The sequence below is a fragment of the Bradyrhizobium sp. Y36 genome (assembly GCF_002531575.1).
Classification (GTDB): Bacteria; Pseudomonadota; Alphaproteobacteria; order Rhizobiales; family Xanthobacteraceae; genus Bradyrhizobium.
Map to the genome: position 1 here is coordinate 171,867 of NZ_NWTI01000010.1, position 45,480 is coordinate 217,346.

General features: G+C 62.2%; 53 protein-coding genes and 4 pseudogenes (1 of these 57 cut by a window edge). 28 read left to right on the forward strand and 29 right to left on the reverse strand.

Going from position 1 to position 45,480, the window contains the following annotated elements; translation table 11 throughout:
* The 8 genes from CO669_RS18730 to CO669_RS18765 form a co-directional block, all read right to left on the reverse strand.
* Positions 1-871 carry the 5' portion of an FAD binding domain-containing protein gene (locus tag CO669_RS18730; RefSeq protein WP_097661420.1) on the reverse strand. It extends 83 nt beyond the left edge of the window, so only the first 871 of its 954 coding nucleotides appear in the window; it begins with the start codon at positions 869-871; the stop codon falls past the left edge of the window.
* A complete protein-coding gene (gene paoA, locus CO669_RS18735) occupies positions 868-1,509 on the reverse strand; it encodes an aldehyde dehydrogenase iron-sulfur subunit PaoA (protein WP_097661421.1) in 642 nt (213 codons plus the stop codon). Before paoA ends, CO669_RS18730 begins: the two co-directional genes overlap by 4 nt.
* 380 nt (positions 1,510-1,889) lie before the next feature.
* Positions 1,890-2,669 (reverse strand): carboxymuconolactone decarboxylase family protein, encoded by a 780-nt coding sequence (locus tag CO669_RS18740; RefSeq protein WP_097661422.1) that lies wholly within the window; start codon positions 2,667-2,669, stop codon positions 1,890-1,892.
* On the reverse strand, positions 2,666-3,859 hold the full coding sequence (locus CO669_RS18745; protein WP_097661423.1) for an arabinose transporter: 1,194 nt from the start codon (positions 3,857-3,859) through the stop codon (positions 2,666-2,668). Before CO669_RS18745 ends, CO669_RS18740 begins: the two co-directional genes overlap by 4 nt.
* Positions 3,860-3,892: 33 nt before the next feature.
* Entirely contained in the window at positions 3,893-4,909 is a 1,017-nt protein-coding gene (locus tag CO669_RS18750) for a zinc-dependent alcohol dehydrogenase family protein (protein ID WP_097661424.1), read from the reverse strand.
* A gap of 13 nt (positions 4,910-4,922) precedes the next feature.
* Positions 4,923-5,408 (reverse strand): cyclophilin-like fold protein, encoded by a 486-nt coding sequence (locus tag CO669_RS18755; protein WP_245444364.1) that lies wholly within the window; start codon positions 5,406-5,408, stop codon positions 4,923-4,925.
* Positions 5,392-6,603: an MFS transporter gene (locus tag CO669_RS18760; protein WP_097661469.1), complete on the reverse strand. Its 1,212-nt coding sequence runs from the start codon at positions 6,601-6,603 to the stop codon at positions 5,392-5,394. Before CO669_RS18760 ends, CO669_RS18755 begins: the two co-directional genes overlap by 17 nt.
* Positions 6,604-6,725: 122 nt before the next feature.
* On the reverse strand, positions 6,726-7,646 hold the full coding sequence (locus CO669_RS18765) for a LysR family transcriptional regulator (RefSeq protein ID WP_097661425.1): 921 nt from the start codon (positions 7,644-7,646) through the stop codon (positions 6,726-6,728).
* A gap of 121 nt (positions 7,647-7,767) precedes the next feature.
* Here CO669_RS18765 and CO669_RS18770 point away from each other — a divergent pair.
* From CO669_RS18770 to CO669_RS36395, 3 genes and pseudogenes are all read left to right on the forward strand, one after another.
* A pseudogene (locus CO669_RS18770) lies at positions 7,768-8,060 on the forward strand (SOS response-associated peptidase family protein); the annotation flags it as partial.
* Positions 8,057-8,197, forward strand: coding sequence for a hypothetical protein (locus CO669_RS36600; protein WP_349627013.1), 141 nt, complete (start codon positions 8,057-8,059; stop codon positions 8,195-8,197). The pseudogene CO669_RS18770 and the gene CO669_RS36600, both read left to right, overlap by 4 nt.
* A 402-nt stretch (positions 8,198-8,599) precedes the next feature.
* Entirely contained in the window at positions 8,600-8,746 is a 147-nt protein-coding gene (locus CO669_RS36395) for a hypothetical protein (RefSeq protein ID WP_245444366.1), read from the forward strand.
* 227 nt (positions 8,747-8,973) lie between these two features.
* Here the strand turns inward: CO669_RS36395 and CO669_RS18785 are convergent, their stop codons facing one another.
* Entirely contained in the window at positions 8,974-9,189 is a 216-nt protein-coding gene (locus tag CO669_RS18785; protein ID WP_245444367.1) for a hypothetical protein, read from the reverse strand.
* Positions 9,190-9,401: 212 nt separating this feature from the next.
* Here CO669_RS18785 and CO669_RS18790 point away from each other — a divergent pair, with 212 nt between their 5' ends.
* The 4 genes from CO669_RS18790 to CO669_RS35710 all read left to right on the forward strand — a co-directional run bounded on the left by CO669_RS18790 (position 9,402) and on the right by CO669_RS35710 (position 10,922).
* A complete protein-coding gene (locus tag CO669_RS18790) occupies positions 9,402-9,665 on the forward strand; it encodes a hypothetical protein (protein ID WP_097661427.1) in 264 nt (87 codons plus the stop codon).
* A 196-nt stretch (positions 9,666-9,861) separates the two neighbouring features.
* Positions 9,862-10,080, forward strand: coding sequence for a hypothetical protein (locus tag CO669_RS18795; RefSeq protein WP_097661428.1), 219 nt, complete (start codon positions 9,862-9,864; stop codon positions 10,078-10,080).
* A 370-nt stretch (positions 10,081-10,450) separates the two neighbouring features.
* Entirely contained in the window at positions 10,451-10,753 is a 303-nt protein-coding gene (locus tag CO669_RS18805; protein ID WP_198964092.1) for a plasmid stabilization protein, read from the forward strand.
* Positions 10,754-10,772: 19 nt separating this feature from the next.
* A complete protein-coding gene (locus CO669_RS35710) occupies positions 10,773-10,922 on the forward strand; it encodes a hypothetical protein (RefSeq protein WP_155256191.1) in 150 nt (49 codons plus the stop codon).
* A gap of 41 nt (positions 10,923-10,963) precedes the next feature.
* Here the strand turns inward: CO669_RS35710 and CO669_RS18810 are convergent.
* Positions 10,964-11,388, reverse strand: a pseudogene (locus tag CO669_RS18810) (PPC domain-containing DNA-binding protein).
* A 22-nt stretch (positions 11,389-11,410) separates the two neighbouring features.
* Positions 11,411-11,971, reverse strand: a complete 561-nt coding sequence (locus tag CO669_RS18815) for a type 1 glutamine amidotransferase domain-containing protein (RefSeq protein ID WP_097661431.1) — start codon at positions 11,969-11,971, stop codon at positions 11,411-11,413.
* Between the two features lie 139 nt (positions 11,972-12,110).
* On the opposite strand from CO669_RS18815, the gene budC reads away from it, so the two are divergent.
* Positions 12,111-12,878 carry a meso-2,3-butanediol dehydrogenase gene (gene budC, locus CO669_RS18820; protein WP_097661432.1) on the forward strand — a complete coding sequence of 256 codons (768 nt, stop codon included), beginning with the start codon at positions 12,111-12,113 and terminating at the stop codon, positions 12,876-12,878.
* A 22-nt stretch (positions 12,879-12,900) separates the two neighbouring features.
* Here the strand turns inward: budC and CO669_RS18825 are convergent, their stop codons facing one another.
* Genes CO669_RS18825 through ku form a run of 3 tightly spaced genes read right to left on the reverse strand, consistent with a single transcriptional unit; the run spans position 12,901 to position 14,829 of the window.
* On the reverse strand, positions 12,901-13,578 hold the full coding sequence (locus CO669_RS18825) for an HAD family hydrolase (RefSeq protein WP_097661433.1): 678 nt from the start codon (positions 13,576-13,578) through the stop codon (positions 12,901-12,903).
* Positions 13,579-13,612: 34 nt separating this feature from the next.
* On the reverse strand, positions 13,613-13,900 hold the full coding sequence (locus CO669_RS18830; RefSeq protein WP_097661434.1) for a hypothetical protein: 288 nt from the start codon (positions 13,898-13,900) through the stop codon (positions 13,613-13,615).
* Positions 13,901-13,902: 2 nt separating this feature from the next.
* On the reverse strand, positions 13,903-14,829 hold the full coding sequence (gene ku, locus CO669_RS18835) for a non-homologous end joining protein Ku (protein WP_097661435.1): 927 nt from the start codon (positions 14,827-14,829) through the stop codon (positions 13,903-13,905).
* A gap of 219 nt (positions 14,830-15,048) precedes the next feature.
* On the opposite strand from ku, the gene CO669_RS18840 reads away from it, so the two are divergent.
* Positions 15,049-15,978 carry a 3'-5' exonuclease gene (locus CO669_RS18840; protein WP_097661436.1) on the forward strand — a complete coding sequence of 310 codons (930 nt, stop codon included), beginning with the start codon at positions 15,049-15,051 and terminating at the stop codon, positions 15,976-15,978.
* Positions 15,979-16,009: 31 nt separating this feature from the next.
* Here the strand turns inward: CO669_RS18840 and CO669_RS18845 are convergent, their stop codons facing one another.
* Positions 16,010-16,195, reverse strand: coding sequence for a DUF3606 domain-containing protein (locus tag CO669_RS18845; protein WP_097661470.1), 186 nt, complete (start codon positions 16,193-16,195; stop codon positions 16,010-16,012).
* A gap of 109 nt (positions 16,196-16,304) precedes the next feature.
* Here CO669_RS18845 and ligD (CO669_RS18850) point away from each other — a divergent pair, with 109 nt between their 5' ends.
* Positions 16,305-17,225, forward strand: a complete 921-nt coding sequence (ligD, locus tag CO669_RS18850; RefSeq protein WP_097661437.1) for a non-homologous end-joining DNA ligase — start codon at positions 16,305-16,307, stop codon at positions 17,223-17,225.
* A 203-nt stretch (positions 17,226-17,428) separates the two neighbouring features.
* On the opposite strand, the gene CO669_RS18855 is transcribed toward ligD (CO669_RS18850), so the two are convergent.
* The 4 genes and pseudogenes from CO669_RS18855 to CO669_RS18870 all read right to left on the reverse strand — a co-directional run bounded on the left by CO669_RS18855 (position 17,429) and on the right by CO669_RS18870 (position 19,387).
* Positions 17,429-17,905, reverse strand: a complete 477-nt coding sequence (locus CO669_RS18855; protein ID WP_245444371.1) for a hypothetical protein — start codon at positions 17,903-17,905, stop codon at positions 17,429-17,431.
* On the reverse strand, positions 17,902-18,249 hold the full coding sequence (locus CO669_RS18860; RefSeq protein ID WP_097661438.1) for a DUF3147 family protein: 348 nt from the start codon (positions 18,247-18,249) through the stop codon (positions 17,902-17,904). The genes CO669_RS18855 and CO669_RS18860 overlap by 4 nt, the downstream gene beginning before the upstream one ends.
* Complete coding sequence (locus tag CO669_RS18865; RefSeq protein ID WP_198964094.1) at positions 18,246-18,851, reverse strand: cupin domain-containing protein; 606 nt, start codon at positions 18,849-18,851, stop codon at positions 18,246-18,248. Before CO669_RS18865 ends, CO669_RS18860 begins: the two co-directional genes overlap by 4 nt.
* Positions 18,838-19,387 (reverse strand): annotated as a pseudogene (locus CO669_RS18870) (phosphatase PAP2 family protein). The gene CO669_RS18865 and the pseudogene CO669_RS18870 overlap by 14 nt, the downstream one beginning before the upstream one ends.
* A 104-nt stretch (positions 19,388-19,491) precedes the next feature.
* Here CO669_RS18870 and CO669_RS18875 point away from each other — a divergent pair.
* The 7 genes from CO669_RS18875 to CO669_RS18905 all read left to right on the forward strand — a co-directional run bounded on the left by CO669_RS18875 (position 19,492) and on the right by CO669_RS18905 (position 23,438).
* Positions 19,492-19,806, forward strand: a complete 315-nt coding sequence (locus tag CO669_RS18875; protein ID WP_245444373.1) for a SemiSWEET family sugar transporter — start codon at positions 19,492-19,494, stop codon at positions 19,804-19,806.
* Positions 19,807-19,906: 100 nt separating this feature from the next.
* Positions 19,907-21,058 (forward strand): YihY/virulence factor BrkB family protein, encoded by a 1,152-nt coding sequence (locus CO669_RS18880; protein ID WP_097661440.1) that lies wholly within the window; start codon positions 19,907-19,909, stop codon positions 21,056-21,058.
* Positions 21,055-21,468, forward strand: a complete 414-nt coding sequence (locus CO669_RS18885) for an MOSC domain-containing protein (RefSeq protein WP_245444377.1) — start codon at positions 21,055-21,057, stop codon at positions 21,466-21,468. Before CO669_RS18880 ends, CO669_RS18885 begins: the two co-directional genes overlap by 4 nt.
* A gap of 17 nt (positions 21,469-21,485) precedes the next feature.
* Positions 21,486-22,121 carry a cysteine hydrolase family protein gene (locus CO669_RS18890; protein ID WP_097661472.1) on the forward strand — a complete coding sequence of 212 codons (636 nt, stop codon included), beginning with the start codon at positions 21,486-21,488 and terminating at the stop codon, positions 22,119-22,121.
* A 91-nt stretch (positions 22,122-22,212) separates the two neighbouring features.
* A complete protein-coding gene (locus CO669_RS18895; RefSeq protein WP_245444379.1) occupies positions 22,213-22,431 on the forward strand; it encodes a hypothetical protein in 219 nt (72 codons plus the stop codon).
* A gap of 64 nt (positions 22,432-22,495) precedes the next feature.
* Positions 22,496-22,999 carry a YciE/YciF ferroxidase family protein gene (locus tag CO669_RS18900; RefSeq protein WP_097661441.1) on the forward strand — a complete coding sequence of 168 codons (504 nt, stop codon included), beginning with the start codon at positions 22,496-22,498 and terminating at the stop codon, positions 22,997-22,999.
* A gap of 184 nt (positions 23,000-23,183) precedes the next feature.
* On the forward strand, positions 23,184-23,438 hold the full coding sequence (locus CO669_RS18905; RefSeq protein ID WP_097661442.1) for a response regulator: 255 nt from the start codon (positions 23,184-23,186) through the stop codon (positions 23,436-23,438).
* 45 nt (positions 23,439-23,483) lie between these two features.
* Here the strand turns inward: CO669_RS18905 and CO669_RS18910 are convergent, their stop codons facing one another.
* Both CO669_RS18910 and CO669_RS18915 read right to left on the reverse strand, forming a co-directional pair.
* Positions 23,484-23,771 (reverse strand): hypothetical protein, encoded by a 288-nt coding sequence (locus CO669_RS18910; protein WP_097661443.1) that lies wholly within the window; start codon positions 23,769-23,771, stop codon positions 23,484-23,486.
* Positions 23,772-24,083: 312 nt separating this feature from the next.
* Entirely contained in the window at positions 24,084-24,869 is a 786-nt protein-coding gene (locus tag CO669_RS18915) for an SDR family NAD(P)-dependent oxidoreductase (RefSeq protein ID WP_097661444.1), read from the reverse strand.
* Between the two features lie 120 nt (positions 24,870-24,989).
* Between CO669_RS18915 and CO669_RS18920 the strand changes: the two genes are divergently transcribed.
* The 8 genes and pseudogenes from CO669_RS18920 to ligD (CO669_RS18955) all read left to right on the forward strand — a co-directional run bounded on the left by CO669_RS18920 (position 24,990) and on the right by ligD (CO669_RS18955) (position 32,151).
* The gene (locus CO669_RS18920) at positions 24,990-26,168 is read left to right on the forward strand and encodes a zinc-dependent alcohol dehydrogenase (protein WP_097661445.1); all 1,179 of its coding nucleotides are present in this window, start codon (positions 24,990-24,992) and stop codon (positions 26,166-26,168) included.
* Positions 26,165-27,277, forward strand: a complete 1,113-nt coding sequence (locus CO669_RS18925; RefSeq protein WP_097661446.1) for a DUF305 domain-containing protein — start codon at positions 26,165-26,167, stop codon at positions 27,275-27,277. Before CO669_RS18920 ends, CO669_RS18925 begins: the two co-directional genes overlap by 4 nt.
* A 572-nt stretch (positions 27,278-27,849) precedes the next feature.
* A complete protein-coding gene (locus CO669_RS18930) occupies positions 27,850-28,056 on the forward strand; it encodes a DUF6496 domain-containing protein (protein WP_097661447.1) in 207 nt (68 codons plus the stop codon).
* Between the two features lie 25 nt (positions 28,057-28,081).
* Positions 28,082-28,603, forward strand: a complete 522-nt coding sequence (locus tag CO669_RS18935) for an inorganic diphosphatase (RefSeq protein ID WP_097661448.1) — start codon at positions 28,082-28,084, stop codon at positions 28,601-28,603.
* A gap of 124 nt (positions 28,604-28,727) precedes the next feature.
* Positions 28,728-28,940, forward strand: coding sequence for a hypothetical protein (locus CO669_RS18940; RefSeq protein ID WP_245444381.1), 213 nt, complete (start codon positions 28,728-28,730; stop codon positions 28,938-28,940).
* Positions 28,941-30,628: pseudogene (locus CO669_RS18945) on the forward strand (PHP domain-containing protein).
* Positions 30,628-31,191 carry an MOSC domain-containing protein gene (locus CO669_RS18950; RefSeq protein WP_097661450.1) on the forward strand — a complete coding sequence of 188 codons (564 nt, stop codon included), beginning with the start codon at positions 30,628-30,630 and terminating at the stop codon, positions 31,189-31,191. The pseudogene CO669_RS18945 and the gene CO669_RS18950 overlap by 1 nt, the downstream one beginning before the upstream one ends.
* A 12-nt stretch (positions 31,192-31,203) precedes the next feature.
* Entirely contained in the window at positions 31,204-32,151 is a 948-nt protein-coding gene (gene ligD / locus CO669_RS18955; protein ID WP_097661451.1) for a non-homologous end-joining DNA ligase, read from the forward strand.
* Between the two features lie 28 nt (positions 32,152-32,179).
* On the opposite strand, the gene rnhB is transcribed toward ligD (CO669_RS18955), so the two are convergent.
* Positions 32,180-33,004 (reverse strand): ribonuclease HII, encoded by an 825-nt coding sequence (gene rnhB / locus CO669_RS18960; protein WP_097661452.1) that lies wholly within the window; start codon positions 33,002-33,004, stop codon positions 32,180-32,182.
* Between the two features lie 261 nt (positions 33,005-33,265).
* Between rnhB and CO669_RS18965 the strand changes: the two genes are divergently transcribed.
* Positions 33,266-34,369 (forward strand): DNA topoisomerase IB, encoded by a 1,104-nt coding sequence (locus CO669_RS18965; protein ID WP_097661453.1) that lies wholly within the window; start codon positions 33,266-33,268, stop codon positions 34,367-34,369.
* Positions 34,370-34,482: 113 nt separating this feature from the next.
* Here the strand turns inward: CO669_RS18965 and CO669_RS18970 are convergent, their stop codons facing one another.
* Positions 34,483-35,727 (reverse strand): vanadium-dependent haloperoxidase, encoded by a 1,245-nt coding sequence (locus CO669_RS18970; RefSeq protein ID WP_128963647.1) that lies wholly within the window; start codon positions 35,725-35,727, stop codon positions 34,483-34,485.
* A 130-nt stretch (positions 35,728-35,857) separates the two neighbouring features.
* Between CO669_RS18970 and CO669_RS18975 the strand changes: the two genes are divergently transcribed.
* The gene (locus tag CO669_RS18975) at positions 35,858-36,589 is read left to right on the forward strand and encodes a winged helix-turn-helix transcriptional regulator (protein WP_097661455.1); all 732 of its coding nucleotides are present in this window, start codon (positions 35,858-35,860) and stop codon (positions 36,587-36,589) included.
* A 590-nt stretch (positions 36,590-37,179) separates the two neighbouring features.
* Here the strand turns inward: CO669_RS18975 and CO669_RS18980 are convergent.
* The 5 genes from CO669_RS18980 to sigJ all read right to left on the reverse strand — a co-directional run bounded on the left by CO669_RS18980 (position 37,180) and on the right by sigJ (position 41,501).
* On the reverse strand, positions 37,180-37,596 hold the full coding sequence (locus CO669_RS18980) for a hypothetical protein (protein ID WP_028141955.1): 417 nt from the start codon (positions 37,594-37,596) through the stop codon (positions 37,180-37,182).
* 20 nt (positions 37,597-37,616) lie between these two features.
* A complete protein-coding gene (locus CO669_RS18985) occupies positions 37,617-37,817 on the reverse strand; it encodes a hypothetical protein (RefSeq protein WP_028141954.1) in 201 nt (66 codons plus the stop codon).
* A gap of 144 nt (positions 37,818-37,961) precedes the next feature.
* Positions 37,962-38,528 carry a hypothetical protein gene (locus tag CO669_RS18990; RefSeq protein WP_028141953.1) on the reverse strand — a complete coding sequence of 189 codons (567 nt, stop codon included), beginning with the start codon at positions 38,526-38,528 and terminating at the stop codon, positions 37,962-37,964.
* 22 nt (positions 38,529-38,550) lie between these two features.
* Positions 38,551-40,149, reverse strand: a complete 1,599-nt coding sequence (locus CO669_RS18995; RefSeq protein ID WP_097661456.1) for a tetratricopeptide repeat protein — start codon at positions 40,147-40,149, stop codon at positions 38,551-38,553.
* Positions 40,150-40,598: 449 nt separating this feature from the next.
* The gene (sigJ, locus tag CO669_RS19000) at positions 40,599-41,501 is read right to left on the reverse strand and encodes an RNA polymerase sigma factor SigJ (RefSeq protein WP_244659518.1); all 903 of its coding nucleotides are present in this window, start codon (positions 41,499-41,501) and stop codon (positions 40,599-40,601) included.
* A 210-nt stretch (positions 41,502-41,711) separates the two neighbouring features.
* Here sigJ and CO669_RS19005 point away from each other — a divergent pair, with 210 nt between their 5' ends.
* Positions 41,712-42,167 carry a carboxymuconolactone decarboxylase family protein gene (locus CO669_RS19005; RefSeq protein ID WP_028141951.1) on the forward strand — a complete coding sequence of 152 codons (456 nt, stop codon included), beginning with the start codon at positions 41,712-41,714 and terminating at the stop codon, positions 42,165-42,167.
* Positions 42,168-43,231: 1,064 nt separating this feature from the next.
* On the opposite strand, the gene CO669_RS19010 is transcribed toward CO669_RS19005, so the two are convergent.
* On the reverse strand, positions 43,232-45,091 hold the full coding sequence (locus CO669_RS19010) for a PAS domain-containing HWE histidine kinase family protein (protein WP_035709162.1): 1,860 nt from the start codon (positions 45,089-45,091) through the stop codon (positions 43,232-43,234).
* Positions 45,092-45,480 lie beyond the last annotated feature (389 nt).

The window sequence follows — 45,480 nt, forward strand, 5'->3', positions numbered from 1 at the left end:
TCGCGTCGGCGAGCAACCGCGCCGAGAAGGACTTTGGACCTTTAGGCAGATCGGCTTCGGCGTCTTCGACCCGCCAAGGCTTGTGAGCGACACCGCCGACGGCCACCCGTCCGGACCCGTCCCGCTGCACGACGGCCGCAACGGAGACCAGCGCGAACGCGTAGGACGCCCGATCTCTGACCTTTCTGTAAACATGGATGCCGCCGACCGGCCGCGGCAGCGTCACGGCCGTGATCAGTTCGCCGTCGGCCAAGGTCGTTTCGATGTGCGGGCTATCCCCCGGCAGGCGGTGGAATTCGGCGATCGGGATTTTGCGCGTTCGACCCATCTCATCGACGGTCTCTACCTCGGCGTCAAGCGCGCGCATGGCGACGGCCATATCCGAGGGGTTGGTCGCAATGCACGCTTTGCTGGTTCCGATCACGCCCAATTGTCGGCTGAAACCCTCGATAGCTGCGCAGCCGGAGCCGGGATTTCGTTTGTTGCAGGGTTGATTAGTATCGTAGAAGTAGGGACAGCGCGTGCGCTGGAGCAGATTGCCGGCCGTCGTCGCCTTGTTGCGGAGCTGGCCTGAGGCGCCGGCGAGGAGCGCGCGGCTGAGCACGCCGTAATCCTTCCGGACGCGCATGTCGGCGGCAAGCGTCGTGTTCCTGACTAACGCGCCGATGCGGAGTCCGCCGTTCTGGGTATTCTCGATCTTGTCGAGGCCGAGGCCGTTGACGTCGATGAGATGTTGCGGTGTTTCGATCTCGAGCTTCATCAGGTCGAGAAGGTTGGTCCCCCCGGCGATGAATTTCGCGCCCAGCGTCTCGCGCGCCTTGGCTGCCGCTTCCTGGGGCGAGGTGGCGCGTTCGTAGGTGAATTCCTTCATGTGCTGCTCCCAGCGACGTCTGCGATCGCCTCGGCGATATTGGAGTAGGCGCCGCAGCGGCAGATGTTGCCGCTCATGCGCTCGCGCAGTTCGGCGTTCGTCAGAACAGGAGCAACGGTCAGGTCGTGGCTGACATGGCTCGGGATTCCCGCCTTGATCTCATCGAGCACCGCTACGGCCGAGCAGATCTGCCCGGGCGTGCAATAACCGCACTGATAGCCATCATGTTTGACGAAAGCCGCCTGCATGGGATGAAGCTGCTCCGGCTGGCCCAATCCCTCGATCGTGGTGATCCTGTCACCTTCGTGCATGACGGCGAGCGTGAGACACGAATTGATGCGGACTCCGTTCACAATCACGGTGCAGGCCCCGCACTGACCGTGGTCGCATCCCTTCTTGGTGCCCGTCAGGCTGAGATTCTCCCGCAGGGCATCAAGAAGCGTGGTGCGGTTGTCGACTTGAAGGCTGCGCAGCTTTCCGTTCACCTCGAACGCTACGCCGGTTGGACGCTGCGAGAGCCTTTGACTCGACGATTGCGGTTGCGCCTTTGTGCCGGGAACGACGCCGACCATGGCCGTCGCAGTTCCCGCAGCGAGAAGGTGCCGCCTCGATACTTCCAGTTTGACCGGTTTTGGCATGTCGTCTCCTGGTTTTCCGCCAACCTTCGGCATGTTCCGAGGTCTAATTCCCATGTCGGTCAGGGGTTCGAATGCGCGGCGATTGATGAAACGATGAGCCGTTCTCACGAATGGAACTTTGTGGTCCGATCAAGATGGCCGGGGAGCGGTTAGATTCAGAGTTTTCCCGGGATCGATCGCGCCGAGTGGTGCGACCTGCCATCGGTCCTAAAAGGGGCCAGCACTATGACTGATCCCTTCGATTCTCCCAGCCATCCCGATTTGTACGACGGCAACGGTCAGAAGCCTTTTCAGCGTCGACATGGTGCCTGCCTGATTGTAGCGGCAGCTTCGCGGATCAACAGCTACCAAGATGACGCCGAAGGGCATCGTTCCGTCCTCTAGTGAGGCCGCTTTTCAATCACATCCTTGACCACGGGCGCCGCCGAAAATGCGTTGGGCCACCCAGAGTAAAAGGCGAGATGGCCGAGCACCTCGCCGGCCTCGTCCCTCGTCAGTCCGTTGTCCATCGCGCGGTTCAGATGATACGTGATCTGCGCGACCTGACCGGTGGCAATGAGCGCACTGACCGTGACCAGGCTGCGGTCGCGCGGCGCGAGCGCCGGCCTCAGCCAGAGGTCCCGGAACAGAGCGTCGGTCGTGTACTGGACGAGGCTCGGGGTGATCTGGCCGAACTGCTCTCCGACCCGCGTGGCCCGCTGCTTCTCAGCGGCCTCGTCGAGCGGGAGCTGGGGTCCCGAGGCCGGCGGGAGCCGGTCGGCTCCGATGTTGCGACTCTTGAATACCTCGCGCACCGCAGGGATCGCATCCATCGCGTTCGCCCAACCGGTGTAGAACGCGAGATGCGTGATGATTTCGGATATCTCAGACGGCTTCACGCCGTTGTCGAGCGCGAGCGCCAGGTAGTGCGGCAGATCGACGGTCTGGTCGCGGGCGATCAGCGCGGCCAGGGTGACAATGCCGCGGTCACGGCGGGACAGCCCCGGTCGCTTCCACAAGTCGTCGACGACGAATTTCTGCGCATAAGCTTCGAGCGCCGGCGCGACGGCGCGGAGATCTTCGGGCTTAAGCATGGCGTCGGCTCCTTGGTTAGATGGCTGCGCGCCGGCCGCGCCGGCGAAGAGGCAGAACGAGATCAACGTCGATGCGAGCGTTCTCATTGCGGATTTCCTTCCGATATCGAGGGGTTCGCGATCAGCCACCACGCGACGAGCGCAGCGCAGAGCACCGTGCCGGCACTGGCGAGAAACACGGTGTTCAGCCTTGCGTCGGCCGCGATCAGGCCAAGTGCAGGACTCGCCAGTCCTTGAGCGAGATCCAGGAACGCCGTGTAGGCTCCCATGGCGAGGCCACGGCTCTGCGACGGTACCCGGCGCACCGCCTCCACGCCGAAGCCGGGATAAACCAGCGAGAAGCCGAAGCCGGTGAGCGCGGCGCCGGCAAGCGCCATCTCCGGGCGGACGGCCAACCAGATCAGCGCCTGGCCGCCCGCTTCAACCACAGCGAAGATCAGCGCGACTTTCGCGCCGCCGATCGCGTCCGCTAGATGACTGAGGAATATCCGCGCCAGAATGAAAGCGAGGGCATAGGACGTGTAGGCCAGCCAACCGTTGGCCCAACCTTGACGCGCGAACAGCAAGGCGACGAACGTCGTCACCGCACCGAAGCCTACGCTGCCCAGTGCAGAGCCCAATCCCGGCACCCATACAGCACCGAGAACTTCGGCGAAGGAAAAGCGGGCATGGACAACCGGCGCAACCGTCCGGAGCGGAGCAACGATCAGCAGGGTCAGCAGCGGCGCTGCGGCCGTCGCCGCTCCGATCGCGACGAACCCGTGAGAGGCGTAGAGCACAGCCCCGGCCGGTGCCCCGACCGCGAAGGCCGCGAACATCGCCGAACCCACCCAGGCGATGACCTTGCCTGTGCTGCGGGAATCCGCGAGCGCCAGCCCCCAGCTCACGGCAGCCGTGATGATGAAGCTTTCGGCGCCGCCGAGCAGCCCTCGCCCCAGCAGAAGTATCGCCACCGAGATCCGAGGGATCTCACTAAAGCCGAGTGAAAGCAGGTAAAGCACGCCGGAAGCTGCGGCCGCGAGCAGGCCGACGACCACACCGCGCTTTGCGCCCCGGCTGTCGGAGAAATTGCCCGCCCACGGTCGCGAGACCAGAGAAGCAGCGAACTGGCTGCCGGCGACGAGCCCGACCACGAAGGTACTTTGGCTCAACCCATCGTGCACATGGAGCGGAAGGACAGGCATCGCGACGCCGATGACGAGAAAGGCGACGAAAACCACCGCCATAATCGGCCAAAGGATAGTCGCGAGGCTTTGCGCCGCAGCGGTCTCTGGCATCACTGTATCTGACATCGCGATAGCGCCTCAGCCTTACACCGTCAGCATCGTCTTGATCGCTCGCCGTTCGTCCATCGCGCGATATCCTTCCGCGACTTCGGCAAGCGGCAGCGTGAGATCGAACACTTTCCCGGGCTTGATTCTGCCCTTGAGGACGCGGTCCATAAGATCAGGCAGAAAGCGACGGACCGGGGCCGGGCCACCGAGCATGCGCCGTTGCGCGAAGAACATCGCCTGTCCGTCGAAGGTGACGCCATGCGGCACCCCGACATAGCCGATCGATCCACCGGGACGGACGGAATCGATGGCCTGCGTCATGGATTCCTGCGTACCGACGCACTCCAGGACGGAGTCCGCACCGACCCCGGCCGTGAGCTCCTTCACGCGTTCTATCCCCGCAGCCCCCCGTTCGGCCACGACGTCGGTCGCGCCGAAGTCCCGCGCCAATTCCTGCCGACTCTTGTGCCGGCTCATCGCGATGATCCGTTCCGCGCCCATTTCCTTCGCGGCCAAGACGCCCATCAGTCCCACCGCTCCGTCGCCCACGACGGCTACCGTGGACCCTTGCCGCACATTGGCGGCATCGGCTGCGTACCACCCCGTGCCCAACACGTCGGAGGTCGCCAGCAGATGCGGAATGAGATCGTCCCCGGGCAGCTCTGCGGTGGCGACCAGCGTCCCGTCGGCCAGCGGAACGCGCGCGTACGGCGCCTGCGCGCCCGTCATGAATTCGCGCTGCACGCAGGACGACTGAAAGCCGAACTTGCAGTGCGGGCAGGTGTTATCCGAAAGGCAGAACGAGCCGACGACGAATTGGCCGGGCCGCACGGTCCTGACCGCGCCACCGACCTCCACGACGACACCGCAATATTCGTGACCCATATGGGCCGGCCCATCGGTCGGTTGCAGCCCGCGATATGGCCACAGATCCGACCCGCAGATGCAGGTGGCCGACAGCTTGATGATGGCGTCGGTCGGCTTGACGATCTTCGGATCCTCGACCCGTTCGAAACGGACGTCGCGGGGGCCGTACATGACTGTTGCTAACACGGCTGTTCTCCTCTCAAGCAGGTGGAAGCTGTTCGATGCGCAGCGAGAACTTGCCGCGCTTCAGTAGCGGTCGTGGACCATCGTCGAGCCGGCCGAGTCGGATCAAGCCGCTCGAATATTTGTAGCCGCCATGGAAGAACGCGAGGTTGCCCCATGGTGCGTAGTAACAAAGATCGCCGGGAGCCTCGTTCGAGAAAGGGCCGCCTTTTTCTTCCGCAAGCTTTCGCGGCAGGTAGGCGATTTTCTCGTTGGTCGAATAGTCCTCGATACCGAGATCTAAAGGCAACATCGCCGCGAATTCGCGGGCGGACGAATTGCCCTCCAGGGTTACCGTGAAGGTCTGATCCGCGAAGCTGCAACGAATACGCATGATCGCCGTTCCTCCGGGTTGTGCGCCAACGGCGGTTTCGGCGAAGGCCGCCTGCGGCATTAGAGCGGTCGAAATCATCGCAAAGACGAGCCGTCGGCGAGACAGTCCGTTTTCAGTAGTCGGTTTCATGAATTCGCCTCCACAGAGCCGCTGGCGCGGCATCGAGAACGGCCAGCAACGCTGAAGCGCCGAGAAGCCCCGCGCTCAAGAGGAATGTCGTTCGATAGCCCGCGGCGTCGAACAGGACCCCGCCGCCGGCGGCACCGAGCGTGATCGCCAGTTGAACGACCGCCACCAACAAGCCCCCCGCAGATTCCGCGTCGTCGGGAAATCGGCGCGCGACCCACGTCCACCAGGCGACCGGCGCACCGGTCCCGATCATGCCCCAGAAGGTCAGCAGAGCCGTCGTCGGCCCGGCACAACTCCCCAGCGCCACCAGGCCGCAGGCGATCGCAGCGAGAGCCAAGGGAGCCAAGATGAGGGGCGTCGAAAGACGGTGCGCCACCATGCGCCCGGTCAGCCAGGTGCCGATCACGCCGGCGATGCCCATGACGAGCAGCACCCCGGAGAGCGCGGAAACATCGAGACGCGTGACGGTTTCGAGAAACGGCCGCAGGTATGTGAACAGGGCGAACTGCCCGGCGAACAGCAGCGCGACCGCCGCCATGCCCAGGCGGGCGTTAGGACGACGCAGGATGCCCAGCGCGCTGCGCTGCTCCTTGGCCGCCTCGGACGGCATCGACGGCAGCGTCAGCCACTGCCAGGCGAAGGTGACGACGGCGAGCGGAATCACCAGGAAGAACGCGCCGCGCCAGCCGATGTACTGACCGAGAAAGCTGCCAAGGGGCGCGGCGACGGTGGTCGCGACCGCGTTCCCGCCGTTGAGCATCGCAAGCGCGCGAGGCACCTGCCTCCCCGGAACCAGCCGCATGACGGTCGCGGCTGACATCGACCAGAAACCGCCGATGACCACCCCTAGCAGGGCGCGCCCCGCCATGAGCATCGCGAAGTTGGGCGCGAACGCGACCAGGAGACCCGACACCAGCATGAGGGCGGTCAACGAAAGCAGCAGCGTCCGACGATCGATGCCGCGGGTCATCGTGGAGATGGAGAGGCTGGTCAGCACCGCGAATAGACCGGACACCGAGATCGCCTGCCCGGCCGCGCCTTCGGTGAGATGGAGGTCGGACGCGATCGGGGTCAGGATGCTGACGGGCATGAATTCGGAGGCGATTAGCGTCGAGACGCACAGAGCCAGCGCAAGTACGGCGCCCCACCCCGTGCGATCCGAGCTCCGCTCCACTACTGAGGGGCGGGGGCTCATGAGGACAGCCTGTTCAGTCACCTACTCGCTCCGTGCGATGATCCGTGCACGGAAGATAGGCCGCGTGGCAGCCCAGGATCATCCCGAACCTATGCGATGAAGCGTTGAATTACGCTCATCGATCAGCCGACCCCATATGGCCCGAGCGGCTGCATCTCTCGGATCAGGTCGATCAACAGGCGCAGGCCCGTCGGCAATTGGCGACGGCCCGGGTAATAGATGTGGAACCCGGGCCCCATCGGTGCCCAATCGTCAAGGACGCTGCGCAGCGCCCCCTGCGAAATCAGGGGCGCCGCACACGGCTGCGGGACGTAGGCCACCGCAGCCCCTGCCTGGACAAGGGCGAGCGCGAACTGGGTCTCGTCGATCGTGATCGCGCCCGGGACATCGACCGCGACGTCTTCGCCGTCCTTCTCGAATTCCCAGTGGTAGATGCTGTCATTGCCCAGGCGGATACGCAGACATCGGTGGGCGTGCAGGTCGCTCGGATGCGAGGGCAGACCATGCCGATCGAAATAGGCTGGCGAGCCGACCACGACCCAGCGGAGATCGCCCGATAGCCGCTGCGCGACCATGTCCTCCGGCACCGTGCCGCCGTAGCGAATTCCGGCATCCGCACCCTGAGCGACCACATCGATCAGGTGATTTGAAACAGCGACATCGATTTCGATGCCGGGATAGCGGTCGACGAACACCGGAAGGACCGGAGCCAGCAGCAACGAGCTTGCATGCTCAAGCACGTTGAGTCGAATCCGGCCCGTGGGTTCGTCCCGATAGCGATTGAGCGCTTCTATTGCCGTCCCGATTGCATCGAACGGGGCGGCCAGCGCCGCTTGCAGCTCCTCTCCGGCGGAGGTGAGGGTGACGCTACGGCTCGTACGATTGAAGAGCCGCACGCCCAGCCGCGCCTCTAGGGCCTTGAGTGAATGGCTTAACGCCGAGGCGCTCACGCCGAGCTCAAGGCCGGCCCGGCGAAAGCTGCGATGCTTCGCGAGCGCCAGGAAATAGGCAAAGTCGGCGAAATCGGTGCGGTTGATACGCATAGTTCGGACTCTGCCCCTTGCGCGGTCATGGTGCAACGATGATGAGTCAAACTCAACGATGTTCGCACAGGCCCACGCATGGCTAAAGCGAGAAGGACGGAAGATCGTGCTCTGCAGGTCCGCGATCGACGAGACCCGGCCGCTCGCATGCTTCGCGGGCATCTGGACGAACTGGACGTCGGTCAGGAAGGCGAGACCACCAACGACCTCTACGCCTTCCTGACGACGGAGGCGAACACGGCAGTCTTCGCCATCCATCCGAAGGCCATGCCCGTGATTTTGACGACGCCGCAAGAGGTCGAGATCTGGAAGACCGCGCCGGCGGAGCAGGCCTTGAAGCTGCAGCGGCCGCTCCCGGACGGCACGCTGCGAATCGTGGCGCGCGGGACCAAAGAGGATCAAGCTGCTACATGAAACTCGCCGAAATCCGTCCCTATGCCAATCCGGAAGCCGCAGCCCGCAAACTGGTCGAGTTGGCAACCGGTGTCGCGCCGGCCCAGGACGGTCGCATCATATCGAAAAAATCAACGCGCCATTCCTGTTCACGCTGAAGGCAACAGGCAGCGAGTTCGGCGCCGGCCTCGAGTTCGCGGTCGATCGAGGCGGGCTGGAACTGCACGAAAGCGGCACCTACGTTGCGGATGCTACCGCCAGGCAACGATCTGTTTCCGCGTCAGTAAAGCAGCAGCACCGATAGCTACGATGCCAACGACGCACAGATTCCGATACCCAGATAAGGCAATGCGAGGCGCATCGGCTTCCCCCCGAGACGCGAAAGACTACGAATCTCCAATTGCGTCGAACGACGTGGACCCACCGGCATCGCAGGCCGATTGCTCCGACCTTCAAGAGCGGCATGTGAGGACTGCTATGCCAAAGCATTTTTTCTACGTTCATCATGGCCACACCGAACTAGACGAAGAGGGCGAGGAGTTGCCCGACAAGCATGCGGCATGTCGGGAGGCGACGGTGACCGAGGACAGATTCTGCAAGGTCTCGATGGCAAGTTGCGCCCGCAGGAGGACTGGAGCATAGAGGTCGTCGGCGAGTTTCAGAACCCGCTCTACACCCTGCGCATCAGCGCCGAGAAGCCGAAGTGACGAAGCTTTTGATCGTAGCGGCGATCGTCCTCACGGCGCTCATCGCGTTTTCGGTGTGGGTGATCGCGCTATGACCGTCGAGACATCGGGTTCTTCCAAACCGGTCGCCTGCTGACATTCGCATGGCATGCCCGCCCCGCACTGGCAGCCCTTCTCATCCCAAGGCTGGAACGGGTGGTTTTCGCAGACCCAGCCCAAACCGAAGCAGATCTGACAATCGGGATCTATCAGGTGACCGACTCCAGCGGGCGCTCGGCACGGAATTTCTTGTAATCGCTGATGGCCGTGTTCGAGAGCATCAAGACCCGACGCTCGCCGCGACGAACCATTGTTTCCACCGACTCCAGCAGAACCTTGCCCGCAACCGACGGGTCGCCGAGGTCACCGGTGCCTTCAAGGTAATCCCAGGCGATCTGAATCGAATTTTCCATGACGACGGGCAAGGGCTCACTCATGGAAAGGAAACAAATCCGGGGCGGGCATGTTCCCCCGGGCTCCCGATTGGACCCCAAAGCCGGTCGTGCAGCTAGGCTTGTGCGCAGTCGGCGCAAAAGGTGGACGATCCGGGGTCGTCCGAATCCAAAACCCAATCCGTGTCGCCGCCCGGAACGAATCTCGGGTCGGCAGGATTCGTTTCACGGGGAGAGCAGAATCGATGCCGATGAAGGAACGACGACCAGCGACCCGAACGCTCCGCGGCTGGGCGCTCGCCGTGCTGCAGGAGGCCGGCGCCATCCACGAATGCGAAGAGCACGGCTGGGCGCAGGACCGCGCCGATCCTCATGCCCGAGATCGCGCCTTCGACATCGCACGCCACGATCCGCCGACCGGCGTCTCGCCGGAGGAAGCCGTCGCGGAGGTCGGCGACGTGCTGGGATCGATCGGCGACACTTGCCCCGAGTGCCAGCCAGTACATTGAGGGCAAGCGGCACAAAGGAAGATCCTTTTCGGCGCCGCAGCGTGTGTGGTTCCAGAAATTGTGAAGCCGCTTACGCCGTCTTTCTTGTTGGCAGCTCCGACCGCCAGGCCCTAAATTTGGTCCGTCGCCGAGCGGCCCGAGGCAACTATCGGCGACGAGAACACTGTTGTGGTCCCGCCCAGGAGCAAGCTGCGCCATGTCGAAACGGCGTCGTTTCAAGCAATCAATTTCCCTCAAAGACCGGCTCGCCAATTTCGCCGAGGAAGCCCTCAAGAAGGCATCGAATCTTCCGCCCGGCACCGATCGCGAAGAGATGCTCAAAAAAGTCCGCCAAGCAGACATCGCGTCCCACATGGACGAATGGACCCATTCGCGCGAACCGCAGCCGCCGACCCGGAGCAATGACGATCCATGAAAGCGCTAGACGACCGAACGATAGCCAATCTCGATGTCGCCCTCGAAGAAGCTTGTCGATCTCTCCCTCATGGAGGCGACCACGAAATCAGAAGGGAGGTCGCACAAAAGCTGCTCGACAGCGCCATCCAGGGTAACAGGACGTTATCCGGATTGACGGAGATCGCTCGGGCGGCTCTCGCGGTGGCGATTAGGAAGTACGCCTAACAGCACGACGCCATTGTTGCTCTCCCGCTGATCAGCGGGCGAGTAGCGGACCGCATCGTTGCATGCCTGCTTGGACCTCGGATCGCTCCAGCCAGACTCCCGGATAGGAACTGGCGGCCCTTTCCAGTCTTAAACGAATATTTCCAATCGACGGGAGCAACGACATGCCTCGCGGCGACAAGTCAAGTTACACGGATAAGCAGAAGCGGCAGGCCGAGCACATCGAAGAAGGTTATGAGCACCGCGGAGTTTCTGAGAAGGAAGCCGAGCGGCGCGCCTGGGCGACCGTCAACAAGGAAACTCACGGCGGCAAGAAGAGCGGCTCGGGTCGCGGCACGAAGGAAGATCACTCGCCGTCCCGAAAGGGTGGTCGATTAGGCGGGGCGGCATCGGCCAAGCGACCGGCATCGGAGCGTTCGAGGTCCGCCAAAAAGGCGGCCAAGACCAGAAAGCGACGCGCAGCGTAGTCATCAAAGGGAGAGCAAGATGGGTCTCGAAGCCGTCTTTTTCCTCGGGGCGCTTGTGCTCCTCACGGCGCTGATCTACGGCGTCCTCAGCTATCGTTATCGAAATCGGGCGTTGGATCGCGTGGCCGAAGAGGTCACGCGCGAGAGGTATCGAAAGAACGAAACCTAGTGCGACGCGGTCGGACTGTTCGACGTCGACCACGCCGCCCGTCACGTCTTTTCTTTGGAAATATCGATCAGCGCTATGCCGAGATCCGGCTTCTCCTTGCGTCTGAGGTGTGCTGGCGTGTCCACGATGACAACCTCGAGCTTGGGTCGAACCTTCCCTTCGAGAAGGTGTCCGCCCCGCGTCGCACCGTCGGCCAGACCCACGACCACGTGCACGTGGAGGCTCGCCTTTCCGTCGTCGCCGATCGCGATATCGCCGATCGCGCTCAACACCTCGCATTGCTCCGCGACCTCGATCTTCTTGTAGGTTTTCTTCTCGAAGTCGAACCAGCCGACGATCGCCCTTTCGAAGGCGCCGATGGCCGTGAGCGATGCCGCCGTGATGCCGACGTCATCGTGAGCGTCGCGAATGCTTCCTCGCCGGATTCGAGGATTGCGATGCGGGTCTCCGAGCAATCTCGCCCGATAGTTTTGCGCTCTTCATCGACTTCAAGCCGCGCTGCGCTGGGTGTGTCGACCTTCCTTGACCTCTTCCACGATCTTCGCGCAGAAGGCGTCGAGATCACCGGGGTTGCGGGAGGTGATGACGCCCTGGTCGACGACGACCTCTGCATCTTCCCACTTCGCGCCGGCATTCGCCACGTCTGTCTTGATCGACTTGAAGGACGTCATCTTGCGACCTTTCGCGATCCCGGTTTCGATGAGAAGCCAAGGAGCATGGCATACGGCCGCCACGACCTTCTTTGCGTCGAATATATCCTTGATGAACTTCAGCGCCTTGGGCTCGACGCGCAGGAGATCCGGATTGATCTGCCCACCGGGCAAAACGATCGCGTCGTAGTCGGCGGCCGATGCTTCGTCGAGAGTCTTGTCGACTTTCACGGGCCGACCCCAATCTTTCTTGTCCCAGCCCTTGATCTCGCCCGCGGCGAGCGAGACCACGTCGACCGTTGCGCCAGCCTTCTTCAACCGCTCCAGCGGAACTTCCAGCTCGGCCTGCTCGAAGCCGTTCGTGGCGAGAATGGCGATCTTTTTGCCGGTCAAATCCATGGGTCCGATCCTTCGCTTCGGGGTTTTGTCCACCAATCGATCGTCTCGAACATCGTTCCTGAAAAGCTGGATCGGGCTGGAATTAGGACCCGGCCGTCGCGACGACGGTTATGAAGATTAAAGAGCAGGAGAGTTTCGCATGACCGACAGGTTCCAAGGCAAGGTCGTCATCGTCACGGGAGCGGCTTCAGGTATCGGAGAAGCGACGGCGCGCCGCTTTGTCGCGGAGGGCGCGAAAGTGGCGATGATTGACCGCGATGAAGCCTCACTCGAAAAGGTGGCCAAGAGTCTGCCTGCCGACCAAGTCATGGTTCAGACGGCCGACGTGTCGGATTCTCGTGCCGTCGATGGAATGGTCGCGGCCGTCGCCGGCCGCTTCGGGCGGTTGGACGTGATCGTGAACAATGCCGGCGTCCATGAAGGCGGAGATCCGGCTTCGATCACCGACGAGAAATGGCGGAAGGTGATGTCGACTGACATCGATGGTGTGTTCTATGGCTGCCGCGCGGCGCTGCCTCATCTCGAAAAGACCAGTGGCTCGATCGTGAACACCGCGTCGGTCTCGGGGACCGGCGGCGATTGGGGTATGAGCCCCTACAACGCGGCGAAGGGCGCCGTCGTCAATCTAACGCGTGCCCTCGCTCTGGACCTCGGCAAGAAGGGCATCCGCGTGAACGCGGTTTGTCCCAGCCTGACGCGTACGGGAATGACGGAAGACATGATGGACGACAAGAAGCTGCTGGCGAAGTTCGCCGAGCGGATTCCGTTAGGCCGCGTCTGCGAACCGCAGGAAGTCGCCGCGGTAATCGCGTTCCTGGCGAGCGACGACGCGAGCTTCATGACCGGCGCCAACGTCGCGGTGGACGGGGGCGTGTCCGCCTCTAATGGACAACCGGCCCAGGAATAGCCCCCAAGCGTCGTCCGCCGTCCTACTTAGCGAGCGCTGTGTCGTCAAAACGTGCGTAGAGGGTGCTCGGTCCTGGGTACACTTCGACGCACCCGGCCTCCCGCAGCGAGTATTCGGTGAACCCGCCACAGAGGACGCCGAGGGTCGGGATTCCGGCTTTGCGGGCCGCGACGGCGTCGTACGGCGTGTCGCCGATCGCGACCGCTTCGGCTCCTTCGATGCCGAGCTTCTTTAGCACGACCTCGAAGATGTCCGGGGCCGGCTTGGATTCGTCGACGTCTTCCGCTGACGTCGCGACGTCTGCCAGACCTGAGATGGCCGCGATGTCGAGATACTTCTTCAGTTCGTCCTTCTTCGCGGAGGAAGCTACGGCGATGCGGAGACCGGTCTCGCGGGCGCGCTGCAGAAGTTCCGGAACCGCCGAGAAGGGGCGGACAAGCGGCAGATAAGTCGACTTGAACCGATTGCCGCGCCACTCCTCTAGATCTTTGCCGTGTTCTCTCTGCTGTTGCTCGGACAGAAACACCGGGATGAGCTTGTCGCCGCCTTTCCCGATCTGGCTACGCACCTGCTCGAAAGTGACGTCGTGACCGAACTTGACCATCGCTTCCTGCCAGGCCAGCGCGTGGAGATCGACCGAGTCCAGAAGCGTGCCGTCGAGATCGAAAATGGCTGCTTTAGGCAATTCGAGATCCTCCATGATCCTGACGATCCAGCGACGCGCACCACTCCGCCTAGGGCGTGTTCTTCACCATGCGCCGGTTGAGGTCCGGAGCCCCGTCGTCCCACCAGACGGGACCGCGTTCACCCAGCGCGCGCTTGGCGTCGTCGACGGCTCGACGCGCGGTGGATTCCGTATCCAGATCCGACGACTTGCTCGCGTCTCGGATCGCTCTCCTCGCTGTCATCAGGCGAGACACCCGATCGCCGCGCTCGACTTCCCCAAGGTTCGGGTTCGCCATCCGCCAGAGACGGCCACGGACGACAAAGTAGCGCCCGTCCGGTGTCACCGGATGTCGCACACTCAGGCCGATTTCCGCCGGGCCCCGGCCGACGGCTTCTTCGCCGCCGCTTCCTTCGGCTTCTTGCCCTCGATCGGCATCAGCATTTCCTTCTGTCCGGCCGCCACCTTCTTCGACTTCTTGGCCGGCTTCTTTGAAGTCCTGGTCTCGGCGGCCGCGCCGCCAACGCTCTTGCGCAGCGCGTCCATCAGGTCCACGACGTTCTCGCCGCGCGGGCGCTCCGTCGGCCTGATCGGCTTGCCAGCGCGCTTTTGGTTGATGAGGTCGATGAGGGCGGTTTCGTACTGGTCCTCGAATTTGTCCGGCTCGAAGCGGCCCGCCTTCTGGTTGACGATGTGCCTGGCGAGGTCGAGCATGTCCTTGGTGATTTTGACGTCTTGGATCTCGTCGAAATACTCCGCGGGATCGCGGACCTCATAGGGATAGCGCAGCAGGGTGCCTGTCAGGCCTTTGTCTCGCGGTTCGAGCGCGATGATGTGTTCGCGGTTGGTAAGCACCACGCGTCCGATGGCGACCTTGTCCACCTCACGGATGGTCTCGCGGATCACCGCGAAGGCGTCGTGCCCCACCTTTCCGTCGGGCCTTAGATAATAGGGGCGGATCAGGTAGCGCGGATCGATGTCGGACCTGTCGACGAACTCGTCAATATCGATGGTGCGAGTGGACTCCAGTGCGACTTCCTCGAGTTCTTCCTTGGTGACCTCGATGAACTGGTCCTTCTCGATCTGGTAGCCCTTGACGATGTCCTCGTTGGGGACCTCGTCACCGGTGTCGGCGTCGACCTTGAGGTACTTGATGCGGTGGCCGGTCTGCCGGTTTAGCTGGTTGAACGAGATCTTCTCGCTCTCCGAGGTCGCCGGGTAGAGCGCCACCGGGCAGGTGACGAGGGACAGACGAAGGAAGCCTTTCCAGTTGGCGCGAGGGGCCATGAACGCGGAACTCCAGAACAGGGGTGTTCGAACTCAAGACGAATGAGGCGTGCCGGTTCCGACAATTATATGGGCTAGGTCGAGAAGAAAAAGCCGATCAGGCCGCTTGCCGGGGCGGACCGCCCGCAGCAGGGCCAGATCGGGCGAAACACCGCGAAAACACCGTGAATCGCCTGCATTCCCGGTACCTCAGGCTGAGCAGTCTCGGTATGATGCGGCATGACCGCGCTGCCGCAGCCCCTTCGCGAAGAGACGTTTTCGAATCCATTGGATCTAGCGGCGATGGCCGAGGCGCTGGCCCGGTCGCCCGACTACCGGGTCCTGCGGCGCCTGGTCACCCGACCCCCGTACACGCCGACCGTCGGGCCGGAGATCCGGACCGCCATCCTTCTCGACACCGAGACCACCGGGCTCGATCATCGCACGGATGAGATCATCGAGCTCGGCATGGTCAAGCTCGACTACTCCGCAGAGGGGCGGATCGTCGGCATCCGGGACATGTTTTCGTCCTTCAACGAGCCGTCCACCCCGATCCCGCCCGAGGTCACGGCGATCACCGGCATCACCGACGAGATGGTGGCGGGCCACAGGTTCGACGACGCAGCTATCGCGGCCTTCGTCGACGACGCGGTCGTCGTCATCGCGCACAACAGCGGCTTCGACAGGAAATTCGCGGAGCGCTACTGGCCGGTGTTCGAGCATCGGGCATGGGCCTGCAGCGTGACCGAGGTCGACTGGCGGGCGCACGGTTTCGCGGGTGCCCAGCTCGGCTACCTGCTTAACGGCGCCGGCTACTTCCACCAGGCTCACCGGGCCGTCGACGACTGCCACGCCCTGCTGGAAATCCTGGATTTCGTCCTGCCGACGACCGGCGCGCCGGCGCTTGCGCTTTTGCTCGAGAAGGCCCGCAAGCCGACGATGCGCGTCTGGGCGGAGCAGTCGCCTTTCGAGCTCAAGGACTCCTTGAAGCGCAGGGGCTACCGCTGGAACGACGGCAGCGATGGGAGACCCAAGGCCTGGTTCATCGACGTCGACGAAAGCGCCCTTGACGACGAGATCGTCTTCCTGCGGACCCAGATCTACACGCAGGACGTCGAGCCAACCGTGCAGAGGCTGACCGCCTTCACCCGCTTTTCCTGCAGGATCTGAGGCGGTCAGGTGTTCGACGCGCCCGAGGCGGCTACCGCCCGAGACGCTTCTCGACCTTCTTGCGGGTATTGCCGACCTTCTTGACCGCTTTCTTGACGGCGGAGGCCGAGCTTTTGGTCTTCTTGGCTTCGTAGCCGACTTCGTGCTTCTGCCCGCCAGCGACGCGGGCCCGGTCCTGCTTGCGTCCTCGCGTGGTCTTCTTCGCTGCCTTTGCCATGGTCGGCTCCTTCATTGAACGATGCCGAAGCAACGTCACAAGGATTCACTGGTTCCGGAACGATCCTACGTGTGCCATCTTGAATCACGTTCGTGCGTGGAGTTGGTTCGTGGCGTTTGCGCGTAGGAAGCCTGCCGATATCGGCGACAAGGCACCGTTTCCGGATTTCGTCGAGCCGGCCCTGGCAACCTCCATCGAGAGGGTGCCGTCCGGAGAGCGATGGATTCACGAAATCAAATTCGACGGCTACCGCGTCCAGACCCACATCCACAACGATGCCGTCAAGCTCTACACCCGCCGTGGCCACGACTGGACGCACCGCTTCAAGAAGGCCGCCCACGACGCCTGGCGCATCAAGGCGAGCTCCGCGGTCGTCGACGGCGAGATCGTCGTGCCGGCGTCCGACGGCACCACCGACTTTTCGGTCCTGCAGAACGAGCTCAAGGGCTCTTCCGACAAGATCGTGCTGGTCGCTTTCGACCTGCTCTACCTGGACGGCCGCGACCTCCGGAAGCTGCCGCTCTGGCAGCGCAAGGCCGCGCTGAAGAAGATCGTCGCCGGCACCGACGTCCAGTTCAGCGAAAGCTTTGAGATCGAGGGCGCCGAGATGTTCACCCACGCCTGCAAACTCGGGATGGAGGGGGTGGTCTCCAAGGTGCGCGACTCGACCTACCCGAAGGGGCGCAGCAACGACTGGGTCAAGAAGACCTGCGCGCAACGCGAGACGCTGACCATCGCGGGCTTCGCCCTCGACGGCACCAAGTGGGACGGGCTCTACGTCGGACGGCGAAAGGGCGACAACCTCGTCTACGCCGGAAAGGTCGACCATGGCTTCGACAAGACTTCTACCGCCGAGCTTCGGAGGCGATTGGAGCCGCTCGTCCGGAAGACGCAGGCCTTCGCGAAGCGGGTCGCGCATAAGGGCATCTGGGTGGAGCCCAAGCTGAAAGCGGAGATCGAGTACCGCGCAAAGTCGGCCGAAGGCAAGGTCCGGCACCCATTCTTCAAGGGGCTGCGCGAGGACATTTGAGAGGCGGGTGCGGCCTGAACTATCGGCGACCAACAGGCGTTTACCGACCATGTCAGACGCGTTCGACTATTTCCACGCCTACGCCGTCCGAGCTCTTTGTAAGGCGCGGTCGAGAGTTGGTGTGTGGCATTCGTCGAAGTGAGGAGATCGACGCGATCAACGCCAAGGCTTCGAGCGCGGCCTGATCGAGTATCACGGTGGTTTCAGCGACTCCGCAACATCGCGGGGCCGCTCTCTCGTCGAGTCAATCGGGTAAGGCGGACCTGCCGGCGCACGAACCAGGCGGTGACCGCCACCGTCAGCCAGGCCAGCGAAGCGCCGATGAAGGCGCCTGCGACGCTCCACTCGACGAGGAGCCAGAACACAGCGGCGAAGGCGAGCATACCGAGCGCACCCAGCGAGGCACCGGCTGCATCGAGCGCGGCGGCCTCCTGGCCTCGCCGCCTCCCCTCGAGACCTGCCTCCCGTTTACGACGGATTTCGTGCTTTTCGATCAAGGTCGCACTGGCGCAGAAGATCGCGGGTAGCGCGAGAAAGAGGCCTCCGACCGAGGCTCCGTAACGACTACTGATCAATCCCGTGAACACGGTGGCGGCGCCGCCCAGGCCGAAACGCACCAGGTATTCGTACCATCGCCCTTCCCGCAGCGATGAGAGCGAGACCTTGATCGGAAGGTTCACGTTTGACCTCCCGCGATCGCCCATACGCCGAAAGCTGCGCCCAACCAGACGACGATAGAAGCGATCGTCGCCGGTAACGCCGGCATCCCCGCACGCATGAGGAGCTGGCAGACGAGGATGCTATAGACCACCAGCGCGACCGCGCCAGCCATCATGGAAAGGCTTTGGGCCCCGGCGTAGATGGCGCCGTGTTGATGGATCGCGATGCCCAGCGTCGCGAGCGCGACCGATGGCGCCGCCCCGAAGAGGCCGGCGAAGCTCTTCGGCTTCAGCACGTCGCCCAGTATCGAGAACATCGATACGACGGCACCGCCGACCAAAAAGCGGATGAGATACTCCGTCATTTCGGCTTCTTCCAAAGCTTCTTGAGCGGCCCCGCGGCGCCATAGGCGGGATCCTTGCGCGGGACCGGTACCTTCGGAATGGTCTTCAGCGCGCGCGGACGGTCCTCGACCGCCGTGCACTCGTCGTAGGTGCCCGCCGAAGGATAGGCACCGACCACCAGGAAGTCCTTGTCCGCCGACAGGCATTGGTGACCGGTCCCCGCGGGCAGGACTACGATGTCTCCGGCCTTTAACTTGAAGATCCGTCCCTTGTTGCCGCCGAAGCGGACGCGCCCCTTGCCGCGCGCGATCCCGAGAACCTCATGTATCCTTGAATGGTAGTGAACATAGTCGTAGATGCCGTCGCGCCAGCTATCCGCCCAGCCATTGGCTTCGAACAGGTCTTCGAGCGCGGCCGCCGGGTCAAGTTGCTCATCGAACCTGACGGCGCTTCGGTAGAGCATCAGGGGCCAGCGCGGGTGGTTGGGCACAAGGCCGTCATCCCTGAAGCGGACCACGTGTGGCTTCCGCAGACGAGGTAGTTCTGAAGCCCGACGCTTGCCGGGGCGACGAAGACCGGTGGCGCGTTCGGCGTACTCCTTCAGGTTCTCAAGCAGCGGCATTATCTGTCTCCTTGGCGGGATAGCCGGTCCATGGACGAAGGGTTCGCTCGAGCGCCGCACCCATGGCAAAGCCGGCGACGACGTCACTTGTCCAGTGCGCCAGCACGACGATGCGCGTCAGACAAAGGCCCACCGACAACGCGCGGATCGCCAAACGGGGCCCCGCCCGCAGCGGTCCCGCCGCCGATGCCAGCGCCCCCATGTGCAGGGCGTGTCCCGACGGAAAGGCATCTCTGCGCTTGCCGGAAAACGAGACCCCGTGGACATGCCCCAACACCGTCCTCCGGTCCGGACGCGTCTGATCGAAGACCGACTTCAGCGCGTGCGGAAGCAGGGAAGCCGTCGCGGCAACCAGCAGGGCATGTTTGCGTGCGGGAGAGCACCCAACCCGCGGCCGCCAAGGCTAGTAGGATTTTCTCGTCGGCGCCCCAGGTCAATCCGCGGGCGGCCGTTTCCGCACGACGGCTGGTCTTGCGCGCCACCGTCCGAGCGATCCGCTCGTCGATCTTGGTCGGTTTCACGGTGAGAAGGGACATCGATCCTCTAATGTTTAATAAGAAATTCTATAACGCGCGGCCGTTCTCCAGGTGCCAAGCGTTCGCGCCGAGGAACGGCCGCTAGTCGCCCCCGTTGACGAACCATGTCCGGTTCTCTCGCTATCTATGTCGGCACCATTGCAGCTTTCCTGGCCTCGCTCTCCTACCTTCCGCAGGTGCGAAAGGCTTGGCCGCGCAATTCCACGGACGATCTCTCTCTCGGCATGCTGACGGCCTTGACGCTGGGCCTTGGCCTTTGGGCCGTGTACGGCCTGATCCGGGAGATTGGGTCATCGTGCTGGCTAACATCGTTGGCGCGACTCTTTCGGCATAGTCCTGGGCTGCAAGATACGGGATCTGTGCACTTAAGGCCGAGGTCGCAACATCTGCACGTTAGTGTCGTCGTCCGGTCCGAATGAAAGTCTTGTGGCCGATTTTCTGCCGCTGAATACGAAAACGACGGATCTCTCGATCAGGAATTCAAACCCTCGCGGTGAGATTGAAGTCGGAGAGGATGTGATGGCAGAACCCGCACAGATTGGGACCAGACGCCCGGATGGCAGCGGATGGAGCCTGGCGGCAGCGCTAGGTTTGATGGCCGCAGCATTTCTGTGGGATCGCATCGCACCGCCCGACCGGGTCGCCCATTCGGAAAAGGACGAAGCATTCCCCGAAAACGGAGAAGCCGACAGACACGCTTCGCCCGCCGAACTGGCGACTGAAGGCGAAAATCGCGGACGCCAGGCGAGTTCGCCCACCGAGATCCCGGCACGGGGATGGAAGGACATCCTCTGGCGGGTCTACGGCAACATCGGCGAGCACCGCGTGCTCGCGCTCGCCGCCGGTATGACATACTACAGCCTGCTCGCCATTTTCCCTGCCATCGCGGCGCTCGTCGCCATCTACGGTCTGTTCTCCGACCCGGGCAGTATCGCCAAGCACCTCGACGACGTTTCGGGCTTCATTCCCGGGGGCGCCGTTGAAGTGGCGCGCGAGCAATTGACGCGCGTCGCAACGAAGGGTGACCGGACCCTTGGCTTCACTTTCGCAATCGGGCTTGCAATCTCGCTCTGGAGCGCGAATGCCGCCATGAAGTCGTTGTTCGACACGCTGAACATCGTCTACGGCGAGCAGGAGAAACGAGGTTTCTTCAAGCTGAATGCGATGTCCCTCGGGTTCACCATCGGCGCGATCGCCTTCGTCGTGGCCGCGCTTGGCGCTGTCGTCGTGATCCCCTTGGTGTTGCAGTACATCGGATTGCCCAATGCGGCGGACCTGCTTGTCAGGATCGGACGCTGGCCTGCACTCTTCGTGGCTCTGGCCTTCGCCCTCGCCTGCATCTACAGGTTCGGCCCCAGCCGCCAGGCGCCGCGGTGGAGGTGGATCACGTGGGGTAGCGCGGCTGCGGCCCTGCTCTGGCTCGCAGCATCCGGCCTGTTTTCCTTCTACGCCGCGAACTTCGGCACCTTCAATGCTACCTATGGGTCCTTGGGCGCGGTCATCGGCTTCATGACGTGGCTCTGGATCTCGGCCATCGTGATCCTGCTCGGAGCCGAGCTCAACGCGGAAATGGAGCATCAAACGGCGCGTGACACCACGACTGGACACCCTAAGCCGCTCGGCGTCAGAGGGGCCAAGATGGCGGACACCGTGGGAGCCCCCCGATCTTGAGGCAGACCGTCGAGGGCGCGGTCGTCGAAGTGGCTGCCGGCAGCGAACACCGCTTCAGCAAGCCGGTGCAGGACGGCATTATCACCACGGCCGGCCTGGAGCTTGAAAAGCTAACGCTCGGCACGCGTATCGGACTCGGCCCTACCGCGGTCGTCGAGCTGACCGGCCTGCGGACGCCTTGCGTGCTCATTGACCGTTTCAGGACTGGCCTAAAGAGACAGGTCGTGTCGTCGGCGAAACGAGCCCTGCATTCAGATGCGGCGTCCTGGGCGTGGTGCGAGCTGGCGGTCAGGTCACGGCCGGCGACCGTGCGCGCGCCATCCTGCCCGACGGATGTCAGAAGCGGCTTCCTTCGCTTTAGCCATCGGCGAGCCGGAGGAACCAAGCCTCTGCACCTCCGTTGGAGCTGACTTTTGAGGACAGGTCCATGACGAAACGTGACGACCTCCGCTACGGCGATCCCCGGAATGCTGTCCATCTCTGCGTCGACATGCAGCGAATGTTCACGGGAGGCACGGATTGGACGATGCCATGGTTGCCGCGCGTCCTGCCGAACGTCGTCGCAATCACCTCGGCCCATCCCGAGCGGACAATCTTCACGCGCTTCATTCCGGCCCAAAGCCCAGGCCAGGGCGCCGGCACGTGGCGACAGTACTACAAACGCTGGAGTTCGATGACTATCGACAAGCTCGGGCCAGAAATGGTGGATCTAGTACCGGAACTCGCCCGCTTCGTGCCGCCCGCGCGCACGTTCGACAAGTACGTCTATTCGCCCTGGACAGGGAGCGCGCTTCACGCGCAACTTCGCGAATCCGGGGTCGAAACGGTCGTCGTCACAGGCGGCGAAACCGACGTCTGCGTCCTCGCGACCGTCTTGGGAGCGGTCGACTGGGGTTTCCGCGTGATCCTCGTCGCCGATGCGCTTTGCAGCTCGGCAGACGAGACGCATGATTCCATGATGAACATCTACATGAACCGGTTCGGCCAGCAGGTGGAATGCGTCACGACCGAAACGCTTCTCGACAACTGGCCGGCCGACAGCCGGGCCAAGCTCATCTCATGAACCATTCCTACGTCGTGCAGATCCTCGTTCCAACGGAACCGGCAAGGGCGCGCCGGTTTCCAAGGAATGGTTCGACAAATTCCTGCAAGAGATGACCGACAAGTTCGGCGGCGCGACCAGCTACGTCCGCGCCCCGGCACAGGGCCTGTGGGGCAGCGGCGACACGACCGAGCGCGACGACATCGCGGTCGTCGAGGTCATCGCCGCGAAGCTCGCACCTGAGTTTTGGCGATCCCTCCGCGAACGGATCGAGCGAGAGCTCTCGCAGGAAGAAATCATCATCCGCGCCCAGGAAATCATCCCGCTCTGAAATCCTTGGGAACCGTCCTCAGGCGCCGCAAGTTTTCCTGTTGGATCCAACCAGGAGGAAAGCCATGGGATTCTTCACTAAGGACATCAAGACACTGAACGACCTCTTCGTGCACACGCTCAAGGACATCTACTACGCGGAGCAACAGATAGAGAAGAACCTGCCCGACATGATCGAGAAGGCGACCGACCCCGGGCTCAAAAACGGCTTCCAGACGCATCTTTCCGAAACCAAGGGGCAGATCACCCGTCTCGAAAACGTCTTCCAGATGCACGGCGTGGAAGTCCAAGGAGTCGACTGTCCGGCGATCGACGGTATCCTCGAGGAAGCGAGCGAAGTCGCCGGCGACGTCGACGACAAGCAGGTGCTCGACGCTGCCCTGATCGCGGCGGCCCAGGCAGTGGAGCACTACGAAATCACGCGCTACGGCACCCTAATCGCTTGGGCGAAGAAGCTGGGTCGGGACGACTGCGCGTCGGTCCTGCAGCAGAACCTCGACGAGGAGAAGGCAACGGACGAGAAGCTCAACACGATGGCGCTGCGCAGCGTGAACGAGAAGGCCGCGTAGCGGCGACCAAATGCGAAGGGCCGTTTGCGTCGTCGGATGGCCCTTTTCCATGCTAGTCCCTGCCTGCCTCAGCGTGATCTCAAGCCTCGCAGTATCCCATCGGACAATCCTTTGCGGCGGTGCCGTCGAGGCGCTAGACACCCGGCTAGGGAACTCGAATGCAGGTTTCCCGCAGGATAGCCACATGAAACGTTCGCTTGCCGTATTGCAGGTCGAGGACGAGGTGCTCATCAGGATGGCGCTAGACATGCTCGATGAGCTCCGCCATCGCGTGGCCGGTGAGGCCGGAGACATCGAGAGTGCGCCGTCATTCGCGAAGACGGCCGAATACGATCTCGCCATCCTCGACATCAATCTGCACGGCCGCTATGTCGATCCGGTCTCGCTCGATGAACTAAGCCTCACGATCGGCAAGATATTCGAAGGATCAGCGGCATAGCGCGGCCCAAGTGGCAGTTAACGCACTTGCCACTCGGCGTCGTCATCACTTCTGGTCAGGCTTCTTGGCAGGGGGGCCGCTCTTGTTGCCGGGCAGACCCTTGACGTTGGACGTGTCCTGCTGCTGGGCCGTCGAATTCGTGCTGCTAGAAAGGCCAACTGTGTCTCCCGGCTTGGCAGCGGGTCCATTTTTATTTCCCAGTTGTCCGGCTATTCCCGTCCCTGAGTTTTGCGCGCTCGGGGCACCGGAGGCGTTGGGCTGTGTGGTTTGGGCCGCCGCCGCGGAGGCCGAGAGAACGACCGCGACTGCAATCACACTTGCGATGAATTTCATGGCGATCCTCCGAACTGTATGTGGAGCGTGCAGGTAACCTGCCGCGTGCAGCTAACGTACGGCCTCTCAAGCGCGTTCCTTGTCGCCACCGCAACCGTCAAAAATTCGACAATGCAGCCGGTGGGGACTGGTCCATCCAATTCAACGGCGGTCCGCATAGGAGGAACCGTCTGTCCAGGACCATGCGGGCCGCCGAACTCCGCGAGCAGCCTTTCGATTGCACTCCGGACATCTTCGCAATGACCCTTCGCGCGCCTCGCGAAGGCCGCGACGCCGAAATGACCACTAAGAACTTGCGGTCGGATTTTCACCCTAGTTTTCGGCTGTTCCAGGCTCCGCCATCTTGCGATGCTGCTTCGCGAGCACTTCGTTTGGCAGGATGTTGGCCACGGCGGATTGGATCTTGTTCTTCATGCCGGTCACGACATCACTCTCGCCGTTGAGCAGCGCCTTGTATCCTGTCTGGGCGACCATAGCTGCGTCGTCCTTTTCTTCCGTGCCAACCTTCGTATCGAGCATGTCGGCGCGGCGGAAAAACTCGGTCTCCGTGGCGCCCGGCATCAGGCACGTGACCGTGACGCCCGTTTCCTTTAGCTCTTCGCGCAGCGCGAAGGACAAAGAATTCAGGTAAGCCTTGGAGGCGTTGTAGACCGCCTGAAAGCTGCCGGGAGTGAAGCCGGCGATCGATCCGGTGATCAGAATGCGTCCCTCGTTGCAATTGCGCATCTCCCGGCCGACCTTGTGAACAAGATACGTCGTGCCGAGAACGTTCGTGTCGATGACCGCGCGTATCTTGACGAAGTCCTGGTCGAGGAAGCTATCGCCGAGGCCGCGGCCGGCGTTCGCCATCAAGATATCGATGGGGCGCCCCTCTGCCGCGGCAACCACCTTGTCGACGCCTTCGATGGTTGCGAGGTCGGCGTTCAGAGCAAAGACGTTTCCTGCGCCCCTCTCCTGCCTGAGGAGACTCGCTGCATCTTCGATGGCGGCCTCGTTTGCAGCGATGAGGAGATCATAGCCGTCGCGCGCGCAGCAGCGCGCCAGTTCGAGCCCAATGCCGGTCGACGCTCCGGTTACGACGGCAAATTTTCCGGTCATGGCAACGCTCCAATGGTTCGATTAAATCGCCTAATCACTTGCGGGATTAGGCGTTCCAAAAGGAACATCGGCGGGTCCGCGAAATTTGTCTTTCCCAGAACCAAGAAAGATGAGGACCACATGAAGGCGCTGACCTGGAACGGGAAGAACGACATCCGCTGCGAGAGCGTTCCGGATCCCAAGATCGAACACGATCGAGACGCCATCATCAAGGTGACGGCCTGCGCCATCTGCGGCTCCGACCTCCACCTCTTCGACGGGATCATGCCGAGCATGGAAAAGGGCGATGTCTTGGGCCATGAAACCATGGGCGAAGTGGTAGAGGTCGGCAAAGGCAACAGCAAGCTGAAGGTCGGCGACCGTGTGGTGGTCCCCTTCACCATTTCCTGCGGCGAATGCTTCTTCTGCAAGAACGGCTTCTATTCGGGTTGCGAACGATCCAATCCTAATGCCAAACAGGCCGAGAAGATGTGGGGCCACTCCCCGGCGGGCCTGTTCGGATATTCTCACATGCTGGGCGGCTTTGCCGGCGGACAGGCCGAGTATATGCGCGTCCCCTACGCCGACGTCGGCCCTTACAAGGTTTCGGAGGGTCTGACCGACGAGCAGGTGTTGTTTTTGTCCGACATCTTCCCCACGGGCTACATGGCGGCGGATTTCTGCAATCTCAAGGGCGGCGAGACCGTCGCCATCTGGGGGTGCGGACCGGTCGGTCAGTTCGCCATCAAGAGCGCTTTTCTGCTCGGCGCAGAGCGCGTGATCGCCATTGACACGGTGCCGGAGCGTCTGGCACTCGCGAAGGCGTCCGGTGCGATCACCCTGGACTTCATGCAAGAGGATATCTACGACCGCATCCAGGACCTGACGCAGGGCCGCGGCGCGGACGCCTGCATCGACGCGGTCGGCACGGAGCCCGCGACCGGCTCCGGTTTCGACGCGGTCGTGGACAGGATCAAGGTCGCCACCTTCATGGGTACGGACCGCCCCCACGTCCTGCGGCAGGCAATCCATTGCTGTCGGAACTTCGGGACCGTATCGATCGTCGGCGTCTACGGCGGCATGTTGGACAACATGCCGATGGGCAGCGCCATCAATCGCGGCCTGACCTTCCGGATGGCCCAAACGCCCGTGCAGCATTACCTGCCGAAGCTGATGGAGCGCATCGAAAGGGGCGAGATTGATCCGTCTTTCGTCATCACCCATCGGGCGACGCTGGAGGAGGGGCCGGAACTCTACAAGACCTTCCGCGCCAAAAAGGACGGCTGCATCAAGGTCGTTATGAAGCCATTCGGCGCATGACGCCTGCGAAGTCGCGCTGGCTGGCGGCCGCCCAACTCGGTCTCGTCAGCAGCACATTCTCCACTCTTCTCAGCCAGGTGACGGCATCGCAACTCGGCCGCGACGCCTTGGTCGATTGGATGACTGTTGCTGCAATTCCGGCTCGCGACGGTATCATCTCTTCCGATCCGACCGCCGCCGCAATCGCCGCCGGGATCGCCTTTCATCAGTGGGCCGACTTCTCATGGGCACTGGTCTTTTTTGGCTTGCTCGGCCGCTGGACAGCGCGGCTGGCGCCGGTCGTCCTGGCCGCCCTCGCCCTCCCGTGGGCCTTTTTGACCTCGGCCACCGAATGGTTCGTGCTAGTCCCCCTATTCCCGTTCTGGCAGCCTATCTTCACGCTCCAGCAACCCTACTGGATCGGCTTTCTGGTCCACCTGTCGTCAGCCGCAATCTATCCTCTGTTCGCCTGGCTCCGCTGGCCGATCGGCCGTGCTCCGTCGACCACCGCGGTACGCTTCGCGCGATATTGGGCGGCGGGGGCCGCTGTTGCATTTGTCGCGTCGTCCGCCTTGGGAACGGCGCAAGCGTTGTCTGTATCGCTACCTCTAGTCAGCGCAAGTCCGGACCAGGATCGGCGCTATATCCGCCACATGGTGGCGCATCACGACCAAGGCGTCGAACTTGCGCGGCTGGCCGTTACGCGCGCCCACGCGCCGCACCTGCGCGCTTTGGCGGCTCTGATGGTCGCTTCGCAATCTGGAGAGAACCGCATCTTCGCAAGTTGGTGGGACGGCTGGTTCGACGATCCGATGCCGATCTGTTCGAGCGAGGAACTTGCGGCAATGCCGGGATATCTGACGGCCGACCAGATTGAGGAAGCGCGCAACGCGCCCGATGCCGCGTTTGACGCCGTCTTCGTCCGGCTGATGAGTCGCCATCATGCCGGCGCGGTCCTTATGGCGGATGCCGAATGGCGGTCATCGGGCGATCCCCGGCTTCGTCTTATGGCGCACGCCATACGGCACGAACAGCAGGGAGAGGTCGCGCTGATGAACCGGGCTCAAGGAATAGAGGCCGTGCGACAAGCGACCCGCAACATGTTCGCGAACAACCTTGGCACAAGGTGAGCCAACGGCCTGTTTTGCAGTCGATGGTAGAATAAGCTCACATTTAACCCGGCATTCTCGGGTTCTACGTCAACGGCGTGAGGAGCCGCGAATGACTTCTCGCTGATTCATGCGGTGATCGCAATTAAAGTCAAGAGTCCGCCAATTAGCTCGGCTTGGTGTTCGCGTATGCATGCGCGGCGCCCAAAGCATTTTCGATTCAAGCTGACGGCTTGTCGCCCCCACGCAACAATCCAGTCCTCGATACCGTCCTAGTCTTCCTCGGCGTCAAGAAGCCTACTACGTGCGTGGGATCGGCCAGTTTTCCGATATCTAAGGGGAGTTAGGTGCGACGCATCAATGACGTCCTCCAAGCGATCAACCGTGAAACACTTGGCAGCGTTCCTACGCCGGCCTGCCGAACAATGTGTTTGGGAGACGGATCGTCTGATCGGGTATTTTGGAACTTGCCCCCGCCGGCATGATTGTTCGATGCGACGGAACCGAACGAACGGGTGCGGGAGTTATTGCTTCTCAGGTCGGTGGGCCAACTGGGAGCGTAGTTTGTCGTCTCACTCGGAAAGAGAAAACACATGGCAAAGAAGGCCAAGAAGAAGCGTCGCTACGCAAAGAGCTCCGGCTCGGACGTTAAGAGCGAGATGCGACGATACAAGAAAGGGGCCGCCAAAAGCGGCCGTGGCGGAAAGGACAGTAAGGTAAAAAGCAAGAAGCAGGCAATCGCGATCGGTCTTTCCAAGGCTCGCAAGAAGGGCAAAAAAGTCCCCAAGAAAAAGAAGTAATGGGGCCCATACTGGTTTTGGATGCATGGCGAATTTTCTCAAGCTGCCGACTTGGGCGGACGCGGACACAGACTTGGCGAACTGCGTCGTGGAGACGCCGCGCGGTAGCACCTGCAAACTGGACTGGGATCCCAAACTGAAGGTCTTCACGCTGGCTAAACCGCTGATGGCCGGGCTCACCTATCCGTACGACTGGGGGTTCATCCCTTCCACCAAGGCCGAGGACGGCGATCCGGTCGATGTCCTGATAATTCACGAATCCCGGACTTATCCCGGCGTCGTGCTGCGCTGTCGCCCGGTCGGCGTGCTCGAGGTGCTGCAGAGAACCAAGGGAAAGGAAGAGCGCAACGATCGCGTGTTCGCTGTGCCCGACCGCTCGCCGCATGAGACCGATTTAAAGGACATCCGGAAGCTCCCCGCTCGAGCGGTCGAGGAACTCGAAAATTTCTTCCGAGCAACTGTCGCGCTCGAAAAGAAGGAGCTCGAATTTCTAGGCTGGCACGGACCGGGCCACGCGATCAAAACGATCAAGCAGCACTCGAAATGATGGCTTGCCATGCTCGGACGGCGATCGAACCATAGACGAGAGTTAGCGTTTACAGCCTATCATGTCGGACGCATTTGACTACTTTCGAGCCTACGCGGTCCGAGCTCTCTGCAAAGCGAGATCCATGCCGCGGGGCAAGATGAAGCATCTGCAACTGGTGGCCGGCCGGATCTACAATCTCCTCAAGAAGGAGGCTGCCTACGGCCCCAATGTCCAGCACCTTGAGGACTTTCGCGCAGCCCAGAAGCTCGAGGCCTCTCTCGATCGCCGGCCAAGTGACCGCTCCGGCGGTCGCCTTGCGGCGGCGCCGCAAAGCTCGGACCGGGAGACTGGCTGAATGCCTTCGCTAGACGCGCGCGGTGTGGCAAGTCTTCTGCGAGAGTACGCGCAGCGCACCGCCTTGCGAGGCGGCAATCCCTACCGGGCGAAAGCGTACTCTCGGGCCGCCGCCAGCTTAGCGGCCCTAGCCGTTCCTCTGGACGTGCTCGTCGCCGAAGATCGACTTACTGAGATCCCGGGCATCGGCGATGCTATTGCCGACATCATCACCAAGGTTCACAAGACGGGCAGTCATCCCAGCCTCGAAAAGCTGCGGAAGGAGATTCCCGCGGGCGTGCTCGAGATGCTCGCTGTGCCCGGACTTCGTCCGGAGAAGGTGCTGCGCCTGTACAAGGATCTCGGCATCGGCTCGCTCTCGGAGTTGGAGGCCGCCGCCAAGGATGATCGCATCAAGAAGGCGAAAGGACTCGGCGCCGCGCTGCAGACCAAGATCCTGCAGAACCTCGCGATCGCCAAAAGCGGCGAAGGCCGCCTCCACCTGCACCGCGCTGCCGCGCTGCCGCGCTGCTCGCGCATGCGAAGGACTCGATCCGCAAGTCCCGCCCCGAACTCAAGCGTGTGACGATCGCCGGCGATTTCCGCCGCGGCTGCGAACTCGTCGGCGATCTCGAGATCGTTGCGGAGGCTGCCAAGCCGGACAAGACATCGACGCCGTCGGCCGACGGGCTGCAAATCCGAGTATCCGACCGCAAGCACTTCGGCGCCGCCCTTCTCTTCGCCACCGGCTCCGCCGGCCACATCGAGCAGCTCCAAGCCTTGGCCGCTGAGAAGCGTCTGCGGTTAGGCGGCGACGGCTTGCACAAGGGCCGCATGCTGATCGCCGGCGAGGAGGCCGAGATCTACCGCGCCCTCGGTCTGCCCTTCATCGATCCTGAGCTTCGGGAGGGGCGCGGCGAGATCGAGGCGGCTCTGAAAGGCAAGCTCCCGAAGCTCGTCACCGACCAGGACCTGCGCGGCATCCTTCACTGCCACACCGATGCCTCCGACGGCACCGAGACGTTGGAGACCATGGCTAAGGCCACGCGCCAGCGGGGCTTCGAGTATTTCGGCGTGGCGGACCATTCCAAGTCTGCCCACTATGCCGGCGGTCTCTCCGTTGAGGAGATCGCGCAGCAGCACCGGGAAGCCGATCGACTGAACAAACGCTTCGGCAAGGACTTCCGGATACTCAAAGGTATCGAGTCCGACATCTTAGCGGACGGGTCGCTCGACTATGACGACGACGTTCTGGAGCGCTTCGATTTCGTGGTCGCCAGCATCCATGGGCGCTTCAAGCTGGATCGCAAGGCGCAGACGCAGCGCCTGCTTCGGGCCATTTCCGACCATCAGACCACCATCATCGGCCACATGACGGGGCGACAGCTCCAGCGGCGGCCGGGCTACGAAATCGACGTCGAGAAGGTGCTGCGGGCGTGCGCCAAGCACGACGTTGTGGTCGAGATTAACGCCCACCCATGGCGGCTCGACCTGGACTGGCGCTGGCACCGAGCCGCCCTCGAATTTGGCTGCATGCTGAGCATCAATCCGGACGCGCACTCGATTCCAGAGCTTGACCACATGCACTGGGGCGTCGTGATGGCCCGCAAGGGCGGTGTCCCGGCCGAGCGGGTTCTGAACGCGATGACGTTTGCGGAGATCACGCGCTACTTCCGCCAAAAGCGGCGCTCGCTCGCCCGCGCCGCTTGATGCCGCAGAAGCACGAATTCTCATTGCGGGGAAGGGTGGTGGCGGTCGCCGCCGATCGCGGGCACCACTTCAGGAAACCAACTCAGGAGCGCATAACCCTGGTGAAAGGCCACGGCGTCGAAGGCGACGCCCACGCCGGCCCGTTCGTCCGGCACCGCTATTTGGCACGCCGCCAGCCCTGCCTGCCCAATCTCCGGCAGGTCCACCTGATCCCATTGGAACTCTTCCCGTCTCTCCTCGAAGCTGGCTTCGAGGTTGGCGCCGGCGACCTCGGCGAGAACGTCACCACCGCCGGATTAAACCTCGAACGGATGCCGCTCGGGACTCTGATCGAGCTCGGGCGCTCCGCGGTCGTCGAGCTGACGGGCCTCCGGACGCCCTGCGTCCTTCTTGACCGCTTCCAAGCAGGCCTCAAGCGGCAGGTGCTCTCGTCGGCGGAAACGGGCCCTCCGTTCAAATCCGGGGTACTAGGCGTGGTACGGGCCGGCGGGACGGTCGCGGCTGATGATATCGCGCGGGTTCGCGTCCCGTCTTCCCCGTTTCGGCCTCTGCCGGCCCTGTAGCGAGCCCCTGCCATGGCACGAAAATCAACCCTACCTCAACGCCTGCAGCCCATGCTGGCCACCCTAACCGATTCACCGTTCGACGATCCCGATTGGATATTCGAGGACAAGTTCGATGGTTTTCGTATGGTCGCGGAAATCCGGCGTGGACGGGTCGCGCTATACAGCCGTAATGGGAAGATCATCAGCCACTCCTACGTGGAGGTCGCGAAGGCGCTTGAGGGCGTGAAGGCGGATGCCGTGATCGATGGCGAGCTCGTCGCGATCGGCAAAGACGGCGTCTCTCATTTCCAGTTGCTCCAGAACGCCCTGCGCCATGAGGCCAAGCTTCTGTACTGCGCGTTCGATCTCATGTTCGCGGACGGCGAGGACCTACGCGCGCTGCCGCTCCTTGAGCGCAAGAAGCGGCTCAAGGCCATCCTGCCGCGCCATAAGCTGATCGCATTCAGCAACCACCGCAAAGGCAAGGGAACGAAGTTCTTCGCAGAAGCCGAGCGGAGGCACCTCGAAGGCATCATGGCCAAGCGCGCCGACAGCCCGTACGCGTCCGGACGCCGGACCGCCAATTGGCTGAAGGTAAAAACGGCGCAGCGGCAGGAGGTCGTGATCGCCGGCTTCACGGCGCCGAGGCGAACCCGGCCCTTCTTCGGCGCTCTCGCGCTGGCGGTGCGGGAAAATGGCGGATGGCGGTACATCGGCCACGTTGGCACCGGCTTCAGCCACCAGGTTCTCGAAGAGCTTCACGGCAAGCTCCTGAAGCTCAAGACGGCCAAGTCCCCCTTTTCCGCCAAGGTGAAGGATGCGGAGGTCACGACCTGGGTGCGTCCTTCGTTGGTCGCAGAGGTGAAGTTCGCGGAGTGGATCAGCAAGGGAGAGCTGCGCCAGCCAGTCTATCTCGGCCTGCGGTCCGACAAAAAGGCCAAGGACGTCGTTCGCGAAAAGAGTTGGTCGCGGGAATAGTGCCGTCTAGACCAAGTAATCGACCTGTTCAGCCGGCGGCTCGCTCGGATGCAGAAGGCCACGGCGGCAGGGGCGGCAACCCGAGAGTCTTGCGTACTGGTCCGAACGACCGACGGTGAGCTGCGCATGCGCCGAGCCTGGCAAGAGCTTCATAGTGAGCCGGCACGGGGTAGCCTTTGTGATCCGCGAAGCCGTAGCCAGGGTGACGCGCGTCGAGGGTCCGCATGACGATGTCGCGCTCGACTTTCGCGAGGATCGACGCCGCAGCGATGCTGGCTGACTTGGCATCGCCCTTAATGATGGCCTGCTGAGGGATGTCGATCTCCTTCAATCGCTTGGCGTCGATCAGCAAGTGTTGCGGCGTCAATCCCAGCCCCCGGACCGCACGCTGCATGGCCTGGATGCCAGCCCAATAGATGTTGATCGCGTCGATCTCCTCGACCTCTACGAACGCCACACACCAACTCTCTGCCTTTGCCTTGATCTCCTTCGCGAGTTCTTCGCGAGCCGCGGCGTCGAGCTTCTTCGAGTCATCGATCCCGACGATCCGCGTGCCGGGTTTCAGAATCACCGCGCCCGCGGATACTGGCCCCGCAAGAGGGCTCATTCCGGCCTCGTCCACGCCTGCCACGGCATGAAGGCCGCATTCCCAGAGAGAGGTCTCGAAGCGCAGCATCTTGCGGAGGCGCTGCCCCTCGGACCTGTTTTCGAAGCGCCTCTTATCGATCGAAGCCAGGATCGCGCGGGCTCCCGCGCGAGCGTCAGCCCGCAGGATCTGCTCGACGCTGGCCTCGAGCGGTCGTTTCTCGACGACATAGCGCTGACGCAATACATCGAGCGAATATTGGGACATAGCGGACCTTCGCACAGACTAATTGGGAAAGCGTGTCCGTAAACTTTGTGGCGATTGTCTGAAGCTCGGCCTTGCAGCCATCGTCGGCCTGCGCAGCGGACCGTCGAAAGGAACCGCCGGCTTCAGATAGGGCAAGTATCTTGCGCGGCCACTGATCTGATCTACGAACCGCCGATCTCACGAACGGAACCAACCGCTGTCTCCGTTCCTTTAGAAAGGAGTGGAGCCTCGATCCCTGGGTGCTTCCGAGGGAACAGGCCCATGCTCCGAGAGACTCGCAACGAAGAACAGGTTCTGGACCGCACCGCCGAGGTCGCAGCAGCCATTGCGGAAGAAGGTCTTCGCTATGTCAGCGACTCCGCGCCCGGCTACACCCGCAAGCGGACGGGGACTACCTTCAGCTACTACGACAAGGACGGCAAGCGCATCACCGATGCCGCCGTCATCCGGCGCATCAAGTCCATCGGTATCCCGCCGGCCTATGAATCCGTTTGGATCTGCCCCTCGGCGAACGGCCACATCCAGGCGACCGGGCTCGATGCGCGGGGCCGCAAGCAGTACCGCTACCACGCGAAATGGCGCGAGCTGCGCGACCAGAACAAGTACGAACACATCGTCCAGTTCGCAGCCGCGTTGCCCGCGCTGCGCGACCGTGTCGCGGCCGACATGAAGCTGGAAGGACTACCTCGCGAGAAGGTTCTTGCCACGATCGTCAGCCTTCTGGAGAAGACTTTGATCCGGGTCGGCAACGCCGAGTATGCCGAGAAAAACAAATCCTACGGGCTCACCACCATGCGACGGAAGCACGTTGCGGTGGGTCGCGGCGTCCTTCGGTTCGACTTCACGGGCAAGTCGGGCAAACAGTGGAAACTTCGGGTCGAGGACAAGCGGATTGCCGCCATCGTGAAGCGCTGCGCGGAAATCCCCGGACATGAGCTCTTCAAGTACCTGGACGACGACGGGCAGCCGCGTACGGTCGATTCCGGCGACGTCAATGCTTACATCAAGGAGATCAGGGGCGAGGACTTCAGCGCCAAGGATTTCCGCACTTGGGCGGGGACGGTTCTGGCGGCGTTGGCGCTGACCGAGTTCAAGAAGTACGACAGCCAGGCCGAGGCGAAGCGCAACGTCGTCGCCGCGATCGAAAGCGTCTCCAAGCAGCTCGGGAATACGCCGGCCATTTGCCGCAAGTGCTACGTGCACCCGGAAGTCCTGAACGCCTACATGTCCGGTGATCTTGTCAAGATGATCGAAGCCAAGATCGCTCGGAAGTTCAAGCGACAGTATGCCAAGCTCACGTCGGATGAAGTCATGGTGTTGGCGTTTCTCCGCAAACGCCTCGATTCTTTGAAGGCCCCCGACTAGTGCCTCCTGCGACGCTTACCACGCTGGCGGCGCCGCGAAGGACGGCCTACCCTATCTTCATGCCTGGACTCGCCAAGCGCACCGGCCGGCCTCGGTCAAATAACTGTTGTTAGTCACTTAGACGCGCTTTCCACCGGCCTGAGAAGATTCTTGACGACGTACTTGCCGATCTCATACCCCATCTCACGACCGACCCTTGTCGAGAACCGATAGTGAAAGCCTGCCCAAACCCGGGCTTCGGACACCTCGTTGATGAATGATTTAAGGTCTGTCCAGCGGCGCTCAGCCCCCGGCGCAGTGGTGCTCGTCATGCTGATCTCAGAGAACGTGGTCGTACCCAATGCGGCTTCGAGAACCGCACACATAGCAGACGCCTGCACACAGTGAGCGCATGGGTATTCTGGGTGCATCGGAGTATCCGCGATCGGACGCCACAATGGGTCCCTCTCTGTTTCGGCGTTGTCATCCCTGTCGCCATTGCGGATCGCCGTAATCGGCCGCCAGAAATTGTAGTGGTACTTGGCGTCGAACACCGCAATCAGGCTGTCTGCCCGAGCGACGGCGATCAAGGCAAAGATGCGGGAATTATCGGTTTGGTCTAGCTTCTTGGCGGCTATCAGAGCGCGTGCGAGCGGATAGAACACGTCGCCGCCGATCGAGATCCAGAACTTGGCCGCTTCGGTCTGATCCGCGGTGCGGGACTTGCTGTCGAAGCGGCCGACTTTGGAAATCTCGTTGAAGTCGTGCGCCCATTCCGAGCTGGAGAGCGCAACGGGCGGCTCCGGTCGGAATTGGTCAGCCTTATTCATCGCGAAGGGTCGAACGCCCGGCCACTGTGCGACGACCAGTCTGGGCGTCGGAACGTAGACGCCCGGAGTGGTGATGGGCCGATGGCCGTCGGGCGCGGCGGACCCGTCGTCCTTTCTGTTCGTCAGGATTTTCGCGGCCACCGTTTCGCCAACTCTAATGCCTTCTTCCTTCGCTGGGCCGTCGGGGACGCGCTGAAGGTCGTTGCTGAGCGCTTGTTTGAGCTCGGGCGCGTTTGCCTCCGGGCTGCTCGCGAGTAGTACGGTTGCGGCAGCAACGCCTGCCGCTACTTCTTTGGAGACTTCGCGGCTGATGTGAAGCTTGGTGAGGAACGGTGCGTATCTCGGCTCCACTGAGTTGGTTGCATCGAACATGGCGAGGTGCATCATCGCCAGCACGCGCTCTGCCGCCGGCGGTCCCAGCTTTTGGGCCAGCAGCAAAGTGACGGCTCGCTCATTCCAGTCTGAAATGACATCCGCAAAGGCAGAAGTGACAGGGAGCGACAACATCAGTCCGGCGAGAATGCTGCGGCGCAGGGGTGCTCGGTTCATGTAGGCCTCCGTTTGCTGCGACCGACCAGGCGTGAGAGCCGGGCGCGCCGAGGCAAACATCGCTACCGGTTCCGCTCAAGTCTGTTTTTCGAACTAGCGAAGCAAAGCCTTCGGTGGTTCAATCGCGATCATGCAAGACGGCTATGACCAATTTTGCCCCATCGCTAAAACGGCTGAGGTACTGGCGACGCGTTGGACGCCGCTGATCCTGCGCGAATTGATGGCTGACAACCGAACATTCAACGATGTTCATCGTGGCGTGCCGCTTATCTCGAGAGCGGTCCTTGTGACACGACTTCGCGAATTGGAAGATCAAGGAATCATCGAAAGGCGCGCGCGGTCCAACGGGACTGGACACGAATATTGGCTTACCCCCGCTGGCGAGGCACTCCGGCCGATCGTCAGCGAGATGGGACATTGGGGTCTGGTACACGCGCGGGATGCGATCAAGCCGACGGACCTTGATCCCTTCTTCCTTGTATGGGGTTTCCGAAAGAGGGCGGTTCGGGACGCCATTGATAAGAAAGTCGTCGCTCGCTTCGAATTCGCCGGCGTGCCGGCCAACCGAACGAAGTACAGCATTCTGTGGCTGGTCCTCGATCCGCAGGGCGTAGACGTCTGCGCCAAGGATCCCGGCTTCGCAGTCGACGTTATTTTCCGCGGCAAAATCGCCGATTTCGTTGCGGTGTACTTGGGATATCTGCCGTGGCGGCAGGTCGAAGGCAAAGAGATCATCGTGGAAGGGACAGATCGTCGCCTGATCAAGGAGGTGCCGACGTGGATCCGGCTCGATAAAATCGTCGGGCGCGACTTTCCTGTCGTGAAGGGAGTTGTCCGCGAGCGCACCACCGGAGCGATTTAATCGGCCGCCCCATCGGCGGCGTCTTCCGCGGTGTGTCGCAGGCCGCCACGGGGTCGGATCGGCCGGGGTGTCGAAGGCGACGCCCAGCCGGCCCCTCGTCACCATCGCTATATCACCGTCCGCGGGCCAGCTTCCCAACCTGCAGCAGGTTCACCTCATCGCGTCCGGGCTCTTTTAGACCCCTACAGAGCCGAGTTCGCAGTCGCAGCGGAAGACTTGGGCGACATCATCACCACCACTGGACATCTGTGCCCCTAGGGATGTTCATTGATCCCATGCCACGGCGGCCCTTGAGCGCCCGTGCGCCCTCCTTGTGTCCTGATCGCTGCCGGACCGGCTGAAACGGCAGGTGCTCTCGTCGGCGGAAACGGGCCCTCCGTTCGAATCCGGTGTGCTGGACATGGTACGGGCCGGGGGCGTTCGCAGCTGGTGATGCCGCGCGGGTTCGCCTTCCGTCCTCCTCGTTGGACGGACTGGCATGGCCGCAAACAAGGTAACGGCGGTACGCTTGGGGCTGGGGAAGTAACCGGCAGTCCGGCACTATCCAAGCCGCCGCGCGTACCGGCGGCTTTTTCTTGGCCTGATCCTACTTAGGAAGCGTTGGCCCTAGCCCTTTCGCGCGCCTCGCGGCGCCGTTCCCGACGTTCGCGGCGGCGCTTGGCCCGGTCGGCCGGCTGCCGCAGCGGAGGAACCAGTGTCGGCGAAGCGACGACCGTCTGCTCAACCGAAGGCACCGGAATGGGCTCCGGCGCAGCAGGGCGAGCTTCCATGAACTCGAGCACAGCCCGTCCCTTTACAGTGATCTTCCAGCCGCCGCTGATGCGTTCGACCAGCCCTTGTGACCAGATGTCGAGATCCGGAACCCGTGCCGCGAGCCGCCTGGTCCGGTCCGCCCAATCGCGGCCACTGGTCGCCAGAATTGCCATGTCCCGCTTGAGGTCCTCCATGACGGCAAACCCGTCCGGATATGCCGCCAAAATCTTCAAAACGGTGACCTGGAAGTTCACGCCCGCGTCCCGGTTTTCAGTTAGCGCCACATGGTGGGCGCGTGCGAAAGGGCCTTGCGGCCGACCTGTCTGAGGTCCTCGGGACAGAGCTCGCCGCCATTGGCGGCCTCCAGGATCTTCGAAGCCACATGCGTCCGCGCGCCGATCTCGCGCTGCGGAAGACCCTCGCACACTTCGTCGAAAACCGCGCGCAAAAGCGCCGTGGTTGCCATGTCGAACATGAAATGCCCCCAACAAGGGAAAGTAGCATCTTAGCCGAGTTTTCCCGATCTTACGATTGAGGCATGCTAAGTTTGCGGATTTGTGCTCGGGGATTAGGGAGCGACGCTGACGTGCCGAAATGCGAGCTTCGAGGTAGCGCCGAGTTATAAACCTAACGCGATCTCGGCCCACTTCAACATGCGATCGCTGTTGAGGAATGCCAGCACCGCTGGCTCCAGTGAGCCGGGTACGCCCCGTCCAACCAAGGCCGTTGCAGCCACCATGTCGCAGCGCTGATTGAAAGCGAACGAAAGCGCTGCGTTACCATTTCCCTCGACCCGATACGCGCGGCTGCGGCCTTGCATGGGCCCAACGACAATCTCCCGACCGGCACCGATCGGCGTTGTCTTACCAATCAGCGCCAAGTCGCCCATTTGCTCGAGGTCAGTATCGTCGGCGACGCCGGTGGTGCAATTGCAAAAGCCGAGCTTGGCGCGAACGTAAAGCTGGACCTCACCGCCGCAATCGTTGGCATTGCAGCGAAACGCCTTGCCTTTCCCCCAAGGATCTACCCCGAAGGGCCACTCGGTTTCCGTCCACACCGGGCGGATCTGCCCGGTTGCCGCTGTTGCACGTGTCAGGTCGCCGGATCGCAGCATCCAGACCGCAGCGACCGCACAGAACAGTGCCGCGGCTGCGCCGATCGCGGTGAATTTGCTGGTCAGACGCATAGCACCTGCCGCCGAACTCTCTCTAATTCTGAGCCATGAACTTTCGTGCGGCCGCCAGATCTTCCCGCGAGGAGGCGCCATCCCGTGCCATGTCGACCACCTTCGCATAGTACTGGCGTGCCTTCACGGCATCCCCTGCTTTCTCGGCGGCGTGAGCCGCGCCGATCATCGCGCCGAACCGGTTGGGCTCCTTGCGCATCGTGCTTTCGAACGCGACCAATGCCTCCGTCGCCATGCCGCGTTCGAGCAGCATGGTCCCATAAAGCTCGCGTGCCGGAGCAAGCGGTCCAGGCGTGACGATGGATTTCTCGGTCTTGTCTTCGGCATCGGCCGCAAGGCGCATCGCTTCCAACGCGTCCGCCGGTTTCCCCCAGGCGTTGAGCTGCCAGGCTGTGGCGACCTGCCGCTGGATCTCGACGATTTCGGCCCAATAGGCGTCCTTGTCCTGCTGCAGCTTGTCCCGCAACTCCGCCAGCTTGGCGATGTCCGCCGTCGCTGCGTCGGCATTGCCGGAGCGCGCGGCGCCGAGGGCGCGGGCGAAGTAGGTGATCGCATCGACATAGGCAAACCGGCTCGGCTCGACCTTCAGTGCGGCAGCCCTCGGCCAATCACCTCGCTCGACCATGTAGCGCGCTTGGCTCGCCGCTATCGCGTAGGGGCCGGCGCGAACGGCCGGCGCATAGCCCGTGGTCGCAAGCATGTCCGCGATGACGTCGCGGGCTCGGCTGTCCTGTGCAAGCTGGAGCAGGGCGTAGACCATGTAGTCGTCGGCGTGGAGCTGCTCGCTAGGGTCCTTGCCCTCCTTGGCAGCCTTGGCGGAACGGCTATTGGCATCGATGGATTCGTTCCAGTAGCCGACGCGCGTGAAGATGTGTGACGGCATGTGCAAGGCGTGCGGCGCCGCTGGCGCGATCTCGGAATAGCGCTTGGCAGCGTCGAGGCCTTGCTCCGCTATCGCCGGATAGTCATAGAGGTGGATCAGGTAATGCGCGACGCCGGGGTGCCGCGGCTGCCGCTTGAAGATCGGCTCCAGGATGGCCGCGCCCTTGAGCTGGTTAGCATACGTCTTATCGTTTGGTGAGGCCGTGACATTCAGGGTGATGGCGTAGGCGATCTGCGCCTCGTCATCATTGGGATAGCGCTCCGCGACGGCCTCGGTTGCCTTGAGATAGGCCTGTGCCCGCTGGCCAAACGTCGTCTTCTCGTCCCCCGAGTAGAAGGCCAGCAGTGCGTCGACATAGTCTCGTTCGCGGTCGCTCTTGGCGCCGAGTGCCTTGGCTTTTTGCAGCGCGGCGAGGCCCTCGGCGAGATTTTCCTTCGGTGCGGGAAAATGAGGATTGTAGAGCAGGCTCAGTGCAATGCCCCAAAAGGCGATCGCGCATTCCGGATCGGCTTGCAACGTCTCCTTGAAAATCTCCTTCGCAGGCCGGTACCAGAACGAGTGCTGGTAGCGCATGCCGCGATCAAAGCGGCGTTGCGCGACCTCGTTGCAAGTGGTCTGGAAGTGCACCTTGCCAAACTGCTCGTCGGTCGCATCCTGTGCGCGGGCGCAGGCCGTGGCGCAGATCGAAGCAAGAGTGGCGAGGAGAAGAGAGACGCTTTTTAAAGCGAGCGCGCGCATGGGCCCCTCCGTTTTCGGTTAGAAGCAAATGGATTCAGAAGGCGCCAAAGAAAGGCCTTAGCGCCGAAATTTATCGTGCTGAAAATTCGCTTTGGAAAGGATTTGCCCATTTGCGGCAGGTGTCAATAGGAGGGAATGATGTGGTTAGGGAAGAACGCCTGTCAGAATTCATCCTTCTGCAAGCGGAATATCCGGAGGGGAAGCGGTCGCATGCAATGCCGCTAAAATGCAAAACCGATGGCGCGATGTAAGAAGGTTGTAGTGAGGGCTTTTGTCCTCAGGCGAAGGAGGAAAGTCGAGCTCAGCATGGCAGCAATTGAGGCGACACCGGACGTGCGGAGAACGCGGTCAGATCGACGCGAATGACCCGGAGCGGACGTCGACCGTGGGCGAGCCTCATATGCAGCCCATCGAACGACTCTCCACGTTGCCGCAGTCACTCGGGCAGTTCATGAAGCTGGCGGTATCGGCGAGATGCGAGCTGGAAATTCCATTTCTGTCGCTAAGTGCGACAGCTTGTCCGGGTTTTTGACGATGTAGATCGCGGTGATCCCGTCCTCGCGGATGTCGAGCGCAGTCGTCTGCAGAACGCCGCGTCCATCGAGGCTAACGTAGCCTGGCAGGCCGTCGATGGTGACGACACGAAGCAGCTTCGGCGGTACGACGTATTTGCGTCGCTGCCTAGCAAATAGGCGCAGGGCCCGCTCGACCCCCCGAATGACATTGCGGAAAGCAAGGACTTTGCCGCCGCCATCGGTATGGATCTCGACATTCCTTGCCAGCAGCGCCGAAAGCGCCGCCACGTCCCCGTCGCGTGCTGCGGCGAAGAAAGCACGGGTGATCCGATCCGCATCCGCGGGTTCGACATCAAAGCGGGGACGTGCGGTCTGCACGTGCTTGCGGGCGCGCGCCGCGAGCTGACGAACAGCTGCCGGCTGGCGGCCGAGCGTGATGGCCACTTCGGTCAGCGGCACGTCAAAGACGTCGTGGAGAAGGAAAGCGGCCCGCTCAAGAGGCGACAGGCGCTCAAGGGCCAGCATCAACGTGACCGTGACGTCGTCGGCGACCGTCTCGTTCGGCTCCACGGAACCGACGAGAGGATCTGGCAGCCAGGGTCCGACGTAGGTTTCCCGGCGCGCCCGCGCGGAGCGGCGTCGGTCGAGGCACAGGCGTGTGACAATGCGGGTCAGATAGCCGGGAGGCGAATCGACGCCACCCTCCACCCCGACCCACCGTAGCCATGCGTCCTGAACGACGTCCTCCGCCTCGGTGAGCGAGCCCATCATCCGATAGGCCAAGCGTGTCAGGCGCCTGCGCTCCGCTTCGAACTCGGTGGTCCGCTGATCGTCCATCGCCTCCATCCGCCCAGTTTCCTCGCAGATCATATCCGCTGTCACCGTCGCTCGCGCATCCCGAACCCGAGAATAAGACGATCGGACCTGCGTGGATGTGACATCGGCCGCTTTGAATGGAACCGCCGAGTGTCATGTCACACCCTGACCGCTTGGCCCGTCATCGCTCCGAGCGTCGAATCTCCGGCGTTCCGAACAACGAGGCACGTCATGAGCGAGAACAAGCGGCTGGTCTGGAACGAAGTGGCACCCCACGGTGCAAAGGCGCTCTTCAGCATCCACCACTACATCACCACGGGTACCGACCTGCCCCACGAACTGATCCACCTCGTCTTCCTGCGGGTTTCGCAGATCAACGGCTGTGCGCACTGCATTGACCTGCACACCCGGGACCTCTTGGCCACGATGTCATTTGAAAAAGTCGCCCTCGTTCCAGTCTGGGCCGAGGTGCCCCACCTGTTTCCCGACAAGTACCGGGCTGCCCTCGCGTGGGCGGAGGAAGTTACGCTCGTCAGCGAGACGCACGCCTCCGACGAGGCCTATGCGGCCGCAAGCGCGGCTTTCGCTCCAAAGGATCTCGTGGACCTCACGATCACGATTGCGGCCATGAACGCGTTCAACCGGTTGGGGGCGCCCTTTCGGCTCCCGGTCAAGGCCAAGGCCTGATCCGCTTCTTCGCATCGATTCGGAATGGCCCAAGGGCCGTTCCGAAGCGGAGCCGCGGGTGCCGGCCTATGAACCGGAGCGGAAGTTGCGCCCGGAGAGCTGTAGCGCCGCGCCCCTCAGGTCTCTCGCTCAGAGCTTTACCGAGATGAAGGCTTCTTCCGGAATCGCAAGCCTAGGCATTGCGCCGACTACAATGCCAGCTATTGGCCCGTGGGTGACCTCAGCCCACCGCGCGGCAATGTCGGCTTCCGAGAGATGACCCGACCGAGGGCATGCTGGCTGCTGAGGGCAGCCTTTGACCCTGAGCAGACTTTTGGACCGTTCTCATTCCGTATAGAAGTCGCCGTTTGTTCCCATTTGAGTATCCTTGGTTATTTTTAGGAACGTCAAAGGAGGTTTAGCGTCTGGCTCTATTCGAGAGGACCGCCGCCATGCCAGAGCATCACATCGAAACCCCGCTCTTTTGCCCTAAGTGCCGGAAGAGGACGCGGCTTCTCGAACGGCTTTGGAGCACAAAGACGGGAAACTACGTGTACGTGTACAAATGCCAATGCGGGGAGCTAATCTGGGAGGATTGATGACCGACAAGAAACCACCCAAGAAGCCCCGCGCAAGTCAAAAGCCGTCTCCCATCGACGAACTGCGCCAGTGGTCGAAGAGGACATCGAGGAGCAGCGGAAGTTCGTCCAAGAACTAAAGCGCAAGCTGAACTAAGGCTGCTTCAGTTGGCGGCCTCAATCATTCAGCCGACGTTGACTTTCGCTTGTGGCCCGATGGCGAAGTGCGTTTTAGTTCAGGTATTGTTAGCGCATCGGGGGCATACCGGAAGTGACGCGGCGCTGCTCAAACCGGCGCTTCTGACCCGTGGCTGACTTCCGCCCACAGAGCTGCGATTTCCGCTTCCAAAGAATGACCGCATCAGGGACATCCGGCTGCCATGGACGGCCCTTGACCCTTTCAGACATCAGACAAAGTGGGCTCTATGGACGCGACTGGAGTACATAGAACTTCGAGCTAAATCGCGAACCGCTGTGATCAATGCTGCGTTGAGCGAAGTGCTCCGATCAGTCGCGCAGCCGTGCCTGGCTTAACTCCAGGCGGAGTTGTACGCCAGAAGGCTTCCAAACAATATCGACTTTTCCGCCGAGCTGCCCTTCGACCGCAGACTTAATGAGCCTGCTGCCGAAACCGGTCGATGTCGGCTTGGCAATCGCAGCAGAGGAATTGCGCTCGCTCCACGTCAGAACCAGATCTTTTCCAGCAAGTTCCCAGCCGATCATCACCTTCCCGTCTGCACGACCCAGTGCGCCATACTTGGTAGCGTTCGTGGCAAGCTCATGCAGGATGAGCGCCATAGCGGAGGCTGATTTCTCGCCCAGCAGGATTTCCGGTCCGGCCAAGCTCACTTTGCCATGTTGCGCGTCACTCAAATGCGGTGCCAATATCTGTTCAGCAAGATGGATGAGCAACACCGAATGCGCCGGCATCGAATCTGCTGCGCCGATCCGGACGAGGTCATGTGCCCGCGATAGCGCTTGCAAACGTGCTTTAAGCGCGGAGCTCATTTCAGCCGTCGTATTGCTCGATCGGCCCGTCATGTACACCATGGCCTCGAAGAGCTGGAAGAGGTTCTTCACCCGATGATTCAGCTCTTGCATCAGCAGCTGCCGGGCCTCCTCGGCCATTTTCAAATCATGCAGGTCAGTGCACGTGCCGTACCAGCGGATGATTTCGCCCGCCTCGTTGCGGACGCACTGTGCACGTCCGATCACCCAGCGATATTCACCCGAGCGGTGCCGCAGCCGATACTCGATATGATAGGGGGTGCCCGTAGCCAAGCTGTGGCGCCACAATTTCCAGGCTCGCTCCTGGTCGTCGGGGTGAAACATTCCGTTCCAGGCCTCACCATCGGTTGAACCTTTGGGCATCCCCGTATATTCGTACCAGCGGTCGTTGTAATAATCATGATAGCCGTCAGGCAGCGTCGACCAGATCATCTGGTCGATGGAGTTAACGATGGCCTGGTAACGTTCCTCGCTTTCGCGAAGAGCAGCCACCGCCCGGATCGTGTCCGTCACATCGGTCGCTTGCACGAAAATGCCGTACCGGTCGCCCGCGCCGTCGCTTATCGGCTGATAGACGAAGTCGAGATGCCGCTGCTCGCGAATTCCACTTCGATCCAGGACGACCGGAATGGCGCGCCCGGCGTAAGGCTCTCCGCTCTTGTAGACGGTGTCGAGTAGCTCGATGAAACCTTGCGACGCCACCTCGGGCAGGGCCTGGTCGACCGACTTGCCGAGGATGTCGTTACGGCCCACCAACTGCAAGTAAGCGGGGTTTGCGATTTCAAAGACATGGCGTGGCCCCCGCAGAACGGCCGTCGCGCCTGGCGCCTGTTCAAACATCAGGGAGAGACGCGCAATCTCCTGCTGGGAGCTACGCCGCGCCAGGACAATTTGAGTTGTCTCGTTGCCTTGATTGAAGATGCCCGCAACCTCGCCGTCTTCGCCGCGGATCGGGCTGATGCTGTAGTTCCAGTAGGTCTCCTGCTGGACGCCGCCACGCACCATTGGCAGCATTTCGTCATAGGTAGAAAAGCCCTCACCCGTGGCCATCACGTTCTCGAACTGCGGGCCGACGACGTGCCAGATGTCGGACCAGACTTCCTTGGCGGGGCGGCCGAGAGCCCAGGGATGGCGCTCGCCCGGGATGACAGACCACGCGTCATTATAAAGGAGCCTGAAGTCCGGCCCCCAATAGATCGCCGTTGGAAAGCTCGAATACAGGCAAATGGACAGTGCCGAACGAAGCGATTGCGGCCACGAATCCGGAGGCCCGAGTGAATTTGACCTCCAGTCGAACAGGCGGATGCGCTCTCCCATCCGTCCTCCCCCGTTCAGGAATGTCAGCATCTCGTCACGCATCGAATGCCCGTCTCAGCCCTCCGGGAGCAACTTATCCAGCATTTCGGCGGACGGATACCCCCTGGCATGTCCTTACAGAGCGAACTGATGGGCCGGCTCTGTCCCGTCCAAAATATTTGCTGATCTCTCTCGATCTAGACCGCCCCCGGGAAGCTCTGCAAGTGGGCAAGAAGTTGGCAGAGCGAAGCCGAGAGACTGTGACGGTTCGGGACCATACCGGTGTGATCATAGGCGTCTTCACCCGGACGCGCATTGACTAAAGACGCCCCCGGGTTGGCGGCCCTCTTCATTTCAACCCAAGTTGGATTTCCGCTGTTGGCCGATTTCGTTGAAAAAGGCAGCGGCAATCCGATGGATTGGCGCCAGCTCCGAAGCGGCCTAGCGCCTGG

Coding starts and splice junctions, on each gene's coding strand:
- CO669_RS18910 (WP_097661443.1), bottom strand. CDS start 23,771: ATGAAATTCATCGCAAGTGTGATTGCAGTCGCGGTCGTTCTCTCGGCC.
- CO669_RS18760 (WP_097661469.1), bottom strand. CDS start 6,603: ATGAGCCCCCGCCCCTCAGTAGTGGAGCGGAGCTCGGATCGCACGGGG.
- CO669_RS18900 (WP_097661441.1), top strand. CDS start 22,496: ATGGGATTCTTCACTAAGGACATCAAGACACTGAACGACCTCTTCGTG.
- CO669_RS18740 (WP_097661422.1), bottom strand. CDS start 2,669: ATGAGAACGCTCGCATCGACGTTGATCTCGTTCTGCCTCTTCGCCGGC.
- rnhB (WP_097661452.1), bottom strand. CDS start 33,004: ATGTCCCAATATTCGCTCGATGTATTGCGTCAGCGCTATGTCGTCGAG.
- CO669_RS18825 (WP_097661433.1), bottom strand. CDS start 13,578: ATGGAGGATCTCGAATTGCCTAAAGCAGCCATTTTCGATCTCGACGGC.
- CO669_RS18990 (WP_028141953.1), bottom strand. CDS start 38,528: ATGCGTCTGACCAGCAAATTCACCGCGATCGGCGCAGCCGCGGCACTG.
- CO669_RS18875 (WP_245444373.1), top strand. CDS start 19,492: ATGTCCGGTTCTCTCGCTATCTATGTCGGCACCATTGCAGCTTTCCTG.
- CO669_RS18920 (WP_097661445.1), top strand. CDS start 24,990: ATGAAGGCGCTGACCTGGAACGGGAAGAACGACATCCGCTGCGAGAGC.
- CO669_RS18765 (WP_097661425.1), bottom strand. CDS start 7,646: ATGCGTATCAACCGCACCGATTTCGCCGACTTTGCCTATTTCCTGGCG.
- CO669_RS18845 (WP_097661470.1), bottom strand. CDS start 16,195: ATGGCAAAGGCAGCGAAGAAGACCACGCGAGGACGCAAGCAGGACCGG.
- CO669_RS18970 (WP_128963647.1), bottom strand. CDS start 35,727: ATGAACCGAGCACCCCTGCGCCGCAGCATTCTCGCCGGACTGATGTTG.
- CO669_RS18985 (WP_028141954.1), bottom strand. CDS start 37,817: ATGTTCGACATGGCAACCACGGCGCTTTTGCGCGCGGTTTTCGACGAA.
- paoA (WP_097661421.1), bottom strand. CDS start 1,509: ATGCCAAAACCGGTCAAACTGGAAGTATCGAGGCGGCACCTTCTCGCT.
- CO669_RS18930 (WP_097661447.1), top strand. CDS start 27,850: ATGGCAAAGAAGGCCAAGAAGAAGCGTCGCTACGCAAAGAGCTCCGGC.
- CO669_RS18950 (WP_097661450.1), top strand. CDS start 30,628: ATGCCGCAGAAGCACGAATTCTCATTGCGGGGAAGGGTGGTGGCGGTC.
- CO669_RS18915 (WP_097661444.1), bottom strand. CDS start 24,869: ATGACCGGAAAATTTGCCGTCGTAACCGGAGCGTCGACCGGCATTGGG.
- CO669_RS18965 (WP_097661453.1), top strand. CDS start 33,266: ATGCTCCGAGAGACTCGCAACGAAGAACAGGTTCTGGACCGCACCGCC.
- CO669_RS18795 (WP_097661428.1), top strand. CDS start 9,862: ATGTCGAAACGGCGTCGTTTCAAGCAATCAATTTCCCTCAAAGACCGG.
- CO669_RS18890 (WP_097661472.1), top strand. CDS start 21,486: ATGACGAAACGTGACGACCTCCGCTACGGCGATCCCCGGAATGCTGTC.
- CO669_RS18995 (WP_097661456.1), bottom strand. CDS start 40,149: ATGCGCGCGCTCGCTTTAAAAAGCGTCTCTCTTCTCCTCGCCACTCTT.
- CO669_RS19010 (WP_035709162.1), bottom strand. CDS start 45,091: ATGCGTGACGAGATGCTGACATTCCTGAACGGGGGAGGACGGATGGGA.
- CO669_RS18975 (WP_097661455.1), top strand. CDS start 35,858: ATGCAAGACGGCTATGACCAATTTTGCCCCATCGCTAAAACGGCTGAG.
- CO669_RS18925 (WP_097661446.1), top strand. CDS start 26,165: ATGACGCCTGCGAAGTCGCGCTGGCTGGCGGCCGCCCAACTCGGTCTC.
- CO669_RS18935 (WP_097661448.1), top strand. CDS start 28,082: ATGGCGAATTTTCTCAAGCTGCCGACTTGGGCGGACGCGGACACAGAC.
- CO669_RS18745 (WP_097661423.1), bottom strand. CDS start 3,859: ATGCCAGAGACCGCTGCGGCGCAAAGCCTCGCGACTATCCTTTGGCCG.
- budC (WP_097661432.1), top strand. CDS start 12,111: ATGACCGACAGGTTCCAAGGCAAGGTCGTCATCGTCACGGGAGCGGCT.
- CO669_RS18865 (WP_198964094.1), bottom strand. CDS start 18,851: ATGCCGCTGCTTGAGAACCTGAAGGAGTACGCCGAACGCGCCACCGGT.
- CO669_RS18805 (WP_198964092.1), top strand. CDS start 10,451: ATGCCTCGCGGCGACAAGTCAAGTTACACGGATAAGCAGAAGCGGCAG.
- CO669_RS18880 (WP_097661440.1), top strand. CDS start 19,907: ATGGCAGAACCCGCACAGATTGGGACCAGACGCCCGGATGGCAGCGGA.
- CO669_RS18905 (WP_097661442.1), top strand. CDS start 23,184: ATGAAACGTTCGCTTGCCGTATTGCAGGTCGAGGACGAGGTGCTCATC.
- CO669_RS18755 (WP_245444364.1), bottom strand. CDS start 5,408: ATGAAACCGACTACTGAAAACGGACTGTCTCGCCGACGGCTCGTCTTT.
- ligD (WP_097661451.1), top strand. CDS start 31,204: ATGGCACGAAAATCAACCCTACCTCAACGCCTGCAGCCCATGCTGGCC.
- CO669_RS18940 (WP_245444381.1), top strand. CDS start 28,728: ATGCCGCGGGGCAAGATGAAGCATCTGCAACTGGTGGCCGGCCGGATC.
- CO669_RS18815 (WP_097661431.1), bottom strand. CDS start 11,971: ATGGATTTGACCGGCAAAAAGATCGCCATTCTCGCCACGAACGGCTTC.
- CO669_RS19005 (WP_028141951.1), top strand. CDS start 41,712: ATGAGCGAGAACAAGCGGCTGGTCTGGAACGAAGTGGCACCCCACGGT.
- CO669_RS36395 (WP_245444366.1), top strand. CDS start 8,600: ATGTCGGGAGGCGACGGTGACCGAGGACAGATTCTGCAAGGTCTCGAT.
- CO669_RS18860 (WP_097661438.1), bottom strand. CDS start 18,249: ATGACGGAGTATCTCATCCGCTTTTTGGTCGGCGGTGCCGTCGTATCG.
- sigJ (WP_244659518.1), bottom strand. CDS start 41,501: ATGGACGATCAGCGGACCACCGAGTTCGAAGCGGAGCGCAGGCGCCTG.
- CO669_RS36600 (WP_349627013.1), top strand. CDS start 8,057: ATGAAACTCGCCGAAATCCGTCCCTATGCCAATCCGGAAGCCGCAGCC.
- CO669_RS18840 (WP_097661436.1), top strand. CDS start 15,049: ATGACCGCGCTGCCGCAGCCCCTTCGCGAAGAGACGTTTTCGAATCCA.
- CO669_RS18895 (WP_245444379.1), top strand. CDS start 22,213: ATGACCGACAAGTTCGGCGGCGCGACCAGCTACGTCCGCGCCCCGGCA.
- ku (WP_097661435.1), bottom strand. CDS start 14,829: ATGGCCCCTCGCGCCAACTGGAAAGGCTTCCTTCGTCTGTCCCTCGTC.
- CO669_RS18790 (WP_097661427.1), top strand. CDS start 9,402: ATGCCGATGAAGGAACGACGACCAGCGACCCGAACGCTCCGCGGCTGG.
- CO669_RS35710 (WP_155256191.1), top strand. CDS start 10,773: ATGGGTCTCGAAGCCGTCTTTTTCCTCGGGGCGCTTGTGCTCCTCACG.